General features: G+C 57.7%; 45 protein-coding genes and 1 tRNA gene (2 of these 46 only partly in view). 14 read left to right on the top strand and 32 right to left on the bottom strand.

From position 1 onward, the window contains the following. Together RQI55_RS08295 and RQI55_RS08290 are read right to left on the bottom strand one after the other, a co-directional pair. On the bottom strand, positions 1 to 249 hold the 5' portion of the coding sequence (locus tag RQI55_RS08295) for a flagellin (protein ID WP_192063413.1). It extends 627 nt beyond the left edge of the window; only the first 249 of its 876 coding nucleotides appear in the window; the start codon lies at positions 247 to 249; the stop codon falls past the left edge of the window. A 270-nt stretch (positions 250 to 519) separates the two neighbouring features. Continuing rightward, entirely contained in the window at positions 520 to 1398 is an 879-nt protein-coding gene (locus RQI55_RS08290) for a flagellin (protein ID WP_042618081.1), read from the bottom strand. 373 nt (positions 1399 to 1771) lie between these two features. On the opposite strand from RQI55_RS08290, the gene RQI55_RS08285 reads away from it, so the two are divergent. Next, complete coding sequence (locus tag RQI55_RS08285; RefSeq protein WP_311272462.1) at positions 1772 to 3694, top strand: glycosyl transferase; 1923 nt, start codon at positions 1772 to 1774, stop codon at positions 3692 to 3694. A 123-nt stretch (positions 3695 to 3817) separates the two neighbouring features. On the opposite strand, the gene visR is transcribed toward RQI55_RS08285, so the two are convergent. From visR to RQI55_RS08210, 15 genes are all read right to left on the bottom strand, one after another. Continuing rightward, positions 3818 to 4561: a transcriptional regulator VisR gene (gene visR, locus RQI55_RS08280; protein ID WP_243256657.1), complete on the bottom strand. Its 744-nt coding sequence runs from the start codon at positions 4559 to 4561 to the stop codon at positions 3818 to 3820. A gap of 11 nt (positions 4562 to 4572) precedes the next feature. Further along, complete coding sequence (gene visN / locus RQI55_RS08275; RefSeq protein WP_042618015.1) at positions 4573 to 5304, bottom strand: transcriptional regulator VisN; 732 nt, start codon at positions 5302 to 5304, stop codon at positions 4573 to 4575. Positions 5305 to 5661: 357 nt separating this feature from the next. Beyond that, positions 5662 to 7347 (bottom strand): flagellar basal-body MS-ring/collar protein FliF, encoded by a 1686-nt coding sequence (gene fliF, locus RQI55_RS08270; RefSeq protein WP_243256658.1) that lies wholly within the window; start codon positions 7345 to 7347, stop codon positions 5662 to 5664. 120 nt (positions 7348 to 7467) lie between these two features. Then, positions 7468 to 14637 carry an S-layer family protein gene (locus RQI55_RS08265; protein WP_243256659.1) on the bottom strand — a complete coding sequence of 2390 codons (7170 nt, stop codon included), beginning with the start codon at positions 14635 to 14637 and terminating at the stop codon, positions 7468 to 7470. A 242-nt stretch (positions 14638 to 14879) separates the two neighbouring features. Beyond that, a complete protein-coding gene (glf, locus tag RQI55_RS08260; protein ID WP_311272561.1) occupies positions 14880 to 16037 on the bottom strand; it encodes a UDP-galactopyranose mutase in 1158 nt (385 codons plus the stop codon). A gap of 118 nt (positions 16038 to 16155) precedes the next feature. After that, entirely contained in the window at positions 16156 to 18207 is a 2052-nt protein-coding gene (locus RQI55_RS08255) for a glycosyl transferase (RefSeq protein WP_243256661.1), read from the bottom strand. Positions 18208 to 18464: 257 nt separating this feature from the next. Further along, positions 18465 to 18848, bottom strand: coding sequence for a hypothetical protein (locus RQI55_RS08250; protein ID WP_042618011.1), 384 nt, complete (start codon positions 18846 to 18848; stop codon positions 18465 to 18467). 102 nt (positions 18849 to 18950) lie between these two features. Further along, complete coding sequence (gene cheD / locus RQI55_RS08245; RefSeq protein WP_042618010.1) at positions 18951 to 19496, bottom strand: chemoreceptor glutamine deamidase CheD; 546 nt, start codon at positions 19494 to 19496, stop codon at positions 18951 to 18953. Continuing rightward, the gene (cheY2, locus tag RQI55_RS08240) at positions 19493 to 19882 is read right to left on the bottom strand and encodes a chemotaxis response regulator CheY2 (protein ID WP_042618009.1); all 390 of its coding nucleotides are present in this window, start codon (positions 19880 to 19882) and stop codon (positions 19493 to 19495) included. The genes cheD and cheY2 overlap by 4 nt, the downstream gene beginning before the upstream one ends. Next, entirely contained in the window at positions 19882 to 20937 is a 1056-nt protein-coding gene (gene cheB / locus RQI55_RS08235) for a protein-glutamate O-methylesterase CheB (RefSeq protein WP_042618008.1), read from the bottom strand. The genes cheY2 and cheB overlap by 1 nt, the downstream gene beginning before the upstream one ends. Next, positions 20934 to 21842, bottom strand: a complete 909-nt coding sequence (cheR, locus tag RQI55_RS08230; RefSeq protein WP_042618007.1) for a protein-glutamate O-methyltransferase CheR — start codon at positions 21840 to 21842, stop codon at positions 20934 to 20936. Before cheR ends, cheB begins: the two co-directional genes overlap by 4 nt. 12 nt (positions 21843 to 21854) lie before the next feature. Continuing rightward, positions 21855 to 24131, bottom strand: a complete 2277-nt coding sequence (locus RQI55_RS08225) for a chemotaxis protein CheA (RefSeq protein WP_243256662.1) — start codon at positions 24129 to 24131, stop codon at positions 21855 to 21857. A 16-nt stretch (positions 24132 to 24147) separates the two neighbouring features. Beyond that, complete coding sequence (gene cheY1, locus RQI55_RS08220; RefSeq protein WP_042618005.1) at positions 24148 to 24513, bottom strand: chemotaxis response regulator CheY1; 366 nt, start codon at positions 24511 to 24513, stop codon at positions 24148 to 24150. Next, on the bottom strand, positions 24510 to 24809 hold the full coding sequence (locus RQI55_RS08215) for an STAS domain-containing protein (protein WP_042618004.1): 300 nt from the start codon (positions 24807 to 24809) through the stop codon (positions 24510 to 24512). The genes cheY1 and RQI55_RS08215 overlap by 4 nt, the downstream gene beginning before the upstream one ends. Continuing rightward, complete coding sequence (locus RQI55_RS08210; protein WP_311272461.1) at positions 24809 to 26404, bottom strand: methyl-accepting chemotaxis protein; 1596 nt, start codon at positions 26402 to 26404, stop codon at positions 24809 to 24811. Before RQI55_RS08210 ends, RQI55_RS08215 begins: the two co-directional genes overlap by 1 nt. Before the next feature lie 515 nt (positions 26405 to 26919). On the opposite strand from RQI55_RS08210, the gene RQI55_RS08205 reads away from it, so the two are divergent. From RQI55_RS08205 to RQI55_RS08170, 8 genes are all read left to right on the top strand, one after another. After that, the gene (locus RQI55_RS08205; protein WP_243256664.1) at positions 26920 to 27309 is read left to right on the top strand and encodes a hypothetical protein; all 390 of its coding nucleotides are present in this window, start codon (positions 26920 to 26922) and stop codon (positions 27307 to 27309) included. Between the two features lie 93 nt (positions 27310 to 27402). Next, positions 27403 to 30321: a monovalent cation/H+ antiporter subunit A gene (locus RQI55_RS08200; protein ID WP_042618001.1), complete on the top strand. Its 2919-nt coding sequence runs from the start codon at positions 27403 to 27405 to the stop codon at positions 30319 to 30321. After that, positions 30322 to 30657 (top strand): Na+/H+ antiporter subunit C, encoded by a 336-nt coding sequence (locus RQI55_RS08195; RefSeq protein ID WP_042618000.1) that lies wholly within the window; start codon positions 30322 to 30324, stop codon positions 30655 to 30657. It abuts the gene before it with no gap. Next, the gene (locus RQI55_RS08190; RefSeq protein WP_243256665.1) at positions 30654 to 32300 is read left to right on the top strand and encodes a monovalent cation/H+ antiporter subunit D; all 1647 of its coding nucleotides are present in this window, start codon (positions 30654 to 30656) and stop codon (positions 32298 to 32300) included. The genes RQI55_RS08195 and RQI55_RS08190 overlap by 4 nt, the downstream gene beginning before the upstream one ends. Continuing rightward, the gene (locus RQI55_RS08185) at positions 32297 to 32785 is read left to right on the top strand and encodes a Na+/H+ antiporter subunit E (protein ID WP_243256666.1); all 489 of its coding nucleotides are present in this window, start codon (positions 32297 to 32299) and stop codon (positions 32783 to 32785) included. Before RQI55_RS08190 ends, RQI55_RS08185 begins: the two co-directional genes overlap by 4 nt. After that, positions 32782 to 33063 carry a K+/H+ antiporter subunit F gene (locus RQI55_RS08180; RefSeq protein ID WP_243256667.1) on the top strand — a complete coding sequence of 94 codons (282 nt, stop codon included), beginning with the start codon at positions 32782 to 32784 and terminating at the stop codon, positions 33061 to 33063. Before RQI55_RS08185 ends, RQI55_RS08180 begins: the two co-directional genes overlap by 4 nt. After that, the gene (gene mnhG / locus RQI55_RS08175; protein ID WP_243256668.1) at positions 33060 to 33404 is read left to right on the top strand and encodes a monovalent cation/H(+) antiporter subunit G; all 345 of its coding nucleotides are present in this window, start codon (positions 33060 to 33062) and stop codon (positions 33402 to 33404) included. Before RQI55_RS08180 ends, mnhG begins: the two co-directional genes overlap by 4 nt. Positions 33405 to 33637: 233 nt before the next feature. After that, a complete protein-coding gene (locus tag RQI55_RS08170; protein ID WP_311272460.1) occupies positions 33638 to 35482 on the top strand; it encodes a methyl-accepting chemotaxis protein in 1845 nt (614 codons plus the stop codon). A gap of 67 nt (positions 35483 to 35549) precedes the next feature. Here the strand turns inward: RQI55_RS08170 and RQI55_RS08165 are convergent, their stop codons facing one another. Then, complete coding sequence (locus tag RQI55_RS08165) at positions 35550 to 39059, bottom strand: NahK/ErcS family hybrid sensor histidine kinase/response regulator (RefSeq protein WP_243256670.1); 3510 nt, start codon at positions 39057 to 39059, stop codon at positions 35550 to 35552. A 206-nt stretch (positions 39060 to 39265) separates the two neighbouring features. Between RQI55_RS08165 and mscL the strand changes: the two genes are divergently transcribed. Then, the gene (mscL, locus tag RQI55_RS08160) at positions 39266 to 39694 is read left to right on the top strand and encodes a large conductance mechanosensitive channel protein MscL (protein WP_042617993.1); all 429 of its coding nucleotides are present in this window, start codon (positions 39266 to 39268) and stop codon (positions 39692 to 39694) included. A 116-nt stretch (positions 39695 to 39810) separates the two neighbouring features. Then, positions 39811 to 40983: a pyridoxal phosphate-dependent aminotransferase gene (locus tag RQI55_RS08155; RefSeq protein ID WP_243256671.1), complete on the top strand. Its 1173-nt coding sequence runs from the start codon at positions 39811 to 39813 to the stop codon at positions 40981 to 40983. An 88-nt stretch (positions 40984 to 41071) separates the two neighbouring features. Here the strand turns inward: RQI55_RS08155 and RQI55_RS08150 are convergent, their stop codons facing one another. From RQI55_RS08150 to motA, 6 genes are all read right to left on the bottom strand, one after another. Then, on the bottom strand, positions 41072 to 41521 hold the full coding sequence (locus RQI55_RS08150) for a hypothetical protein (RefSeq protein WP_042617991.1): 450 nt from the start codon (positions 41519 to 41521) through the stop codon (positions 41072 to 41074). A gap of 5 nt (positions 41522 to 41526) precedes the next feature. Continuing rightward, on the bottom strand, positions 41527 to 42609 hold the full coding sequence (gene flhB / locus RQI55_RS08145; RefSeq protein ID WP_192063400.1) for a flagellar biosynthesis protein FlhB: 1083 nt from the start codon (positions 42607 to 42609) through the stop codon (positions 41527 to 41529). A gap of 126 nt (positions 42610 to 42735) precedes the next feature. Next, positions 42736 to 43779, bottom strand: coding sequence for a flagellar motor switch protein FliG (gene fliG, locus RQI55_RS08140; protein WP_243256672.1), 1044 nt, complete (start codon positions 43777 to 43779; stop codon positions 42736 to 42738). 27 nt (positions 43780 to 43806) lie between these two features. Continuing rightward, a complete protein-coding gene (gene fliN, locus RQI55_RS08135; protein WP_042617988.1) occupies positions 43807 to 44349 on the bottom strand; it encodes a flagellar motor switch protein FliN in 543 nt (180 codons plus the stop codon). 68 nt (positions 44350 to 44417) lie between these two features. Then, on the bottom strand, positions 44418 to 45374 hold the full coding sequence (locus RQI55_RS08130; RefSeq protein WP_082249883.1) for a FliM/FliN family flagellar motor switch protein: 957 nt from the start codon (positions 45372 to 45374) through the stop codon (positions 44418 to 44420). After that, positions 45374 to 46246 carry a flagellar motor stator protein MotA gene (motA, locus tag RQI55_RS08125; RefSeq protein WP_042617987.1) on the bottom strand — a complete coding sequence of 291 codons (873 nt, stop codon included), beginning with the start codon at positions 46244 to 46246 and terminating at the stop codon, positions 45374 to 45376. The genes RQI55_RS08130 and motA overlap by 1 nt, the downstream gene beginning before the upstream one ends. Positions 46247 to 46498: 252 nt before the next feature. On the opposite strand from motA, the gene flgF reads away from it, so the two are divergent. From flgF to RQI55_RS08110, 3 genes are read left to right on the top strand one after another with little or no spacing between them, the layout of a single operon-like run. Continuing rightward, on the top strand, positions 46499 to 47233 hold the full coding sequence (flgF, locus tag RQI55_RS08120) for a flagellar basal-body rod protein FlgF (RefSeq protein WP_042617986.1): 735 nt from the start codon (positions 46499 to 46501) through the stop codon (positions 47231 to 47233). 16 nt (positions 47234 to 47249) lie between these two features. Further along, positions 47250 to 48710, top strand: a complete 1461-nt coding sequence (fliI, locus tag RQI55_RS08115; protein ID WP_243256673.1) for a flagellar protein export ATPase FliI — start codon at positions 47250 to 47252, stop codon at positions 48708 to 48710. 11 nt (positions 48711 to 48721) lie between these two features. After that, positions 48722 to 49270: a flagellar protein gene (locus RQI55_RS08110; protein WP_243256674.1), complete on the top strand. Its 549-nt coding sequence runs from the start codon at positions 48722 to 48724 to the stop codon at positions 49268 to 49270. Positions 49271 to 49630: 360 nt separating this feature from the next. On the opposite strand, the gene RQI55_RS08105 is transcribed toward RQI55_RS08110, so the two are convergent. The 8 genes from RQI55_RS08105 to RQI55_RS08070 form a co-directional block, all read right to left on the bottom strand. Then, the gene (locus tag RQI55_RS08105) at positions 49631 to 50764 is read right to left on the bottom strand and encodes a porin (RefSeq protein WP_311272459.1); all 1134 of its coding nucleotides are present in this window, start codon (positions 50762 to 50764) and stop codon (positions 49631 to 49633) included. Positions 50765 to 51272: 508 nt separating this feature from the next. Then, positions 51273 to 51348: transfer RNA gene (locus RQI55_RS08100), tRNA-Phe, on the bottom strand. 765 nt (positions 51349 to 52113) lie between these two features. Beyond that, positions 52114 to 52512 carry a hypothetical protein gene (locus RQI55_RS08095; RefSeq protein ID WP_243256677.1) on the bottom strand — a complete coding sequence of 133 codons (399 nt, stop codon included), beginning with the start codon at positions 52510 to 52512 and terminating at the stop codon, positions 52114 to 52116. 166 nt (positions 52513 to 52678) lie between these two features. Continuing rightward, positions 52679 to 53170 carry a histidine kinase gene (locus tag RQI55_RS08090; protein ID WP_243256678.1) on the bottom strand — a complete coding sequence of 164 codons (492 nt, stop codon included), beginning with the start codon at positions 53168 to 53170 and terminating at the stop codon, positions 52679 to 52681. A gap of 272 nt (positions 53171 to 53442) precedes the next feature. Then, positions 53443 to 55659 carry an FAD-dependent oxidoreductase gene (locus tag RQI55_RS08085; protein WP_243256679.1) on the bottom strand — a complete coding sequence of 739 codons (2217 nt, stop codon included), beginning with the start codon at positions 55657 to 55659 and terminating at the stop codon, positions 53443 to 53445. A gap of 30 nt (positions 55660 to 55689) precedes the next feature. Beyond that, the gene (locus RQI55_RS08080; protein WP_042617979.1) at positions 55690 to 55890 is read right to left on the bottom strand and encodes a hypothetical protein; all 201 of its coding nucleotides are present in this window, start codon (positions 55888 to 55890) and stop codon (positions 55690 to 55692) included. Between the two features lie 14 nt (positions 55891 to 55904). Continuing rightward, a complete protein-coding gene (locus tag RQI55_RS08075; protein WP_243256680.1) occupies positions 55905 to 57113 on the bottom strand; it encodes an acetyl-CoA C-acetyltransferase in 1209 nt (402 codons plus the stop codon). A 52-nt stretch (positions 57114 to 57165) separates the two neighbouring features. Beyond that, a protein-coding gene (locus RQI55_RS08070) for an acyl-CoA dehydrogenase C-terminal domain-containing protein (RefSeq protein WP_243256681.1) crosses the window boundary here: on the bottom strand, positions 57166 to 57671 show its end. It continues 1291 nt past the right edge of the window; the window shows 506 of its 1797 coding nt (coding positions 1292-1797); its start codon lies off the right edge, out of view — the gene reads right to left on this strand; the stop codon is at positions 57166 to 57168.

The following is a 57671-nucleotide window of genomic DNA, read 5'->3' as shown; positions in this document are numbered from 1 at the left end:
GCTGTCCATGGCGGCGTAAGCTGTATCAACTTTCGCGGCACCAACACCCAGAGCGTCGGTCGCAGCGTTGAGCGCTTTGTTGTCCGAGTTCATGGTTGTGGAAATCGACCAGTAGGCAACGTTATCGGCAGCCTTGCCGACCCTTTCACCAGAAGAAACGCGGTCCTGCGTTGTGGAAAGGTCGCTGTTGATTGAGCGAAGGGTCTGCAGTGCAGACATAGCAGAAGTGTTGGTCAGGATGCTGGTCATAGTATTAATTGCCCCTTTGGCAAGTAAATTGAAGGGACATTCCGGCCTTTACCGGTAAACGACGATCAGCTTCATGCCTGCCGAGCAATATAGTTAACATTCGGCCGTCGTTTCGATAGACCGATCTAAACCCATTAAGGTTAAGGACTTCCAAATATTGTATAAATTTTTAGTTAATTTTGAAAATAATTTGGTAATACTTTGTTAACGAACAACGAAAAAGGCCGGACCTCGCGGTCCGACCTTCGTATTTCAGAGCTGAAACTCGTCTTAACGGAAGAGTGTGAGCAGGCTGTCGGAGCTGGAGTTGGCGATCGAGAGCGCCTGTACTGCCAGCTGCTGCTGTGTCTGCAGAGCAGAGAGGCGAGCCGATTCTTCTTCCATGTCGGCGTCGACCAGTTTGCTTACACCGGCTTCCATAGCGTCGCTAAGCTTGCTGGAATATGCGTCCTGAAGATCGATACGCTTGGACAGAGCACCGAGAGCCGCTGCGCCATCGGTCAATTCGCTGAGCGCTGTCTCAACAGTCGTCAGGAAGTCGTCGATCTGACCCTGTGTCATGACGCTCGTAAGAGCAATCGTCATAACGCCAGCCAGAACACCGCCGCTGCCGACGCCGCCGTCAATCGTGCTGAACATGGCATAAGAGCCAGAGTCGAACGACGCGTTCGTCACCTTTACGGTGCCGTCGGTGTTACGAATGAAGCCGTCCACAACTGTTGTCTTCGAAGACGTGGAAGACTGAACTGCCCAGTTTTCGCCGTTGAAGGATGCTGCCTGGCCGATAGCTGTCAGCTGTTCCTGAAGCTTCTTAACTTCGAGCTGGACCTGGTCCTTGTTGACAGAGCTTTCGCTGGCGGTTGTCAGCTTTGCCTTGATTTCGTTGACAACGTCAATCGCGCTGTCCATGGCGGCATAAGCCGTGTCGACCTTGGCTGCACCGATGCCGAGTGCATCCGTTGCTGCGCCGAGTGCCTTGTTGTCAGACTTCATCGTCGTCGCGATGGACCAGTAAGCCGCACCGTCAGAAGCGTCGCCAATCTTGAGGCCGGTCGAAACGCGGTCCTGGGTCTTGCCGAGGTTGTTGTTGATGCCACGCAGTGTCTGGAGTGCGTTGCTGGCGGAAGAGTTGAAGTTGATGCTAGACATAAGTTGCCCCTTAAAAACGCGGTACAAGAGAGGGACATGCCGGATTTCGTACCGGCGCGAACGGTTCGGCATCATGCCACTCGGTTCCAATTCCATGGACACCAAACCCGTCACGCAGGATTGAAAATGCGCGGCAAGCATTTCCAAGTCCTTAATTTCGGAGATAGACCTATAGCTGTTGATTCTGATGGTTAATTTTGGACAAACGGCCATGGTTAAGGCTGTTCCATTTGGAATGGTCGGCGCCTCGCAAAGTCCTGCTTCAAGCAAGCTTCAGCGCGTATCTTTCATTAGAAATTTTGAAACGGCTACATCTGTGTCCGTCTTGGGCTTACGCCTGCAGCGACGATGGCAAGAGGATCGAACAAAAAAAATGTTGAATGAAATCAGCTACTCCGCGGCATCCAAGCACTTCAAGACAGGGCAATATACGCAGGCACTGGCAACGCTGAACAGGCTGATCGATACCAAGCGCGACGCACGGACCTATGCTCTTCTGGCAAAGACCTGCCTGCAAATCGGCATGCCGGAACAAGCCGCAACGTCCTATGAGCTTGCGTTCGAGCAGGGCGGCATGGAAGCCGAAAGCTATCTCGTTGAGGCCATCAAACTCTACTTCGACGGCGGCCAGAAGGACAAGGCACTGGCCCTTTCCAACAGGCTTATCCACCGCTTCCACAGGCACCCGGACATCACCTATATCGTTGGCACGATACTGCTCGAGCGCGGTGAGCAGAAGATTGCCCGTGCGCTGAAAAGCATCCTGATGAAGAGCGACAAGATCGATCACATCAAGCTCGGCGCGCGCATAGCCATCACCACATGGGATCTGTTCGACCCGCGCGATATCGATACCGCCCGCCTGCTTCTTGCAAAGCTGCCGCGCCAGCAGGCCGTGCGTCTGATGTATCTCGTATTCTGCCGCGAACACAGCAAGTACGACGCAATCGAGCTTCATCAGCCCATCATCGATGCAGCCGTGGCAGCCGGAGAGACCGATTTCATTGCGCTTGATGGCACGTTCTTCAATCTCCACTGGAGTGCTGACGAACACATCAACCAGATAGCCCGCAGCAACACGCCGGTCTTCAGCCCCGAGATGACCGTCAAGCGGCACCAGATGCCTCACACATGGGGCGAGAAGATCCGCATCGGCTACCTCTCCTCCGACTTGTTCGACAAGCATGCGACCATGAAGCTCATCCGTCGCGTGCTGGAGCTGCACGATCGTGACCGCTTCGAGGTCACGCTGTTTTGCCACTCCGACCCGGATCTCCTGCAAACGAACGAGGCCGACCGCAGCCTGTGGGGCGACGTCGTGACCATCAGAGAGATGACCAATGAAGAGGCGCTGGCCACCATCAAGGCCCGCAACATCGATATTCTGGTCGACCTCAAGGGTCACACGGCGGGCAACCGCACAGCCATTCTCAATATGGGCGCGGCACCCGTTCATGTTGCGTGGATCGGCTTTCCGGGCTCCACCGTCAATGTCGACCTCGATTACGTCATCGGCGACCACTATGTTCTGCCCGATAGCTCCAAGCCGCATTACTACGAGAAATTCGTGCGGTTGCCGGATACCTATCAGCCAAACGACCCCGTCAACCGTCCGCTGGCAAAGCAGATGAGCCGTGCCGATGTGGGCCTGCCGGAAGACGCCTTCGTTTTCGCATCCTTCAATGCGAACCGCAAAATTACCCCGAAAACCATTCAGGCCTGGGGCAATATCCTGAAGCGCACGCCCAATAGCGTCATCTGGATTCTGCACAACAGCCAGGACAGCAAAAAGAACATTCTCGCCAAGTTCCTGGAGCTGAGCATTCCGGCAAAGCGTGTGTTCTTCATGAACAAGCTGGAGTTCGAGCTTCACCTTAACCGTATCACGGTTGCCGATCTCGGCCTCGACACCTTCCCCGTCAACGGCCACACGACAACGTCGGAGCAGCTCTGGTCAGGCCTGCCCGTGCTGACGATGAAGGGCACGAACTTCGCTTCCCGCGTCAGTGAAAGCCTGCTGCATGCCATCGGAGCGCCGGAACTGATTGCCGAGGATGAGGAGGCCTATGCAGACATGGCCGTTGCATTCGCGCAGAATCCTGAGGCGCTGAAGGACATCAGAGCCCGCATTGATGCGAACCGTTTTGTAAAACCGCTTTTCGATGCGGAACGCTATTGCCGCCATCTGGAAACGGCCTTTCAGATGATGGCCGGCAGGGCGAAATCAGGCGAGACGCCTGATCATTTCGACGTCCCTGCCCTGCCTCCCCGCACTGCCCCGTTCGACGAAAGATGATAAAAAATCGGCCTGATGTCTGGGAGACGTCAGGCCGATAAAACAGAGTGTAGGAAAGCGTTAACACAATCCGTCTGTTCAGGGTGATCCCGGCAGATGGATTTCCGTGTTGAATGGGACGTTCTAGTGGATGTAGCCCATCCGGATCGCCTTCGCGATCGCCTGGATTCGGTTGACGGAATCCAGCTTGATGGTGGCTGATCCGAGATAGGCGTTGACGGTGTGAACCGACAGACCAAGCTTGACGGCGATCTCTTCGCTGATGCGGCCATCACCTGCAAGTTGCAGGCACGCCACTTCCCGTTCGCTGAGCGATTCCGCCGGTGTCACACGCCGTTCATCGAGGGCCAGCAGATCCACCATGATCTCGGTGCATTTTATGTGCTGCTCAAGGACGACTTCGTTGTCCAGCAAAAGGTTTGTTCCGCAGAACACGACATAGCCGTTGCCAATCGTGCCGAGGCGAACCGGAAGCGCCAATCCGGCATAGGACAGTTCTTCGTTGAGAAGCCGAACCATGAGAGCAGGCACATCGGGAATATCGGCAAAGCCGCCGCCTCTGTCGCTTTTCCAGGTCACGGGCAGCAGGGATCGCTCCAGGTGATCCAGAAGACGATCTCCCATGGCATGAACGAGGCGTGCGCTTTGTTCGTTGGCGCTGATGCCCCAGTTTTCCATCTCGCAAAACAGCTTGCGCTTATTGGGAAAGCCCGATGCGATGGCCCGAACCACGACGAAGTTCTTCGCGCCTAAAACGCGCTGTATGGCCACCAGCCTGGGAAACAGATCAGAACGGCTGGCAGACGAGCCTGTGCGTGGCGGCGAGACCAGCTCTGTGGCGCCGTCGGAACCCTTGTAATACCCCATCTGATGCGCCCCTATACCAGATTGTTGCGGACCGCATAGGCAATGGCCTCGGAGCGGGTCTTGGTTGCGGTCTTGCGCATGACACTGGTGATGTAGTTGTTGATTGTATTGCGGGAAATTCCCAGGATCGTCGCCATTTCATCGCTGGTCTTGCCCTCGGCAATCCAGAAAAGGCACTCAAGCTCGCGCTCGGTCAGATCGATGTCGCGCTCGACACGCGATTCGGCCACGACACCGGAGCTGGCGAAATATCCTGCCAGCATGCCTGCCTCCCGCAGCCGATCATCCACGGGCACGCTATCCTCAGCAAACAGCAGCAGAAGAGAGAACCTGACGCGACCAACACAGAAGGTGATTGCGCAATATTGCGGGTTCACACCATGGGGAATGACGGCATCTTCGGGAAGGAAAAGCATCCTTGGCTTCAAGAGCGCCAGGCATTTTTCCATTTCGCTGACGCGGTTCTGATTGTTGGTCAGCTCAAGGCTCAGCCTGCGCACCAGATCGAACGGCCAGTCGGACGTGATGATGAAGTTCAGCCCGGCTTCCTGCAACAGGTCTTCGCGGGCCAGCAGATAGTGAGCCGCGCCAGCAAAGGACGCAAGCATCTCGACCGCCGCTGTAACGTTGCTGTCAGCAGCCGCAAGCGCGAGGTTCCTCACCAACTGATCGCGCGGCAATGACTTCACCGACCTGTCAAACGGCACAGCAGAGAGCCTGCGAACATCAAAATCCACCTTCAATAGCCTACGCCCTCTTACTCTCCATTCGGAGATATTTTAACCGGGATGGAAATCATTTCCATTCAGGAACACAACCACAAACTGCGAATTGCGCACCTGGCGACCGAATCACTTTATTTTAGAAGACGCTACGGGAAAAACCATTGCCTGCCGGCGGCATCCCCCGTTTTTATCTCCTGAATCTCTTGCCGAAATCATATTCATGTTCTGCGCCTCGCACAGAGTTGATTTCACTATTCCAAGGTAAAGTATGGAGCTGGTTAACCATTTATAAACGACGTCCCAAAGGAGAACATGTGTGCCGATTTGATGCAAGTGATAAAACGGCAGAAGGCCGGTGTGATACCGGCCTTCCTGTTATGCTGCTTTTTCGATTGCCCACTTGCGCAAGATCTTGGCGGCGCGTTCCTCGCTGATTTCCACCATGCGCGAGAGGCGGCGCTCCGGTCCTTCGCGAACCCGGCGATTGAAGTCGCCATCGCCATTGTCGCCGGAGAGAAGGTCGTCGGCACTGTCGAAGCCGAAGTCCGAACCGAAGCCGTCCATGAGGCCACCGCCGCTGGATTCGCCTATGCCTGGAGAGAAGTCTGGCAGTTCCAGGCCACCTGCTTCCTGGGCAAGCTCTGCGGTGGATGTGCTTCCACCGGAGATCGAGCGAACCATCGGACGAACACCCAGCCAGACTACGAGGAAGGCGACGATGACGAAGGCAACCGAGTTGATGATGCCAGCCGAGTTGCGGCTGAGAACTTCCATGACGCCCGGTCCGGCAATTGCCTGGTCCAGAAGCTGTGTTTCGAGGAAGTCCATTGCGGTGATGGTGACGATGTCGCCACGATCGGTCGAGATACCGGCTGCAGAGGCAACGATCTTCTGCATTTCGGCCAGATAGGCATCGACCTTGGCCTGATCAGAGGATTCGCCAATCATCTTGGCAAGGCGGCCCTTGTTGACCACGACGGCGATGGAAACCTTGTTGACGGTGTAGCCATTGCGAACCGTGGCTGTCGTCTTGGAGTTGATCTCGTAGTTGGTCTGCTCCTCTTTCTTGGCCGATTCGTCGGAAGACTTGGGACCGCCGCCGCCGCCCTGTGGCGCAGCTTGCGGCACGTTCTGCTCAACCGTCGCAGCCGAATCAGGCGTTGTTTCCTGAGACTTCTGGTCTTCCTTGGTCGTGCGTACAGAGCGTTCGACACGTGATTCGGGATCGAAGACCGTTTCCTGGATCTGCTGGCTATCGGTGTTCAGCTCGGCGGTCACCGTAGAGCGGAAGTTGTCCATGCCGAGGAATGGCGCAAGCGCCTTGTCGATTTTCGTTTCAAGTTCCTGCTGCACGTTCTGTGCCAGTGTAAGCGAGCGGTTCAGTGCGCCGTTGCCGACATCATCGCCTGAAGCGAGAAGCTGGCCGGTGGAGTCGAGCAGCGTCACATCATCGACTTCAAGGCCGGGAACAGCCGAGGCAACGAGGTGGCGAATGGAGGATGCGGCCTTGCGGCCTGCGGTGGCGCTGGCGCGGATCATGACAGAGGCGGTCGGCTTCTGCTCTCCGCGGCGGAAATTGCCGACATCCGGCATGACGATGTGGACGCGTGCAGCGGCAACGCCGTCAATCTGCTGAATGGAGCGGCCGATTTCGCCTTCAAGCGCGCGAACCCGGGTCACTTCCTGCATGAAGGATGTGAGGCCGAGTGAGCCGACGCTATCGAAAAGCTCGTAGCCTGCATTGGCGCTATCAGGCAGACCGCGTTCGGCCAGCAGCAGGCGAGCCTTGCTGGTCATGCCCACGGGAACCTGAAGGCTCGTGCCATCGCTACCAACCTGGAAATCAACGTTCGATTCGGCAAGAGCGATGCTGATCTTGTTCAGATCCATCGTTTCCAGGCCGACATAGAGCGTCTCATAGGCAGGCTTGTTTACGTAGAGCGCAGCCGCAAGGACGATTGCCATGGACAAAACGCCCACACCACCCAGCATCAAAAGCCGCGTCTGCCCGAGGGCCGCGAAATTTTTTAAAACCTGTGGAAATTGATTTAACAGATTCATTCTGTCCGCACCGTCATTCGAAGAACCGAGACCTTCTGGCCTCGATAGCAAACTAGACGGCGAAGCTTGCGCGAGCATTTCCCGGATGGCTGTTAAAGATTGCGCGCAAGCGTTTCTTCATCAGTCAATATAGGAGCCGATGATCGCGGAAACCTGGGTCGGCGTCAGCGCACCCATATGCGTGTTCAACAGGGTATCGATCTGCTGGCTGGACAGGCTGACCAACGTACCGGTGGAAAGACCTGACACCCCTGCCGAGCTGAAGGCGGCGATATCTTCGGTTGAGAATTTCGCAATATTGTCCTTCGACAGACTTCCGACCTGGGACGCCGTCAATGCGCCCACCTGTGCCGGTGTCAGGGCCTCGCTTTGCGCCGTGGTCAGCGCTGCAATGACGCTCGTCGTCAGGCCAGCCACCCCGCTTGTGCCAAGAGCCGCGATGTCTTCGGTCGTGAACAGGGCGATATCGTCGGTTCCCAGCGCTGCGGTCTGGATGGCGTTCAGCGCGCCCAGCTGCATCGTGGAAAGAGCATCCACCTGCGCCGTGGTCAATGTCGCGATCTGGTTGTAACCCAGCCCGCCAACCTGCGCAGGTGTCAGCACCCTGATGTCGTCTGTTGTCAGGCCCGCAATGATCGCGGTCTTCAGACCCCGGATGGCAGATGGCCCAATGGCTGCAATATCTGCCGTCGAGAAGGTCGCCATGCCGGCGGTTGTCAGTCCGGAAATACCATCGGCGCTCAGCGCCGCGATCTGCGCGGTCGACAGTCCTTCGAGCTGATAGGAACTGAGGGTTGCAACCTGCTGGGCCGTCAGGCCAGCAATGCCACGCGTTCCCATGGCCGAGATTTCTGCGGCGGAAAGCCCGGATATGAAGCCTGTTGCCAGCCCAGCGATTGCCGAGGAACTGATGGCAGATATCTGCGCAGCACTCATCGTTTCAAGTTCTTCCGCCGTCAGTCCGGCAATCGCCGTGGAGGTCAAGGCACCGACCTGCGCGGTGGTTAGAATATGAACCTGTTCCAGCGTCATCGCCGCCACCTGCGCGCTGGATAGACCAGCAACACCGGCGGTGCTGAGAGCCGCGATCTGGCCCGTGGAGAGGGCGATGATGTCAGCTGTTTCGAGAGCTGCAACCTGCTGCGACGTGAAAGCAGCCACCTGCCCCGTAGACAGGACGCTGATCTGATCCACGTTCAACGCCGCAATCTGCGAGACGGAGAGGCCGGGAATAGCAGCTGCGCTGAGCGCTTTGATCGTCTCGGTTGGCAGCGCTACCAGTATTGCCGTCGAAATGCCCGCGATCGCACCCGCGCTGATGGCGGCAAGGTCGGTCGGAGAGAAGGTGTTCAGATCATCCAGACCCAATGCGGCAAGTTGGCGGGAAGTGAGTGCCGCTACCTGACTGCTGGTGAATGCTTCCACCTGATCTGGGCTCAGTGCCGAAATCTGGCCGCTGGTCAGCCCTGAGACGCCAGCGGGGCTCAAAATGGCGATGCGGGCGGGTGACATGGCGGCAAGTGCTTCGGTGGACATTCCTTGAATGACATGGGCGGGCAGTGCCGCAAGATCATCTGTGGAAAGCACATCGATATCGTCACTACCGAAGGCCGAGAGTTGCGTGGAAGACAGCGCCGCCACCTGGGCAGGTTTCAGGGCTTCCACCTTGTCGGTTGGCAATACAACGATCTGGTCGGTGGAAAGCCCGGCAATTGCCGCCGTGCTCAGGGCCATGACCTGTGCGACAGACAGGGTCTGCACGCCTGCTGTTCCAAGCGCCGCGATCTGTCTGGAGCCGAGAGCGGCAACCTGTCCTGTGCTCAGGGCTTCCAGCTGCGCCATCGTCAGCGAAGCAATCTGCGCGGTGGAAAGACCGGAGATGCTGGCGGTTCCAAGAACCGCAATCCGCTCCTTGGGAAGACCTGCCAGCGTTTGGGTCGAGATCCCCTGAATGGCGCTCGATGTCAAAGATGCAAGGTCTGCGGTGGAAAGGGCGGCAAAGTCATCGGAACCCAGCGCGCCAATCTGTGCGGAGGTCAGTGCAGCCACCTGCGTCGAAGTCAGCGCCTCGATCTGTACGGTCGACATGGCAGCGATCTGGGCGCTTGAAAGCCCGGTAACACCGGCGGTGCTCAAGGCGGCAATCTGGCTCGTCGTCAGCAATCCGACCGAGGCTGAACTCAGCGCGGCAATCTGCCTTGAGCCGAGCGATGCGACCTGCGCCGTGGTCAGCCCGGGCAGCTGGTCAGACGTCAGCGATGCGATCTGCGCGGTTGAGAGGCCGGATACGCTGGCGGTGCCGAGAACGGAAAGGCGGTCGGCGGAAAGTCCAGCCAGTGTCTCGGAGGAAAGACCAAGAATAGCACTCGAGCTCAACACCGCGAGTTCCGCAGTGGTGAATACGCCCAGATCGGCCGCATCCAGACCCGCCACCTGCGTCGCGGTCAATACTGCCACCTGATCGGATTTGAGAGCTTCGATCTGGGCGGCGGACAGCGCGGAGACCTGCGCGGCAGACAGGCCGGGTATTCCGATGGTGCTGAGAGCTGAAATTTGCGAGGTGGTGAGCGCCGAAGCGCCCACCGTACCCAATGCAGCGACCTGCTTGGAGCCCAGGGCTGCAATCTGTGATGTCGTCAATGCGGCAATCTGATTCGAGTTCAGAGCGGCAATCTGGGCTGTCGAAAGACCTGGAATAGCGGTCGATGCCAGAGCCGCAATAATGCTTGGTTCAAGTGCCGCCAGCGTGGTGATGGATAGTCCCGAAACTGCGCTGCTGGACAAGGCCTGAATTTCCCTTGAGGAAAACACGGCAAAATCCTCACTACCCAGCGCAGCCACCTGCGCAGAGCTAAGCGCAGCCACCTGCGCCGACGTCAAGGCCTCGGTCTGCACCGTGGTCAAGGCAGCAAGCTGGGCGCTAGACAATCCTGCCACGCCATTCGTGCTCAGTGCCGCTATCTGATACGTGCTGAGGAAACCGGTACTGGCGCCAAGGGCCGCAACCTGGCCAGACGTCAATGCGGCAACCTGTCCGGTCAGGAGTGCCGTGAGCTGGGTCGATGTCAGGCTTGCCACCTGCGCAGTCGACAGACCTGCAATCGCGGCACTGCTGAATGATGTTACCGTCTCATTCGGAAGAACGGAAAGGTCTGCTGTCGACAGCCCGACAATGGCTGCGGGGCTGATTGCGCCAAGACCGTTTGCCGTCATGGATTGAAGGTCAGAGGTGCTGAAAGCACCCAGCTGTTTGGCTGTGAGGGCTGCGACCTGCTTGGTCGAAAGGGCGGCTATATGGCCGGTGCTCAGTGCATCGACCTGCGCGGTCGTCAGGCTTGCAACAGCTGTCGTGCTCAAGGATGCGATCTGGTCAGTCGTGAGACTGGCGATTGTGCTCGTTGGCAAGCTGTCGATAACGGCGGCATTGATCGCACCGATCTCGGCATTCGTGAATGTGGCGATACCCGCCGTTCCAAGCGCGCGAAGCTGAACAGAGTTCAATGCACCGACCTGCACCGCGGTCAGAGCCTCGACCTGATCGGAATCCAGGACCGTGATCTGCGCGGTTGTCAGCCCGGTAATCCCTCCTGCGCTGAACGCGGCCATCTGTGCGGTCGTCAGCGCGGCGATGTCCTGTGTCCGCAGCACGGCCACCTGCTCGCCGGTCAACGCGGCAACCTGTCCGGTCTTCAACGCAGGAATCTGCGTGGACGTCAGTGCTGCCACCTGCCTGGTGGTCAGGCCTGAAACGCCGGCTGCACTCAGTTCTGCAATGGTTTCGGGCCTGAGCGATGACAGAACGGCCGTGGATATGCCTGAGATAGCAGTCGAACGGATGACGGAAAGCTCATTTGCAGAGAATTTTTCGATGTCGTCGGCACCGAAACCTTCCATCTGCTCATTGGTCATCGCCGCAATCTGATTGCTGTTCAGCGCTTCGACCTGATTGGGGGAAAGGGCCCCGATATGCTTGCTCGAAAGCCCTCCGACGCCGGCTGTGCTCAACGCTGAAATCTGGTCGTTGGTCATCGCAGCAATCTGCGCCGTGCTCATCGCAGAAACCTGCGTCGAGCTTAAACCGGAGATCTGCTTGGTGGAAAGCACGGATATCTGCGAAGGCGTCAGTGCTTTAAGCTGCGGGTCGGTCAGACTGGTCACCGAAGTGGGGCGCATCGCTGCGAGCTGGTCGGACGTCAGCGCCGCCATCATCGTAGGGCTGAGCACTGCGACCTGGGTCGATGTCAACGCGCCAATCTGTTCATTCGTCATCGCTTGCAGTTGCGCTGTAGCCAGAGCGCCGATCTGATCCGATGTCAGGTTGGCAATGGCCGCCGTTGACAAGGCTTTCGTCATGTCTGGCGTCAACGCCGCGATGTTGGCGGTACTCAAGCCTGTGACGCCTTTTGCACTCAGTGCCGCCAGTTCCTCCGTCGAGAACGTGGCGAGGTCCTCGGTCGACAGCACAGCGACCTGCGTCGACTTCAGGCCAGCGATCTGGAGCGCCTTCAAGGCATCGACCTGTAGGGTCGAAAGTGCCTCGATCTGGGCGGACGTCAACGCGCCGACAGCGCCGACGCTCAGCGCCGCGATCTTGTCGGTGGTAAGCCCGTTGATCACTTCGTTTGACAATCCTGCAATGCCACCGGCGGTCAGCGCTTGAATTCCGGCGACAGATATCGCCGCAATGTCTTCCGGCTTCAGTCCCCCAAGCTGTGAGGAGGTCAAGGCAGAAATTTGCGATGGGGTCAGGGAGGCGATTTGCCCTGTTGTGAGATCGGTGATCTGACCGGCTGAAAAGCCAGCAAGCGCCTTGGTGGCAATTGCCGGTATCTGAACCGTTGAAAGTGCCGCAACGGCTCTTGGAGACAAAGCCGCAATTTGGGTGGATGTGAGGAGCTTGACCTGCGCCGTCGTTAATGCGCCGACCTGCTCAGACGTCATGGCCGAGACCTGGTCGCTGGTCAGCGTCGCCATTGCACTCGGGCGTAGGGCCGCGATCATCAAAGGCGTGAGAGCTGCAATGGCGGTGGTCGAAAGGCCTGGAATTGCGGCGGTGCTCAAGCCAGCCACCGCTTCTACCTTCAGTGCGGCAACATCTGCAGATCCGAGCGTGCCCAACTGGGCCGAATTCAACATCACGGCCTGAGCGGCGGTGAGGCTGGCAAGTTGCGAGGTGGTCAGCGCATCGAACTGACCTGTTGTCAGCCCGGGAATGGCCGCTGGGCTGAGCGCAGCAATCTTGTCTGACGTCAGAGACGCCAATGTTCCCGACGTAATGCCCTGAATGGCTTTCGCGCTTATGGCGGCCATATCTTCCGCCGAAAATGTGGCAAGGTCCTCCGAATTCAACACCGACAACTGCGTGGCTGTCAGCGCTTTCACCTGTGCTGGGGTCAAGGCTGTCAATTGCAGTGTCGTCAGGGAGCCAATCTGTGCCGTTGACATCCCGGCAATAGCTGCAGTTGCCAGTGATGCGATCTGGGCAGGCAACAGCGAAGAGACATCATCCGTTGACAGCGATTTGATGTGAGCAGCTTTGATCGAGCTCAGTTGCTTGGTCGTCAGAGCCTTCAACTGATCGCCTGTCAGCGCATTGAACTGTTCGGAGGAAAACACTGCAACTGTTGCGGTGGTGAGTGCCTTGATCTGATCCGATGTCAGTGCGGCAACAGCTTCCGTGCTCAGGCCCGAGATAGCCCTGGTGGAAATGGCGGCAATGTCAGCGGCCGAAAACGTCTTTATACCATCGGCACTCAGAGCGCCGATCTGCAATGAGCTAAAGGCTTTGACCTGCAACGCGGTCAGCGCGCCAACCCGGTCTGTCGAGAGCGCCGCCAGCTGTTCGGTGGTCAGCCTGGCGACCGCACCTGTCGCCAATGCGGCGATCTGGGTGGATGTCAAGCTTGCAACGACAGCAGCGCTGAAGCCGGAGACTGCTTTGCCCGAGAGTGAGCCGAGTGCTGATGTCGAGAGCGCCACAACATCGTCCGACAGAATTGCGGCCGCCTGAACAGATGTCATTACTGAAAGTTGGCTGGCGGTCAGCGCCGCGAGCCGGGTCGTATCCAGCGCCCCGATCTGAGCCGGGGTCAGTCTGGAAAAGGCACTGGTGCTAAACGCTGCGACCTGTGCGGTGGAAAGCGATTGGATGATGGCGGAGCCCAAACCGCCAACAGCCGCTGCCGTGATCGCAGCAATATCGGCCGTCGAGAACCTGGCGATATCTTCCGCCTCCAGCTTCGCAATCTGGTCAGAACTCAACACCTTGATCTGCGCAGACGTCAGGGCTTCCGCCTGCGCGGAGGTCAGGGCCTCGATCTGGTCGCCGGTCAGTGCAGAAATCGTCCTCGTACTCAAGGCTGCAATCTGCGCGGGAGTAAGAGCCGCAAAGCCGGTAGACGAGAGGGCAGTGATCTGCGTCGATCTGAAAGCGCCGACCTGCTTCGTGGTCAGCGCTGCTATCTGGTCATCCGAAAGGGCGGCAACCTGCGCTGTCGACATGCTGGCGATGGCTGTCGTGCTTAATCCTGCAATACCAGCTGCAGAAAGATTGGCGATATAGCCTGCTCCCAGAGCGCCGATCTGAACGGCCTTCAGGGCCGCCACCTGGGCTGAGGTAAATGCGCCAATCTGCCCGGAGCTTAGGCTGCCGAGCTGGTCTGATGTCAAATTCGAAATTGCCGCCGTGTTGAGCGCAGCTAGCTGTTCGTCGGTCAATGCGGTGAGCGTTCCGGTGCTCAACCCTGGAATAGCTGCAGCACTGAAAGCCGCGATCTGCGCATTGGATAGGAAGCGCACAGACGTCGTGTCCAGTCCCGCAATGCCCTTGCTGGACATGGCAGCAATGTCAGCGATCGAAAATGTGGCCAAATCCTCATAGTCGAGCGCTGCAATCTGGAGGGAACTCATGGCCGCGATCTGCGACGGTGTCAGGGCCTCGGCCTGATTGGTCGTCAGCCGTGCAACCTGCGCGGTCGTCAGGGCAGCAACCTGGGCGGCGCCAAAGCTGGCAACGGAAATCTTGTCCAGAACTGCAATATGGTCCAGCGACAGCCCAACCACGGCGTTCGCGGAAATCGCGCTCAGCTGTTTGGGCGACATTGCCCCCAGATCTTGCGTTTCCATGGCCGCAATCTGGTCTGAACTTAGAACGTTGATCTGCCTGGAGGACAGCGCCTTGACCTGCTCGGTGGAGAGCGCCCCCATATCCTCGGATGACCAGGCCGCAATCTGGACTGTCGAAACTTTCGCAATCTGGCTTGGGGAAAGTGAGGGTATGATCGACGTCATGTGCAAGCCTTGATCGCGAGTTCAAATATCGAGGACGAAGTGCGCAGCGGGAAACCCCGCACGTGCCGCCATCCTGAAAGGACGCGAAACGGCATTCGACATCGACAACCCTAGCTTTCGTTGCTTGCGCGAGGCTTTCAGTCTTTTGAAAAGAAAATGACGCATTTTCATCGCCAGAGACGTAAAACGCCCCCACTCCCGCGTGAGGGAGAGAGGGCGTTTGATGAGGCGAACCGGCTGGATCAGAGCGGCGGATTGAGGAAAGATGGCATCTCGTCTTGCGTCTGGGACAGCGAGAGGAAAAGGCGGGCGGTGTCGAGCGCCTCGCGGATCGTGACATCCATATCCAGATACCGGTAGGTGCCGAGCCTTCCCACGAAGGTCACGTCCTTCTCTTCCTTTGCCAGCGATACATATTGCGCAAGCTGCTCTTTTTCCTCGACAAGCCGGATGGGATAATAAGGAACATCATCCGGGCCGCATTCGCGGGAAAACTCGCGGTAGCAGACGGAGCTGTCGTGCTTTTCCCAAGGGGAAAAATGCTTGTGCTCGGTAATGCGGGTAAATGGGACGGAAACCTCGCCGTAGTTCATCACCGCGCAGCCCTGATAGTCTCCCGCATAGGTAAAGCGTTCGAAGTCGAGCGTGCGATAACCAAGCCTGCCATTGGCGTAGTCGAAATAGCCATCCAGCGAGCCGGAATAGAAGGTGTGATCATAACGGCTTGTATCAGCGCGACCGAAATCGCTGCTCAGATGCATGCGAATGCCGGGCTGATCGAGAATGCGCTCCACCATCGGCGTGTAGCCCGTTTCCGGCATGCCCTGATACTTGTGGAAGAAATAATCGTCATCATAGTTGAACCGCACCGGCAGCCTTTTCAGGATGGAGGCAGGCAAGGCGGTGGGCGAGCAACCCCACTGCTTCTGGGTGTAGCCCTGAAAGAAAGCCTCGTAGAGGTCACGGCCAACGAAGCGCAGCGCCTGCTCTTCAAAGGTCTGCGGGTCCTCGATGGTCTTGTCGGCCTGATCTTCGATAAATGCCTTGGCCTCATCAGGGCGGAAGGTCTTGCCAAAGAACTGGTTGATCGTGTGCAGATTGACCGGCAGGGAAAACACCTGCCCCTTGCTCGTCGTTTTCACCCGGTTCTTGTAGGGCATGAAGGTCTGGAACGTGTTGACGTATTCCCACACCTCTGCATCGTCGGTGTGAAAGATATGCGGGCCGTAAACATGCACCATCACACCGGTTTCGGCGTCGCGTTCCGTGTGGCAGTTTCCAGCAATGTGGTCGCGCCTGTCGAAAATGTCGACCTCATGGCCTGCCTTCGCAAGCTCGCGGCCGATAACCGCGCCGGAAAGACCGGCGCCAACAATTGCAATCTTCTTGGACTGTGCCACTGGGTCTGCCTTTTGTGATGTGACGGAGCGCCGCGCCTGTTGCTTACGCGCCATGGTGCCACGCATGATACCAATACGAACGGGAACCGGTCGGGAATCGCTCCCGACCGTTCAGGTCTCAAGCCGTAGCCGAGGCTTCAGCCGTCCACAACCGCTTGTCGGTCGGTATGGCGGAATAGTGGTGCCATTCGCGCAGTCTTTCCAGGTAGCGCGCGCGGTATGCCTGTTCATCGACATATTCCAAGTTTTCCGTCACCAGATCAGTGCCGATTTCGTAATAGACACCCATATTGGTAAAATCGGGAACCGGCGTTTCTCCGCGCTCGGCTTCCGCCTGCATCTGCCAGAACAATTCCTCCAGGCGCCGCGCAAGAGCTGGAATATCGCGCAGTGCACTCGTCTCGCGGTTGGCCTGAAGCTTGTCCCGGACAAATTTCAGCAATGCAGGCGTGTTGGCATAGGCGATTGCCTTGGCCACATAATCGTTAGGGCCATTGCAGATCAGTTCAGGCACACCGGTCGCAGCAACAACGCTTGCGCAGAAGCGCGCGGCAAAGCTCTTTCCAGGGAACGTCAGGACCGGAAGACCAACCGTCAGCGAGTCCGCTGCCGTTGAATGCGCGCCATAGGGGAACGTGTCGAGGAAGAGGTCAGCCACGGCAATGCGGGCGAGATGCTCGGCATTTCCAGCCTTGGGCGCAAAGATGATGCGCTCGGATTCGATACCCGCTTCCACGAACTTTTCGCGCAGCCGTTGGTCAGCCTTGTCGTTGCCGCTCAACAGCCAAAGGATGCTGCCGGGTGTTGCAGCCAGAATGACCTTCCAGCGCTCGAACGTGTCGGGTGTGATCTTCTGCATACCGTTGAAGCAGGCGAACACGAAGGCATCTTCCGGCAGACCGGCTGCTTGCCGGGTTGGCTTTTCGGCAATTGTCCGCTTGCGGTCGATCGGCTGGTTGCAAGTGACGCGCAGGACCTTTTCCGAATAGTAGATCTCGCTGGACGGCGGCACGATCTCGTTGTCGGCAATCATATATTGATGGAAAGGGCTGCCGATTGAGCCGGGATAGCCACAGAAGTTGACGATGACAGGCGCCGGACGATAGGCGAAGATCTTCATCCGGGCGTGTTTCGTGTAGCCGTTCACGTCGATCAGAATATCGATTTCATCGCTGGCAATCTGGCGTGCCGCCTGCTCGTCGGACAGCGCACCGATATCATGCCAGGCATCGACAGCTGCCTTCATGCGCATCTGGGTCGGGTCATTCGAAACCGGATCACCGCAGTAATAGGCGTGGATTTCCACATTGCTCTTGTCGTGCAGTTCAAGCACTTCACGAAGCGCGAAGCCGACCGCGTGGTCACGAAGATCTGAGGACACGTAACCGACGCGCAGGCGCTGGCCTGTGCCGGACTTTTGCTTGACGCTTGGGCGCGGAAAATTCTTCACGTCCAGACGTCCTACGAGCGACTTGTTGTAGGTATAGGCGCGCGCCAGCTGGAACATCGGATCGTCGGAGAAGCAGCCCAGCGTCAGGGGCGACAGGGCATCGATCATCTGGCGACGGGTCACGTGGCTGGATGGGGTGATAATGGGCCATTTGCACTGCCGCTGGCGGATCGCGCTCAGGTGCTGGCCGGTCTCTGTCTTTTCAGGCCGCAGTTCCATGGCCTGCCACAACACGGTCTCGGCCTCTTCCAGCAAACCGGCATTTTCCATGACCCGTCCGATGTTTTGCAGCGCCATCAGCCGGTAGGTTACGCGGTCAGGGGTAATTTCAGCTGTTGCGTCAACAAAGCTCTGCCATTGGCGGATCGCCAGGGGAACCGTGCCGGAGTCTTCGAAGGCGCGACCCAGGTTGATGTGCGCAGGGCCAAAAAGCGGATCGATCCGCAATGCAGCGTCCATCGCATTGATCGCTCCAGCTGTATCGTTCATGCTGCGCAGCAGAACGGAATAGTTGAAATAGACCATCTGCAGATTGGGCTGCGTCGCGTTAAAGGCTAGCCATGTCTTGTACAGCTCGACCGCTTCGGCTTTGTAGCCTTCGGCGATGAATTTTTCAGCAAAGGCGATCACATCCGGCAAGGCAAGACGTTGAGTTCTCGCCAACTCGAGCAATTGTGTCAAAAGCGAGTTGGAAGCTAAGGCGTCTACGGCACTGTTCATATATCAAAACCCCGGCGTTGGCATGGCGCAGGACGACATGCCACTCTTTGTTATAATCGGGGGTCAGGTTAATACTTATAAGCTTGCGCGACGCTTTACATGGAAAAGCGGTGCAGATGTGCGGATCGTGGAAGGTAATATTAGATAAATATAGAAATGATCCGCCAATTGTCAGGCGGACACACAGGTTTTGACCGGCACGCTGTGCCGGTAGGGTACTGCATCAGACCCTTTCCCGGTTGAATGAACGGGTGGTTCTAGAACAGGTCGCAGTCGCCGGATGCCTTGTCGAGCGGCTGGGAATGCCCATGACGCATGCCCGCACCCAGCGCCTTCTGCATTTCGGCAAGCTTCACCAGGCTGAGCGCGGTAGAAACATCAACCGCCCATTCGAGCGGAATGGAACCTGTGATTGTATCGATAAATTCGGCAAGGCCACGTGTCTTTTGAACCGCAAGGTCAATACCCTGCATAAGCCGCATGCCTTCAATCGTCATCGCGCCATCTGTCGCTTCGAGCAATTCTGGCTCGATGCGCTCGATCAGATAGGCAACATCGTGAAGCTCGGAAACCACCCGCATCAGGACTTCGGGAAGTGCCTCTTCGAACATGGGAAGCTGGGCATAGTCGGCGATCTGCATTAATAGCTCCGTGATCAGGGCGTCGGACCGCAAATATGTTGCCGGTCCAATGCTGAAACAAAATGAAGAAACGACGCGGCGATCTGCCTGTGCTTTGTCGCCTCAGAAAAATTCGATATCGTCTGCCACTGGCTTTGGAGCCACCACTGGTTTTCTTTCCAGAGCAACCGTCGACTGCGCTTCGGCACCGCTGAGCGGTATTTGACGCGCACGACCCGAGACCGGCCAAAACTCGATCTTTCGGCCTGAATCTCCTCCGGTCGACTGACCGAGAAGACGAATGCCTTCATCCCTTAAAAACTGAACCGCAAAGGCAGCGTTTTGCTCACCGACATTTGAGAACGTGGCAATGGTTTTTGCACCGCCAAAAATCTTTGCCTCAAGGCGATCACGGCGCGCTCCTTTTTTGAGCAAGCCGTTGATCAGCAACTCCATGAGATGCACCCCGTAACGGGTTGCATCTCCACCCCCAGCGCCCCCTGTCCCCGGCAACAGGAAATGGTTCATGCCGCCGACGCCCGCAACAGGGTCTCTTAGACATGCAGCCACGCACGAGCCGAGAATGGTCGTCAGGACCACATCGGGATCGCTAGCGATTTTGTATTCGCCCTGGATAATGTGTACGCGCTTGGCTGCAGTTTCAATCATTTTAAGGATCCAAATACGGCTTCGATAGCCGCTTTCATCTTGTCGATGGAAAATGGCTTGGCGAGAACGTTGTTGGCACCCAGCTGGGCGGCCTTCTGCACCAATGCTCGGTCACCCTGCGCCGTCAGAATGATGAAGGCTGCTTTCTTGGTGGTTGGGTTCGTGCGAACCGCCTGCAAGAAACCAAGTCCATCCATCTTCGGCATGTTGAAGTCGGAAATGACGAGATGATGGGGCTGCTGCTCCATGATCTTCATTCCCTGCTCGCCATCGCCAGCGGAGGTGATCTGCTTGAAGCCGAGTTGCGTCAGTGCATCACTGAGCAACAGGCGGCTGGTAACCTGATCATCCACGATCAGAACTTTGATTTTTTCTGCAAGAGACATTAGTCGGAACCTTCTTTTCGGGCAGCGGTAAGTTTCAGAATTTCTTCGCCGATTGCGTTCAGCGGAAATTGTTGTTCGACAGCGCCGAGTTCGTAAGCGACCCTCGGCATGCCATAGACCACGCAGGTTTTTTCGTTCTGGCCAATGGTGCGAGCACCGGCATGGCGCATTTTCAAAAGTCCTGCGGCTCCGTCGCGTCCCATCCCTGTCAGGATGACACCAACGGCATTTCGTCCTGCCAGTTCTGCAACGGAATCGAAGAGAACATCCACGGACGGTCGGTGGCCATTAACAGGTTCCTTGTCCAAAAGCCTGCAAGTTGGCGCGGAATGATTAACGACCTGCAAATGTCGTTCACCGCCCGGCGCAAGATATATTTTACCGGTCTGGAGGCGTGCTCCATCCGTTGCTTCTTCCACCGCCGGCGCGCACAGCCGGTTCAGACGCTCTGCGAAACTCTTCGTAAAGGTCGATGGCATGTGTTGTGTAATCACCGTGGGCGGGCAGTTGGCCGGGAATTTCTGCAAGACAGTAATCAGGGCCTCCACACCACCGGTCGATGAACCGATAGCGACGATCTTGCGGCCACCGCGATAGTCGCTGACGGCCATGGGTGTTGCAATCACCGGCTTTTCGACGGTCAGATTGCGATAACTCTGGTGCTGCGAGCGTGCAGCTGCCTTGACCTTTTCGGCCAGATCGCTGAATGGCCTGCTTTCGCCAGGCGCTGGCTTGCTCACACAATCGAAAGCACCGATCTCAAGCGCCGCCAGCGATGCGCCCGCGCCGCGCTGCGTCAGCGTCGAGACCATAATGACGGGCATGGGCCGAAGCCGCATGATCTTTTCCAGGAATTCGAGACCGTCCATTTCCGGCATCTCGATATCCAGCGTCAGGACGTCAGGGTTGAGTTCCTTGATCGCGGCACGCGCTTCCATGGCGTTGCTGGCCTGGCCGACGACGTGAACGTCGGGGTCAGCTTTCAGCACAGCCGAAATCAGGCCGCGCATTGTCGCGGAGTCGTCGACCACAAGAACTCTGGCGGGTACGCTCATGCTTTCCTCCCGCCGGATTTGCCGATGTAGCGGTAGGTCGTGATGCCGGTATTGTCGAACAGCGCCTTCGGATCGCCCGAGACACGCTCGGAGTGGCCGATATACAGATGTCCACCTTCCGGCAGAAGACCGGCAAAGCGCGCCCAGATTTTCACCTGTGTCGGCTCGTCGAAATAGATCACCACGTTGCGGCAGAAGATCACGTCGAAACCGCCCTTGAAGGGCCATTGCGTCATGAGGTTCAGCTCGTTGAAGGTGATCAACTTCTTGACCTTGTCGCTGATCTGGTGCTTGCGACGGCCACCGACGTCGACGTCCTGGAACCATTGCTTGCGCATGGCAGGCGTCACGGTTTCCAGTGCGTTGTCATCATAGATGCCAGCTCTGGCCTGCGCCAGGATCTTCGGGTCAATATCCGTTGCGAGAATACGGAAATCATAGTCTGCGGCGTTGGGAAAGAGGCCCAGAACCGTCAGTGCAATCGAGTACGGCTCCTGCCCATCGGAGCAGGCGGCAGACCAGATGCGCACACGGCCGCCCGCTTTTGCCCTGTTGATGAGCCCCGGCAAAACCTCATCCCGAAGATTTTCGAAATGGTGGTTTTCACGGAAGAACCGCGTGAAGTTCGTCGTTAGATGCGACAGCATCTCGCGACGGGCATGGGCGCCCTGTTCGGACGATACGAGCGCGCAGTATTCCGGGAACCCGGAAATACCCAGGTTTCGGATGTGCTTGGACAATCGCGAGTAAACGAGCGACGCCTTGGTGTCGTTCAGATAAATGCCGGCATCGGCATAGATCATCGCGGCTATTTCGGAGAGGTCGCGGCGCGTCAGCGGATATTCTCCGCTGGCGAGCACTTCATCCGGGGATAGGCGTGTATCGTTAAACTTGAGCGCTGTCATTCATCACTACTTTCAACCGGCTACCGCAAGAGACATCTCTTGCTTGAGCGACTGGCCACGAGACGCACCGACGACCGCATCCACATCCAGAATGAGAGCGACGCGGCCATCACCGAGGATGGTTGCGGCAGCAATGCCAGGAACATGGGTGTAGTTGGCTTCGAGCGACTTGATAACGACCTGGCGCTGACCCTGGATGGCGTCGACCATCAAGGCACGCTGGCCGCCACCTTCCGATTCCACCAGAAGGGCTACGCCGTCGACCGGGTTTGCCTGGGTGTTGCGGAAGTTGAGAATGCGACCGACGTCCACCAGCGGGCAGAACGAGTTGCGGATCGAAATCAGGCGCTGGTTGGAGCCGAAGGAGTGAATGTTTACGGCTTCCGGCTGCAGGGTTTCGACAATCGCCGTCAAAGGCACGACGAGCGTCTGACCGGCCACCGTCACCACCATGCCGTCGAGGACGGCCAGCGTCAGCGGCAAGCTCATGGTGAATGTAGAGCCAAGGCCCGGACGCGACGTGATGCTGATACGACCGCCGAGTGCCTGGATCGAACGCTTGACCACGTCCATGCCCACGCCACGACCCGAAATGTCGGAAATCTTGTCGGCGGTGGAGAAGCCAGGTGCGAAGATCAGGTTGTCGATTTCCTCATCCGTCAGGTTGCTGTCGGCAGCGATCAGATCGTTGTCGATGGCCTTCTGGCGAACGCGCTCGCGGTTGATACCCGCGCCGTCATCGGACAATTCGATGAGAATGCGGCCCGAACGGTGCTTCGCCGTCAGCTTGACGGTGCCTTCCGGGTTCTTGCCAGCAGCTTCGCGCTTTTCAGGTGTCTCAATGCCGTGGTCGACGGCATTACGGATCATGTGCGTCAAAGGCTCGGCCAGCTTGTCGATGACCGTCTTGTCCACTTCGGTGTTTTCACCCTCGGTGATCAGGCGGATCTGCTTGCCGATCATATCGGCGACTTCACGCACGATACGCGACATGCGCTGGAAGACCGGCTTCACCGGCTGCGCACGGATAGCCATAACGCTGTCCTGGATTTCGCGTGTCAGCTGCTGAAGTTCGTCCAGGCCCATATTGACGGCAGATGTGCCGGTCGTGTCGTTTTCGATGACGCTCTGCGACAACATCGCCTGGTTGATGACGAGCTCGCCCACCAGGTTGATGAGGCGGTCGACGCGGTCCAGATCGACGCGGATCGTCTGGCCAGCGCTTGCGTTGGCGGCATTGGCTGCAGCGGCTGCGGCAGCTGGTGCTTCCTTCTTTTCGGCAGCGGCGGAAACGGTGCGTGTCACTTCGGTTGCGGCAACGGCTGTTGAGACCGTTTTTGCAGCCACTGTTTCCTCGGCGTCAGCCGACTGCACAGCAGGCTCGTCCACCGTATCGTCGAGAACCGACAGATCGAAGGGAACAGGGATCATCGGAAGTTCTTCTTCGGGCGGTGTTTCCGCCACGATTTCCGTGATTTCCAGATCGCAATCCCACTCGGCGAATTCAAACACGGTGCGAATGCCAGCGGCACCCTTGTCCGTCTTGATGGTGATCTTCCACTGGAAGTAGGCGGTCTCAGGCTCGATGTTTTCGAGCGCAGGCAGGGCCCCCATGTCGCAGTTGATGCTCATCTCGCCTATGCGGGAGAGGTCGCGAAGCAAGAGGGCGGCTTCGTTGCCCTTGGTGTAAAGCGATGTCTGTGGCTTGAACACGACGTTGAACGATGGCGTTTCCATCATCGGGGTCACATCGTCCTCGAACTCGCCGAAGGAGAAGGCCACGGGCTGGAAACCGCTGTCATCGGTTGGCGCAGGCGCTGCGGCGGCTGCCGGTGCCGGTGCTGCTGCCTTGGGTGCTGCAGCTTTTGGCGCTGCCGGTTCCGAGGAGGATCCGCCGGATGGCATTTCGCCATTGGCCAATGCTTCCAGTTCCTTGACGAGACCGCGCGTTCGGCTGTCTTCCACGCCGCTGCCATCACGGGCGGCGTTGGTCAGATCGGCCAGAACGTCAGCCGATTTCAGCATGACTTTCAGGACGTCCTGGTTCGGTTCGAGCTTGTTCGAGCGAACGCAGTCCAGTGTCGTTTCGAAAACGTGGGCAAATGCCACGAGATCTTCCAGACCGAACGCGCCCGCACCACCCTTGATGGAATGAACGGCACGAAACACAGCATTCACGGTTTCCGGGTCGCGGTCGCCGTCATTTAATTTCAGAAGACCTGATTCCAGCTCTGCGAGTTGCTCCTCGCACTCCTGGAAGAAGATTTCTTTGATTTCGTTCATATCCATCGTATGTGGTCCCGTATCAAGCAGTTACGCGTTCAATGGCATCGATCAGCTTTGCAGGGTCGAACGGCTTGACGATCCAGCCGGTAGCGCCTGCCTGGCGGGCGCGGTTCTTCTTCTCGGCATCACTTTCAGTGGTGAGCACGAGGATGGGAATTGCGCGGTATTTTTCGTTGCGACGAACGCCCTCGATAAAGCCGAAGCCATCGAGACGGGGCATGTTGATATCGGTGACGATAACGTCAGGATGACAACCTTCAAGAACTTCAAGTCCTTCGATACCGTCTTCTGCCTGGATCGTTTCAAAACCGGCATTGTTCAGTGTCAACAGGAGCATATTCCGGATCGTTCTGGAATCGTCGACCGTCAGAACTTTCTTCTTCATTTCTGCTTCTCCTTCGGGAGGATGTGATCGATGTCCACGCCGATCAGTTTAAGGGTTTTCTCAAATGCGTCCGATGCTTTTGAAAATGTGAATGCCTTGCCGTCAGTCTCCCAGGCCTTGACACCGGCCATTAAGACCTGGGCGCATTGTACGCCCACGCGCTCGACCTCGGAGGCATCCACCGCAAGCGGGGCACCCCTCATCTCCATCAGTTTTCCGTGCAAGACGGATGCCTGATTGAGGTCCAGCACCGGTGACAATTTCAATGTCGACTGCGCTGCTTTCCTGCCTGCCATCAAATCACTCCTTGGCGTCTGAATTGTTGATGCTCGTAGCCATAGTCCACGAGCTCTTCGCGCATGGTCGCCACGGTCTGCTGATAGCGTCTCGAAACCGGCTCTGCTGCCGCATCGGCCTGTCGGGCAATGCGGAATTCCCGCACGGTCCGGCCCAGCTCGAGAATAACGGTGTGCAGGTCGTCGGCGTCCTGCGCTGCCCCTGTCAGGCGGTTGGCGGAACGGTCCGTTTCTGCGCCGATGGAACCGAGTTCCACAGCAACGCCCTGCAAGCTGCTGACATTTTCGCCGGTGCGGCGTGCCACATCGCCGATCATATCGCTGACGCCGGAAACCTGACGAACGACGCCGCCAATGGCTTCCTGTGTGCGGTTGACCATGCGAACACCCTCGACCACCTGGGTCTTGGTGCCGTTGACGAGGTTTTTGATTTCCCGCGCCGCATCGGCAGAACGCTGTGCAAGCGCACGCACTTCCTGCGCTACCACGGCAAAACCGCGCCCGCTGTCGCCAGCGCGGGCTGCTTCGATACCTGCGTTGAGGGCCAGAAGGTTGGTCTGGAAGGCGATCTCATCGATGGAACCGATGATTTTACCGATCTGTTCGGCAGAATGCTCGATACCGGCCATGGCGCTGATGGCCTCGCCAACGGCTGTGCCGCTTTCGGTTGCGGCGGTGCGAGCCTGCTTCATCGCAGCTTCTGCAGCCTGAATGCGCTCGCTGCTGGTGCGAACGTCGTTGATAACGGTTCCAAGCGTGTCGGATGCACCGTTAAATCTCTGGGCCTGCTCGGAGGACTGCGAAGCCATTGTCCGGCCCTCGCCTGCCATGCGCTCGGTCGCGGTCTGCGCATCACGCACACCTGCCTGTGCGGCAGCAAGGGAAGCCTCGATCTTTTCCAGAGCGCCGTTGAAGGCGTCTGCCAGTTCGCGATAGGCGTCTGGAATATCGCCGGTAATGCGTGCCGTCAGATCGCCAGCGGCGAATGCGTTCAAGGCATCACCCAGAAGGCGCTTGGCATCAGCCTGATCTGTTTCGCGCTGCTTGGCCAGTTCCTGGGTATGGCGAAGGCGCAATTCGTTGAAGCGAAGGGAAACCGCGATCTCCGTATCTACCATCACAAGGCGCACAACAGCCTTTACGGCCTCGGCCAATTCACGGTGGCGTTTACTGTTGCCAGGCAGGATGGAGCGCGGCGCGTGCTGCGAAATCAATCCGCCCAAAAGGTTTTCAAGAACAACGGCGTGTCCGGCCACATGCCAGCGCGGGTCAAGACCCATGCGGCTTTCGGTATCGGACAGAACCTTGACGCGCTCTGCATAGACAGCATCGAACCTTGCATCTGTCAGCACGCTCCAATGCGCCGTCTGAAGATCATGCAGCCTGTCGAGCTGGTTTTCGCTTTCAAAGGATGGGGAACAGTCGGGCATGGACTGGAAGCGAACCATCAGGTCGCGCAGGCCTGCCTTGACATGGGGTTCGAGCATAATGCGGTAGCGGCGCAGCAGATCGCACTGGTCCTGGTCCAGACCGGCAAAACGCAGACGGCCGCCCAGGCTGCTGCCCGTGGCCTTTCTCGTTTGATCTGTTGGCAATTCCTGCCCCAAGCGACGTCCCCAAAAAGCTACGCCGGATCACACCGGCCAATGACCGATTGAGAATCCCAGTATCCGGGGGGATAATTATCCAGGACGGATAATTTACGAGTGTGCGCACCATGAATGGGTCGCACCGACGCGCTGAGCCTTCTGCAATCAACTGAATACCGGATCGACCCGGTACGGCAGGGCGGCGTCATGCCTGGAAGAAGATCTGTGTCGATCCTCGTTCCGCCGTAAAATACGTCCAATCTTTATGGTTAATTCGTTGATTGAACGTTAAGAAAACCCAATATGACTCAAAGTTGCTAAAATTAGCTGAATCATTTACCTGTCGTTACGTTAGCACAGCAGTAGTTTGTGCTGGAATCGTTAATATTGGAAAAGATTTCTTATTTTTCCCGTAGCGCGCTGGACAACGGCAACACCGTTCCCCTAAAACGAAAACACACGATATTCGCTTCCATGGTGATGTTTTAACGAAACGCTGACGACGACGGAGGAGATACGATTTGCCATCGATGGGGAACCGCCTTTGCGCCTCTCGTCCCTCAAATCGGCTGATCGATCTTTTTGTTGCGGGCATGCTCGTCTTCATGGGGCTTCAGGCTGCTGCCAACGGCGCGCCTGTTCTCAAACCGAACCGTCTCGAGCGTTCGCAACTTCCCCCGCAGGACATCGCCTCGGCCACGGCCGCGGAAACCAAGGGTTGCACGGAGATTGTCGATCATTGCCTGACATTGGCAGATCACGGCTTTGTCCTTCATCATCTGCCGGTGCAGAGAACGGTTGACGCGCAAGCCCCGATGCAGATCGGCTTTGATAACCCGTACGCGAAAATACCGGGCTTTCATCTTCTTGGAGCCGCTTCGCCTCGCGGGCCACCGGAAACGGTTTCCTAGCCGTCGCTGCCGATTTTCCCCTTCGTTCGGGATTGGCGAAGCTGACGGGCATATGCACCGCCAACCGCAACGCCAGAGAAATTGCCAGCCTGTATGAGCCTTGAAATCCTCCTTCCCATTCTGATTGCCCTGCCCTTCATCGGCAGCATCATCACCACGATGATGCCGCGATACGGGGCGGTGCGCGCACCTGCCGCCGTCGCTGGCAGCATTGCGCTGTTTGGCCTCGTCTCCGCGATTTTTCTATATGCCAGCGTCAAGGGCGGAGCGGTCATCAAGTATGATGTGGAATGGCTTCCCCAGCTTGGCCTCAACTTCACGTTGAGGCTGGATGCGTTTGCCTGGATGTTCATCATCCTCATTACCGGCATCGGCTTTCTGGTGGTGCTTTACGCGCGCTATTACATGTCGGCGGAAGACCCTATTCCGCGCTTCTTTGCGTTCTTTCTGTCCTTCATGGGCTCCATGCTGGGCATTGTACTGTCTGGCAATGTCATTCTTCTCTCCATCTTCTGGGAATTGACCAGTATCTTCTCCTTCCTGCTGATCGGCTATTGGCACCAGAACGCCACGGCACGCGATGGTGCGCGCATGGCGCTGACCGTGACCGGCATTGGCGGCTTCTGCCTTCTCGCGGGCTTTCTGATCCTCGGCCATATGGCGGGCAGCTATGATCTGGATGATATTCTGGCAAAAGGTTCGGAAATCCGCGCCCATGCGCTCTATGTTCCAGCACTCGTTCTCATTCTCATCGGTGCCCTGACAAAGAGCGCGCAGTTCCCGTTCCACTTCTGGCTTCCCAATGCGATGGCCGCGCCCACGCCGGTCTCGGCCTATCTGCATTCCGCCACCATGGTGAAGGCGGGCGTTTTCCTTCTGGTGCGCCTATGGCCAGTTCTGGCGGGCACGCAGGAATGGTTCTGGCTACTGGGTTTTGCCGGTATTACCACATTGCTGCTCGGCGCTTATTTCGCCATGTTCCAGCAGGATCTAAAGGGTCTGCTGGCCTATTCTACCATCAGTCACCTCGGCCTGATCACCACACTATTGAGCCTTGGAAGCCCGCTTGCAGCGGTTGCGGCTATTTTCCACATGATGAACCACGCCACCTTCAAGGCGTCGCTGTTTATGGCGGCTGGCATCATCGACCACGAGACCGGCACCCGCGATATGCGGCGCTTGAGCGGGCTTTATCGCTTCATGCCCGCCACTGCCACGCTTGCCATGGCGGCCAGTGCGGCCATGGCCGGTGTTCCCCTGTTCAACGGCTTCCTGTCCAAGGAAATGTTCTTCGCGGAATCCGTTGAAACCCATGCAGATTCGTTGCTGGACAAGGCCCTTCCCTATGTCGCGACGCTGTCGGGTGCCTTTGCGGTGGCCTATTCGCTGCGCTTCATCCACACCGTGTTTTTCGGCCCGGCACCGCACGATATCCCAAATCCCAAGCCGCATGAGCCGCCGCGCTGGATGCGCTTCCCCATCGAATTGCTGGTCGTTGCCTGCCTCATCGTCGGCATCGTACCAAGCTTGTCCATCGGCCCGTTCCTGCATTCCGCCGTTCTCTCGGTGCTTGGTCCGCAAACACCTGCCTACAGCCTTTCGATCTGGCACGGCTTCAACCTGCCTCTAATGATGAGCCTTGTCGCGCTCATCGGCGGTGTGGCGATCTATGCAGCGCTCGGCGGCTATTTCGCCCGGTGTGAAGACGGCCCTCCGGTGTTTCGTCACCTGCGCGGACAGCGCATATTCGAGCGCATCATCGTCACCGTATCCTGGAAATGGGCCCGCTGGCTGGAAAGCACGCTTGGCACCCGGCGTTTGCAGCCGCAATTGCGCATGCTGATACTGGTCGCATTGATTGCGGGCTTCTCGCCCGTGGCCTCGTCGCAGTTTACGCTGACGCTCCCCAGCGTCACGACATTCGACCCTATCTTCGCCATCTTGTGGGGCATCGGCATGATTGCGGCCATGGGTGCCGCCTGGCAGGCCAAGTATCACCGGCTTGCCGCACTGGTCATGCTCGGCGTCTCGGGCCTCGTCACCTGCCTCACCTTCGTGTGGCTGTCGGCACCGGATCTGGCCATCACGCAGTTGCTGGTCGAGATCGTCACCATGGTTCTCATTCTCCTTGGCCTGCGCTGGCTTCCCAAGCGCGAAGTCAAGGTGGACAATAACAGCGAACTTCCCGCACAGCTTCGTCGCGGACGGGATTTCATGCTGGCCGTATTCTGCGGCATCGGCATGAGCGTCATTGCCTTTGCGGTCATGACCTTGCCCGTGCCCAACACCATCGCCAACTACTTCCTGGAAAATGCCTATACACAGGGCGGCGGCACCAATGTCGTCAACGTCATTCTCGTGGACTTCCGCGGCTTCGACACGATGGGAGAAATTGCGGTTCTGGCCATTGTCGGCCTCACCGTGTTTGCGCTTCTTCGCCGTTTCCGCCCTGCCCATGAAAGCATTGGCCTGCCCGAACAGCAGCGCATTCAGAACGCGTTTGATGCGGACAATCCGGATCGTAGCAAGGGCGATACGGTCCGCGATTATCTTCTGGTGCCCTCCATCATCATGCAATGGATGTTCCCGGTCATCGTCACCTTCTCGTTCTTCCTGTTCATTCGCGGCCATGATCTGCCCGGCGGCGGGTTCTCGGCTGGCATCACAATGGCCATCGCCTTCCTGCTGCAATATCTGGCGGGCGGCACGCGCTGGGCGGAAGACCGCATCCGCATTCTGCCGTTGCGGTGGATGGGCTTTGGCCTGTTGCTAGCGGCGTCAACCGGCATGGGATCGTGGTTCTTCGGGCACCCGTTCCTCACCTCGTATTTCCAGTATACGGACCTGCCCTATATCGGAAAAATGCCAACGGCGACGGCGCTTCTCTTCGACCTTGGCGTCTTTGCCCTCGTTGTCGGCGCCACCGTTCTCATACTCATAGCATTGGCGCACCAATCGCTGCGTAATTACAAGGTACGTATGCCCGACGCCGCAAAAGCGGAGGACGCGTAAATGGAACTCATTCTCGCCATCGGTATCGGTGTCATGACGGGATCGGGCGTGTGGCTCATCCTGCGCCCGCGCACCTATCAGGTCATTGTCGGGCTGTCGCTTCTGTCCTACGCCGTCAATCTGTTCATTTTCGGCGTCGGCGGCATCAAGACCAACGCACCACCCCTGCTGCTGGACGGCGTCATCACCTCGACCCTGACGGACCCCGTGCCGCAGGCTCTGGTGCTGACCGCCATCGTCATCGGCTTTGCGACGACCGCCCTCTTCCTCGTCGTGCTGCTTGCCGCACGCGGCCTGACCGGCACTGACCATGTCGACGGGAGGGAAACGAAATGAACGCCTTCCCCGTCCATATTGTCATCGCACCCATTCTGGTGCCGTTGATTATTGGTGCCCTGCTGCTGTTCATCGATGAGCGCAAGCGCACCACCAAGGCCATTCTCAGCGTCATCGGCACCCTGGTTTCGTTGGGCGTTGCCGTCGCACTGTTTCTTGAGGTCAACTCCACCATCAACACGGAAGTTGCCGCCGTCATCTCCACCGGCGTTTATCTGCTCGGCAACTGGCCAGCTCCCTTCGGCATCGTTCTGGTGGCAGATCGCCTGTCAGGGCTCATGGTGTTGCTGGTGTCGCTTCTGGCCATACCCTCGCTCGTCTATTCGCTGGCGAAATGGCATCGGGCCGGATCGCATTTCCATTCGCTGTTCCATCTGATGCTGATGGGCGTGAATGGCGCGTTTCTGACCGGCGACCTCTTCAACCTCTTCGTCTTTTTCGAAGTCATGCTGGCCGCGTCCTATGGTCTGCTTTTGCACGGCTCCGGGCAGTTGCGCGTGAAGGCAGGGCTGCATTACATCGCCATCAACCTTGTCGCTGCCCTGTTCTTCCTCATCGGCGTCAGCCTGATCTATGGGGTCACGGGCACGCTCAACATGGGTGATCTGGCACAGCGCATCGCCGGTCTCAACCCTGATCAGCGCATGCTGCTGGAAACCGGCTCGGCTGTGCTTGGCATTGCGTTTCTGGTGAAGGCAGGCATGTGGCCGCTCAACTTCTGGCTACCTTCCGCCTATACCGCAGCATCGGCACCGGTCGCGGCTCTCTTTGCCATTATGAGCAAGGTCGGCATTTACGTCATTGCGCGCCTCTCCTTCCTTCTGTTCGGGGAAACCGCTGGCGCGTCCGCAGGCTTTGGCCATGATGCGCTTCTCGTCGGTGGCATCGCCACCATCGTCTTCGGCACCATCGGCGTGCTGGCCTCGCAGGCGCTGGGGCGGCTTGCGGGCTTTTCCGTGCTGGTCTCATCCGGCACGCTTCTGGCCGCCATGGGCACCGGCAACCCCACAGTTGCCGCCGGTGCGCTCTACTACCTCGTCTCCTCGACGCTCACCATCAGCGCCTTCTTCCTGCTGATCGAACTGGTCGAGCGCGGACAGGACGCCGGTGCCAACGTTCTGGCCGTGACCATGGAAGCCTATGGCGACGGCGAGGACGACGAGCCGGAAGATGAGGTTGGCGTCACCATGCCCGGCACGATGGCCGTTCTCGGCACCTGCTTTGCAGCCTGTGGCATTCTTCTTGCCGGTCTGCCGCCGCTCTCGGGCTTCATCGCCAAATTCTCGATGCTGTCGGCCATTCTCAACCCGTCGGGGCTTGGCGCGAATGATACGATCTCGACCCTGTCCTGGTGGCTGGTCTTCCTCATCGTCTTTTCGGGCCTTGCCTCGCTCATTTCCATGACGCGCGCGGGCATCCGCACCTTCTGGGGTTCGCTGGAAGGAACGGTGCCACGCATTCTCGTCATCGAAATCGCGCCCGTGCTGATGCTTCTGGGCATGACCCTTGCCATGACGGTCGCCGCCGGTCCGGTCATGCGTTACATGCAGGAAACCGCACGCATCAGCGGGCTTCCGCAAAGCTACATTCAGGGCGTGATGACCGCACCCAGAGCCGCTCCAGGCACGGAGGTCGCACCATGATCTCGCGCTTTTTGCCCTATCCCTTGCTCACCCTGTCGCTGATCGTTTTCTGGATGACGATCAACGCCTTTTCACCCGGCCATCTGCTTTTGGGAACAGGGGTGGCGCTGATTGCCTCCTGGGCCATGGCGTCGCTGCGCCCGCCAAAGCCGCGCATCCGCAACTGGCACCTGCTGATCAAGCTCGTTGGCATCGTGCTCTATGACATCATCCGCTCCAACGTCTCCGTCGCGGTCATCATCATCCTGAACCGCAGACGCCGCACCAATGCAGGCTTCATCACCATACCCCTGGAACTGCGCGATCCCATGGGCCTTGCGGTGCTGGCCATCGTGCTGACGGCGACACCGGGAAGCGCATGGCTGGAGTATAATTCATCGCAGGGAACATTGCTCATCCACGTTCTGGATGAGGTCAGCGAGGCCCATTGGCAGAACCTCATCAAAAGCCGATATGAGACATTACTGATGGAGATATTCGAATGAGTTCGGTTATCCTTTTCTGGTCATTTTTCATTGCCCAGCTGTTTCTGGCCATCGCCATGGCGATTTCCGTCTATCGCATTGCCATTGGCCCGCGCGCGCAGGACCGGGTGCTGGGGGTGGATACGCTTTACGTCAACGCCATGCTGCTGGTCCTCGTCTTCGGGCTTCGCACCGGCAACGACGTCTATTTCGCCGCCGCCTTGCTCATTGCCATCCTCGGTTTCGTGTCCACCGTGGCGCTGTCCAAATTCATGATGCGCGGCGAGGTGATCGAATGAGCAATGCCGCCGAATTCCCGCTCTGGGCCGCCATCCTCGTCGCTTTCTTCGTTCTTCTGGGGTCCTCGCTGGCGCTCATCGGCACCATTGGCTTTGCGCGGCTGCAAAGCTTTTATGAGCGTCTGCATGCGCCCACCCTTGGAACGAGCTGGGGCACGGGCGGCATCGTCATGGCCTCGGTCATCTATTTCTCGGTCTCGGGCCAGCGGCCTGTGTTCCACGAAATCTTCATCGGCTTGTTTATGACCATCACAACGCCGGTCTCGCTGATGCTGCTGGGCCGCGCCGCCCTTTACCGTGACCGTGCCGAACAGAACCCGGTGACCCGGCAAAGCCTCTGATCAAATAAAATCAAGAAACGCGAAGTTTTTTCAAAATTTGAAAAGCTGCCAGACGCATTTTTCCATCGGCAATTGCTTTATTTCTGAAATAAGGCAATGAATTCCAATATTTGACGTTCATCAACTTTCGGATGATTGTCGAATGTTATCGTGATGTTACACGCGCGGATATTCCCTGAATTTTAACGGTTTTCCCGCATCATGGCGGAATTCAGTTTGTTTCGGGGTATTTTATGGCGCGCTTTCTTCCAAAATCCATAGTGGTGCAGATCGTCTGTATGACGATTGCACTCATCTTCATGGGCATCCTCGCCGTTGGAACCACAACCTATATCAGGTTGAAGGACGACGTGATGCAGAGCGCCCGGATCGATACGCAGCGTGCCATCAGAAACATGGCCATGCTCTATGAGTTGAAGATCGGCGGTGTGCAGCTCGCCATGGAAAATGGCGATTTGAAATCCATCAGCAGACCGAGCATCGGCACAATGCGGGATTTCGATCTCGTGGACCGCACGGGCATGGCAAATGGTGGTGTCGCCACCGTGTTCCAGGCTGAGGGGTCAGACTTCGTGCGTATCTCGACCAACCTGAAAAACGAGAAGGGCGAGCGGGCGATGGGCACCAAGCTGGCACTCACTCACCCCGCCTACGCAAGCATCACGAAGGGCCAGGCCTATTTCGGCCAAGCCACTCTGTTCGGCACGGACTATATGACGGGTTATGTTCCGGTTCTGTCTAAGACAGGTGCCGCCGTCGGCATTCTCTTCGTTGGCGTACCGATGACGGTTTATCAGGCCCATATGGATGGTGTTCGCGATATTGTTCTGCTGTGCGGCGGCGGCGTCATGCTGGTCTTCGGCTTTCTGGGATATTTCCTCATCAATCGCACGCTTCGCCCGCTCGGCATCCTCACCAACGCGGTCAAGTCCCTGTCGCAGGGCAAGCTGGATACGACCATTCCCTATGCGCAAAGCGGCAACGAGTTCGGCAATATTGCCCGTGCGCTGGAAGTCTTCCGTGAGAACGCCCATGAAAAACTTCTGATCGAAGGACGCAGCGCCGAAGAACGTGCCGAGGCCGAGGCTGAGCGCAGCCGAAACGACGCCGAAAAGCGCGAGACGGACCGCCAGATCGATTATGCCGTCAACCAGCTGGCTGGTGGCCTTGCCCGCCTGTCGCAGGGCGATCTGACCCGGACCATCGACACGCCGTTCTCTGGCCGTCTGGAGCAGCTGCGCACAGACTTCAACAGCTCGCTTGCCAATCTGAAGGATGTTCTGGCACAGATCCGCGATAGAACGCTGGTCATTCAGAACAATGGCATTGAAATGCGCGAGTCCTCCAACGACCTGTCACGCCGCACGGAATCCCAGGCTGCGTCTCTGGAAGAAACCGCCGCCGCCGTTGAAGAGATCACCGTCACCGTGAAGTCTTCGGCGGAACGCGCCCGTGAAGCCAACCAGGCAGTTCGCATCACTCAGAAAAGCGCCGATAGTTCCGGCACGGTGGTCAAGAACGCCATCGACGCGATGGGCCGTATCGAAGATGCGTCCAAGAAGATCGAACAGATCATCGAAGTCATCGATGAAATCGCTTTCCAGACCAACCTTCTGGCCTTGAATGCCGGTATTGAAGCCGCACGTGCCGGTGACGCGGGCAAGGGCTTTGCGGTCGTGGCGCAGGAAGTGCGTGAGCTTGCACAGCGTTCGGCAGATGCTGCACGCGAAATCAAGACTCTCATCAACCAGTCCACCAACGAGGTCGGTACCGGCGCGCTTCTGGTGCAGGAAGCCGGACAGGTTCTGTCCGATATCAGCCAGCAGATCGTGGTCGTCAGCAAGCACGTCGAAACCATCGCAACAGCCACCGCCGACCAGTCATCGGCGCTGCATGAGGTCAACGGCTCCGTCAACCAGATGGACCAGATGACCCAGCAGAACGCGGCCATGGCGGAAGAATCGAGCGCCGCAACGCAGATGCTGTCTGAAGAAGTCGAGGCTCTGCTCGGTCTTGTCGAACGCTTCCAGATCGGCGAGCCAGCCCAGCAGCAGGGTCGCTACAACCGCGCTGCCTAACGCAGCCACAGCGTTTATCCAAACCATATGCGGGCCGTCTGAATCTCAGGCGGCCCGTTTGCATTTCTCACTCTGCGGCTGCCCGGGTGACGCTGAAAACCTGGTTGATGTAGGCTCGCAGCGCGGCTGGCCGCACCGGTTTGTGCTGCACCGCAATGCCTTCCTTCTCGGCCTGTGCGCGCACTTCCAGTGTGCGGTCGGCGGTGATCAGAAGCGCCGGAATGTCCTTGGCGTAGACCTGCCGCAGACGAAGAACCGCATCGATGCCGTTTCCATCATCCAGATGATAATCGGCAATAACGAGATCGGGAGCACGAGCTTCTATATCGGTCCATTGACCAATCTCGGCAAAGGAGCCCGCCTGGCTGACCTCGCAGCCCCAGCCAGACATTAGCAAGCGCATGCCTTCCAGTATCTTCGGCTCATTGTCGATGCACAGCACGCGAAAGCCGTGCAGCTGTTGCGCGATAGGCGTTGGTGCATCACGGTCCACCAATCGAGCGGCGCGCCCCTGCGTCATCTCACGCGGCAGGTGTACCCGAAAAGACGTGCCCCTGCCCTGCACCGAAGACAGATGGACCGGGTGATGCAGAATGCGCGAGAGACGGTCAACAATGGACAGGCCAAGCCCCAGTCCCGCCGCCGTCTTTGCCCCCTCATCCAGCCGCGCAAACTCCTTGAAAATGGTGCGAAACTTGGATGTGGGAATGCCGATGCCGGAATCGACCACCTGAATGACCGCCTCCTTGCCCCGGCGGCGCACACCGACAATGACCTTGCCGGAGAGGGTGTATTTGATGGCGTTTGAGACGAGGTTCTGCACGAGACGCCGCAGCAGGTTGATGTCGGATTTCACGGTCAGCGATGTGGGCATGACGATGAGTTCAAGGTTTCTCTCGCGGGCCATGGGCGCGAAATCCGTCTCGATGCGCTTGAACAGATCATTGAGCGGCACAGATGCCATGCGCGGCTTCATGGAGCCTGTGTCGAGGCGGGAAATATCCAGCACGGCACCCAGAATGGTCTCAACCGATTCCAGTGCCGAATCGATGTTGAGCGCGAGCGCGCCATTTTCGGTTTCCCCGACACGCTCCACCAGCGCCGAAGAATAGAGCCGTGCCGCATTCAGCGGCTGGAGAATATCGTGACCGGCGGCGGCGAAAAAGCGGGTCTTGCCCACATTGGCCTCATCAGCCGCCGCCCGCGCTTCGGCCAATTCATGGTTCACGCGGGTCAGTTCCCCGGTGCGCTGTTCCACCCGCTGCTCCAGCGTTTCATTGGCCTGCTTCAACGCCTGATCGCTTGCCACGCGCTGGGTAATATCCGTGAAGGTTGCGACGATGCCCTTGTCCGGCATGGCATTGGAGCGAACCTCGATGATGCGCGCCCCACCCGCCAGCACCAGCGAAAACGGCATATCCATTCTCAAAAACAGCTCGATAGTCTGGCGCTGCTGGCCGGGCGCAATATCACCGCGCTCTTCCAGCATGCCGACAATGTCGGAAAGAGGCAGGCCGACCCGTCCGAACTGCTCCGGCAAATCCAGCAGGGTGCGGAAGCGCCGGTTCCAGATCGTCAGTTGCTGGGAGCTATCGAAGACCGCAATGCCCTGATCCATCTGCGCAAGCGCTGTCTGCAGCATGTCCTGATTGTATTGCAGCGCCTCACTGGCCTGATCCAGCAGCCACACGGTGTCGGCACTGGTATCCTCCGTCTTTTGCAGGATGAGCGACAGCACCAGCCTTGCCGAAGAGGAACCGATGGCACTGCCCAGCAATTGCTCGGAAAAGTGCACAAGCGCCATATCGGCGGGTTGATCGTCCTCCAGCTTGCGACCAGCGGTTTTCTCATAGGCTGCCAGCGAGCGCAGCATCCGCTCCTCGCCGAGATAGCGCCCTACGGCCGCCTTCAGATCACCGACACTCACCCGTGTTTTCCAGCCGCGTGTCGCGAATTGCGATTTGGAGTGCCGCTTCACGAAAATGCCGGATTGGATGCGCTCGGCCGGTCTTGGGTTGCGCGATAGCGAACCCAGCACAAAGGCCACACAATTGACCAGCAGGCTCAAGGTCACGGCATTGACGAGCGGGTCCGCCCCCGGCCCGCTGAAGACAACAGCGCCGGGAAACAGGAAGCTTAGAACCGTTGCAGCCACTTGAGAATTATCCGGTCCGCCAAGGCTTGGAAGAAACAGCAGATAGGCCCAGACGATAAAGCCGGAACTTAGGCCCGCAATAGCGCCACGCGCATTGGCCCGCCGCCAGACAAGCCCGCCCAGAAGTGATGGTGCCATTTGTGCGATGGCGGCAAAGGCCAACAGGCCGATGGAGGCAAGGCCAGACGCGCTATCTGCCGCCCGGTAATAGGCATAGCCCAGAAACAGAACCGCGAAGATGGCGGTGCGGCGGATGTTGAGAAGCGTCCGGGCAAAATCATCGCGGTGCGCGGTGCGGTTCAGCAGTTTCTGTCGCAGGAAAATCGGCATGACGATATCGTTCGACACCATGATGGACAGCGCCACCGAAGCGACGATGACCATGGCCGTGGCTGCCGAAAACCCGCCGATGAAGGTAATGAGAGACACGACCGGCATCTGGTTGACCAGCGGCAATTGCAGCACATAGAGGTCGGCATTGCCATTGCTGCCAAGCGTCAAAAGCCCGGCAATGGCGATAGGCAGCACGAAGATATTGATGGCGATGAGGTAGAGCGGAAACAGGAACTTCGCCGTGCGCAGCTCGTTCGGCGTGCGGTTTTCAACCACGGTGACGTGAAACTGGCGCGGCAGAAGAATGATGGCGAAGGCAGACAGCAGCGTCAGCACGATCCAGCGACTGATCGGCGTCTGGTAGGACATGGCCTGCATGACCTGCGTATTCTCAGATGCCAGTCGCCATAGCTGCGCCGGGCCATCGAACAGGAAAAACACCACATAGACGCCCGCCGTACAGATGGCCACGAGCTTGACCACCGATTCCATGGAGATGGCGAGAATGAGCCCATCCTGATGCTCGGTCGCATCCGTGTGGCGGGTGCCGAACATGACGGCGAAACCGGCCATGATGACCGTGACCAGAAGCGGGAGATCCAGAAAATAGAGGTTGCCGCTTCCAATGCCGTAAGCGGTCGGGTCCACCATGGCGGCCACCGAATTGGAAACGGATTTGAGCTGAAGGGCGATGTAGGGAATGGCGCCCACCAGCGCGATGACCGACACCAGCGTGGCCACTGCCGGGTTCTTGCCGTATCGGGCGGCAATGAAGTCTGCGACCGAGGTCAGTTTTTCGGCTTTCGCCAGCTCCACAATCCGACGCAGAATGGGCATGCCCAGCGTGAAGGCGAGGATGGGGCCGGTATAGATGCCGAGGAATTCCAGCCCTCGCTCCGATGCCAGACCGACACCGCCGAAATAGGTCCAGGATGTGCAATAGATGGCAAGGCTTAGCGCATAGACAACCGGCCTGCCCTTGTTGGAGACGGGTTTCTGACGGCTCTTGCGGTCACCATAGCTTGCCACTGCAAAGAGCAGCAGAATATAGGCGAACGCCGATACGAATATGATCCACCCCGGAAGCACTGGCTGTTCTCCCCACCATCCTCAGCGCCAAGCATAAGCCAGTTCCGGGACAATGAGAATTGGCTCGCGCCTTGGCATAAAGTTTAACATGGTGAAACTGTTCGTTTTTCGCAGCACATATCTGCACATTCGAAATTTGAGATGTTATCAATGAACACCCATTCCAAAGATTTGGGTCGAGAGGGCTTGAGAGAGGGATATGTGGAATGCTGAACGAGTTTAAAACTTTCATCGCACGCGGCAATGTCATGGACCTTGCCGTGGGTGTCATCATCGGCGCGGCGTTCAGCAAGATCGTCGAGTCCGTGGTCAATGACCTCATCATGCCCATCGTGGGCGCGGTGTTCGGCGGCTTTGATTTTGCCAATTACTTCCTGCCGCTCAGTTCAAAGGTTACGGCAGATTCGCTGGCCGCTGCACGCGAACAGGGCGCGGTGTTTGCCTATGGCAACTTTCTGACCGTCGTGATCAACTTCGTCATCCTGGCGTGGATCATCTTCCTGATGGTCAAGGGCGTGAACAAGCTGCGCGCCTCTGTCGAGCGCCAGAAGGTTGAGGAAAAGAAGGCCCCGGCCCCGCCACCGGAAGACGTGCGGCTGCTCACGGAAATCCGCGATCTGTTGAAGACCCGCTGATAGCCAAGCCAGTTCGGCGTGCATGATCCATCATAAAAATCCGTGATGTCTTCACACAATATCATGCACGCTGGACGCCTGATGCGCTAAGAAGGCACTTCCATTGGAGTGCCTTCATGTCTGTTCTGAAAAGTCTAAGTGCCCGCTCTCTCTCGACGCCCGAAAGCGGCATTGTCGAGGTCAAGAAATACGCCCATGCCCGCGAAAATCTCCTGCCGCTCTGGGTGGGTGAAGGCGATCTCCCAACGCCTGCCTTCATTGCGCAGGCCGCAGCCGATGCGCTGACGGGCGGCGAGACCTTCTACACATGGCAGCGCGGTATTCCGGAGCTGCGCGAGGCGCTTGGTCGCTATTATCAGCGCCATTTCGCCACTACGCTTTCATCCGACCATTTCTATGTCACGGGTTCCGGCATGCAGGCCATCGTGCTTGCCGTACAGGCCCTGACGTCGCCCGGCGACGAGATGATCTACCTCACGCCCACATGGCCCAATATCGTCGCGGCCATCGGTGTTGCCGGTGCCAAGGCGGTTCCCGTCGGCATCGATTTCACCCATGGCAAATGGGATATCGACATTGCCAAGCTGGAGCAGGCCATCACGCCGAAGACGAAGGCGCTCTTCATCAACACCCCATCCAACCCGACCGGATGGACGGCAACGCTGGATAATCTGCGCGATATTCTGGCGCTTGCCCGCAAGCACGGCCTCTGGATCATCGCTGACGAGATTTACGCGCTCTACCATTATGCCGGGCAGCGCGCGCCCTCCTTCCTCGACATCATGGAAGAGGATGATCGCATCGTCTTCGCGAATTCATTCTCCAAGAACTGGTCGATGACAGGCTGGCGTGTGGGCTGGCTGGTGGCGCCGCCGGAAATCGGTCAGGTCATCGAAAACCTCATCCAGTATTCCACATCAGGCGTGGCCCAGTTCATGCAGCGCGGTGCCATTGCCGCACTCGATCATGGTGACGATTTCATCAAACAGAATTTCGCTCGCGCCGCCAGATCGCGTGACATTCTCTGCGACGCGCTGATTGCCACCAACAGGGTGGAGACATTGAAGCCCGATGGCGCACTCTACGCCTTCCTCAAGATCGATGGCGTGACGGACAGCCGTGCGGCAGCCTTCGACATCGTTGACAAGGTCGGCGTCGGCCTTGCACCGGGCAAAGCTTTCGGCGCGGGTGGAGAGTTGTTTCTGCGCGCCTGCTTCCTGCGCAATCCGGCGCAGATCGAGGACGCGGCAGACCGGCTATCGAGCTATATTCTGGATAAAACGCGCTGACAGACGACAAGCGGCAAGGACAATCAGAGGATTGCCCTTGCCGTTCCATATTTCCATGTCGTGGAGGTCGGTGCCGCCTTGAAGACGCTTAATGCGCTGTGCTGGTGGGAGCAGCTTCAGGGGTCCGGTAAAAGGTCGCGTGGCGCAAACTATCGGCCAGGAACGCGGTGTTTTCGTTCGGATCGCTCGATGGATTCTGGAAATTGATGTGGTTGATGTTGATGCCTGCGTGGTCCTTGCCCAGCTGTAGCTGCGCATAGATGGTCACGCCTTTCGGCTTGATTTCCAGGTCCAGAGTAATGGACGGATAGGTATCCCAGTCCAGCTTGTAGTCTCCACCAATGCCGAAATAGACTGTGCCTGGATGGAAATAGAGCTCAGCCGCCGAATCCACGAGATCCGAAAGGCTACTATAATATTCGAATTTCAGAAGGGAGATCAGATCTCCCGCATCGATTAAACGAAGCTCGGCTGCCACAGGACCAATCGCACGAGCCAAGATTTCTTCCCGTTCAGCCGAATATGCGCATTTTTTCATATTGATCAGTTTACCCGTCTTTTGTTTTGGCGCGCTGCGTAGACCTTGTGAATCAGTTCCGCAACCGCCTTATAAAATACTGACGGGATGACACTATCGACCGAGACTTGCGCAAACATGGAGCGGGCAAGCGGCGGGTCTTCAAAAATGGGGATTCCGTTCTCTGTGGCGATCTCTCTGATCCTCAATGCGATCAAATCCTGCCCCTTTGCAACCACGACTGGCGCGTCGCTCTCATCTTTCACGTAGCGCAATGCAATCGCATAGTGAGTCGGGTTTGTGATGACGAGTGTCGCTCTGGGAACACCGTCCATCATTCTGCGGCGGGCGCGATCGCGGGCGATGGAGCGCTGACGGGCCTTGACCACCGGGTCACCCTGCGACTGCTTGTACTCGTCCTTCACTTCCTGCTTGGACATGCGCTGCTGGCTGTGCCAGCGGTAATTGGTCCAGAAGTAGTCGGCCACCGCCAGAATGCCCGTCGAAAACAGGACAATGACGACCATCTTTTTCAAGATGTTATAGCCGGTCTGCATGATGCTGTGGGGATCGGTAACCAGCGCGTTGAGCAGATTATAATAGTCGTTCCTCAGCATCGTCACCACGATGATGCCGACGATGACCACCTTGAACAGGGATTTGCCGAAATTGACGAGGCCATCGACGCTGTAAATGCGGGTAAAGCCTTTGACGGGCGATATTCGGGATATTTGCGGTGAGATCCGGTCCAGCACGAATTGCGGCAGGTTCTGCGCGAAGGACTGTCCAAGGCCCAGCACGATGAACAGCACGGCTGCTGGCAGAAGCAGTGCCGCGATTTCCTTGGACAGATGCAGACCCAGCGACACCATGTCGGTCGCCGTGTTCAGCCGCCACTGCTCCGGCCGCTCGATAATGTCTCCGAGCGTTTCACCCAGTCGCTTGATGCCATCGGGCATGAAAAAGACGAGGTAGAGATAGAAGGCGAGCATCGAAGCAAACAACGCCGCTTCCTGGGATGAAGGCACATTTCCCTTCTCCTCCGCGTCGCGTAGTTTTTTCTCTGTTGGTTCTTCTGTTTTACTGTCTTTGTCTTCGCCGTCTGACAAGACACGTCCCCTGACTGAAAAAGGCCCGCCGGTACAGGCAGGCCGTTCTTCTCAGGGTATAGAGGGCAGCGGCACCCCGCAAGTCGCGCGAGGCCACCCCACAGCTTTTATCGGCGCGTCTCCGCCTTATGCGGCGGCTACTCCGTCGGCAGGGGGCGCTTCTTTCAGCACGATCTGGCCAGAGCTGGCCAGACGAATGGCTTCCTGCGCAACCGCACGGCGGGCAATGGCCACTTCGCGGGTGTTGAGCGACGCGGTCGGCACTGCCAGATCCGATTCGATCATGCGGCGCTGGCGCGGGCTGATGCAGGACAGCACACATTCCTTGATCTCGTTCGTGGCACCGCGAAGCGCCATGGTGAGAATGTCTGCCGAGATGTCGTTGAGCAGCGAAACGCGGCTGCGCTGCGGCATGTAGAGAAGGTCTTCGAACAGGAAGATCTTCGGCTTGACCTTGTTGGCAGATTCCTTGCTGAGCGTTTCCAGAGAGCTGAGCAGGGTATCGACCTGCGGCTTCTCGAGTTCGTTCATCAGGTCGGCAACCTTCGCCGAACCTGCAGCATTGCGCTCGGCATTCAGTTCCGCGATCAGCGCAATCACGCGCTTTTCGATGATCTGGGCGGCGGCAGGGCTGACTTCCTTCATGTTGACCGTACGGTTCATGATGTCGGCGCGCTGCTCGTCGGGAATGGTCAGAAGAACCTTTGCACCAAAGGAGGATGGCAGCATGGTGAGGATATAGGCAATGGTCTGAGGATGTTCGCGCAGCAGGAACTTGCCGATGAACTGGGGGTCTGCGTCCTGCAGCTGATCCCAGATCGAGGTTTCGAAAGCCTGGAAGGCGGTCCGCCGGCCCAAAAGACCATCCACCTCTTCAGGTGTCAGGCCTTCTTCGAGAATGCTCTCGATGGCCTTGGCGTTGTCCATCAGGCCTGTGCCTTCGGTGAACAGGTCTTCGAATTCCGCCACGATGATGGCGAGCTCGTCTGGCGGAATCACGCGAAGTGTCTGTGCCGAATTGATAATGGTCTGCAACTCGGCCTGGGTAAAAAACTTGAGGAGTTTTCCGGCCACGCCTTTTCCCATCGCCAAGAGTACGGCGGCGGCCTTGTCTGCCTGAGACAACGGCTTCCCAGCAATGGGGTTACCGAAATCCTCAAAGTCCATCATGGTCTTTCCTCTCCGTCCCCACAGGGATTAGGCTTTCTTGGTACTCAACACTTCAATCAGCTTTACACCAAAGCGTGTATCGTCGTCTTCCAGTACGGTGATTTCGCCCCGTGCGATGCAACGGCCGTTCACCATGATTTCGACAGGTTCACCGATTCGCCGCTCAAGCGCAATGGTTGCACCCTCTTCAAGTCCCATCAACCCGGATACCAGCATGCGGCTGGTGCCAAGCACGATCTGAACATCAATGGGAATATCCATGATCAGATCGAAATTATCAGTCAGACCGCTGCCCAGTGGCGAGGGCGATGCGGCAAGCGGTGCTGAGCTGGAGCCGAAATCAGACGTGCCGAAGCTGTCCATTCCGCCACCAAATGCCGAGAGATCGTCGGCTGCCGGTTCAGCGTCAACTGAGCCGAAATCGCCGAAATCGCCGAAATCCGATAGCCCTCCATCCGAATCGCTTTTCAGTACACCGCGCAGATCACCGATTGCCTGGTCCAGCTCGCCCGTGTCATCGAGCGAAGGCAGGAAATCGTCTTCGGTTTTGGGTGTCTTTTTCGTAGCCATGCGCTAATTATTCCCTTTGAAACTTGCGTCAAGCTGCCCACACCTCTCAAAGAGGCATGTCGGGCTTTTTAACCCATCAAATGTCTAAGAATTTCGTCGTCCGTGCTCACATTGTTCTTCACGCGAACCGTGTATTTGTCTCCCGCACGACCAAACTCACAATTGTACATATTCGCCCCATTGGCGCTGACTTCGACGCAAATGTCATCCTGCGTGATATCACGGAAGGGAATGACATCGCCTGGCACCAGACGAGAGATCGTCTTCAGCGTCAGGCTCTGCAATCGTATCTTGGCTTCCAGCGTCACTTGTGAACGCTTCACCTGTTCGGAGATCATCTCCATCCATTCTTCCTGCTTCTTCATCGCCTGTGCCGATGCCTTCGGCGCCAGAATGGTCGTCTTCAGCAGCGCGCGCTGCGGAATGACCAATGCGAATTCGGAAGCAACCTTGCCGATCTGCACCTTGAGGCGGATCAGAATGCCGTATTGGGCCGCAATAGCCTCTTCGAAAATGGTCTTGCCATTTCCGTTGAAGGGTGGATCGATCGTGGGCTCAAACCCACCCGGCGCATTGATCGACGAGCGAAGCACCTCGCCCAGACGTCCCAGCACGAGTGCCGCCAGATCAAGCTCGATATGCGACAGCGCCCGCACTTCGGGCTCCATGATCGTATCGGGGGCAGCACCCAGCATGCGCTCCATCAAGGCCATGATAAAGGCCGTGCCGGTGGCCATCATAAAATTCGGGCACCAGTTGCGAAGGGAACAATCGGCAACGGCAAAGTCTTTGCCAAGCTTGCCCACCAGATCAGTCATGAGCCCGGATTCGCAACCGACATAATCCACCTCGATGGCGATGCCTGTCTCACTGTGGAACGTATCCGGCAGGAAGTTGCCGTAGATCTGCCCGATGTCGGCACCGATCTTGGCGACCTTCTTGCTGTCTCCCAGGCCACCCGTCAGCTTTGCCAGCAGCGCGGGTTCCATTGGTGTGACATTCGATTGTACAGCATTCGCCATCATCAAGCCGCCTTCTGGTCGCCGCCCGGGTTCATCATTTCCTGCTCCACAGCATCGATAGACGGACGCTCATGGTTGGAAATCGTCTTGCGTCCATATTCGAGCGCAACCTGCGGAACCGAGCCATTCATGTAGGCCAGCAATGTCTGCTTGACGATGATGTAGAGGCGGTGCTGCTTGGAGCGGACGATTTTTACCTGCGATGCCAAGGGGTTACAGATGGAGTAGGACAGAATGATACCCAACATGGTGCCCACGAGCGCCGCACCGATGAGGCCACCGAGGATCGCAGGCGGTTCGTTGATCTTACCCATGGCCTTGATAACACCGAGAACCGCGGCCACGATACCGATGGCGGGGAAGGAGTCACCCATCGCGGTAATGGCGTGGTAGGGCTTCATCTTGTCGTATAGAATGGTCTCGATTTCTTCGTCCATCAGCGCTTCAATCTCATGGCTGCGAGCATTGCCGATGATGATGAGGCGAACATAGTCACAGATGAAGGATGTGAGTTCCTTGTTTTTCAGAACAGACGGCGCGATCTGGAAAATCGAGGATTCTTCGGGATTGTCGATGTGAGCTTCAATCTCGTTGCGTGATTTGGTGCGAAGGTCGCGCATCAGCGAATAGAGCACGCCCAGAACATCCAGATAGTGACGTTCTTTCGGCACGGCATATTTAAATGCTTCGCCAAGCGCCTTGCCGCTGTCTTTGACCACCTTCATCGGGTTGGCCATGATGAAGCCGCCGAGACCAGCGCCGCCGATGATGACGAGCTCGAATGGCTGGAACAACACGTCCAGATGTCCGCCCATGGCCATGTATCCGCCAAGAATACAGCCAAAAGTAATCACTAATCCGATAAGAATATTCATCTGAAGCTCGCGTCTGATGCCAATTTCGCATCTCAGGGATAGGGGACATGCCTTGTGCGAGGCTGGCTTGCTCTCGCAGTTTGTTGCGGCCGTTCACCCAAATGATGATCGCCTTGTCGCGTCTGCGCCGCCGCTCTCCTTTATAAGCAGTCATTCAAAAGCTTCGCGCAAGCCAGTGTCCGTATCTGAGTAAACAGAAGGTTGCGATATAGAAGACGCGCCTTTTCTTGAAGTAATGGACAGGAGACCGGCATGCAGTCTGGTATTTACGTAGGCATATCCTCCCAGATCGCCCTGGAACGTCGTCTCACGACCATTGCGGACAATATTGCCAACATGAACACGGTCGGGTTTCGCGGCACGGAGGTCAAGTTCGACCAGGTGATGAGCCAGACCCGCAACGACCTGAAGGCCGACATTGCATTCGTGACGCAGGGCAGCGACTATCTGTCCACCCGCAACGGCGAAATGATCCAGACCGGCAACCCCTTCGACTTCGCGGTCAAGGGTGATGGCTGGTTTGCCATCAACACGCCCGCCGGTCAGGTCATGACCCGCGACGGCCGCTTCTCCATGGGCACAACAGGCGAACTCGTATCCACGCAGGGCTATCCGGTTCTCGACGCAGGCGGCGCACCAATCCAGCTCAACCCGGCAGCTGGCGAACCGACCGTCGGCTCCGATGGCCGCATTCTGCAAAACGGCACAACCGTTGCACAGCTGGGAATTTTTACCGCCGACGCCAAGAAGGGCTTCGTGCGCTATGAAAACAGCGGCGTCATCTTTTCCGAAGCGCCGCAGCCAGCTGTCGACACCGGCTCTATCGGCGTGATCCAGGGCTATGTCGAACAGTCCAACATCAACGCCATCAGCCAGATGACACAGCTTGTGCAGGTCAACCGCGCCTTCGAGGGCATTTCTTCGCTGATGAAATCGACCGAGGATTCCTTCTCACAGGCTATCCGCACCCTCGGCGGCGGCCAGTAAGCGGCGCGTGGCATAAATGGAAACCGAGATCGACACAGAGATCGAGACTGAAGCCGGCACCGGGATCGAAGATGCCGCGCAGCCGCCGGTCCAGCCGCCTCCCAGCATTTTCACCCGGCTCGATACGCTTGCGCAGCTTCTGGAAACGCAGATTGCGTCCGGTGCGTCCATGTCTCGCGGCGGGCGGGTCAGAACCATCGCGGCCGGGCATTATACGGTCAGCGGTCTTTCCGAACATGTGCGCCTTGGCGAGTTCGTCGTCCACAAAAGCGAATCAAGCCTGCATCTGGGTGAAGTTGTGCGGGTGGAGCCAGACTTGATCTATGTCTGCCCCATCGAACCGGGCGACCCCATTGGCGTCAACGACGTTGTTTTGCGCGAAGGCGAGTTCCGCGTCGAGCCTGATGACACATGGTGCGGGCGCACCATCAACTCGCTCTGCAAGCCCATCGACAACAAGGGCCCACTGGTTAGGGGCGCCCGGAAGCGGTCTGTTCTGGCCCTGCCGCCGCCATCCATGACGCGAAGCCGTGTTGTTACCGGCTTTCGCACAGGCGTCAAAGCCATCGATATCTTCACGCCGCTGTGCCTTGGCCAGCGTCTTGGCATTTTTGCAGGCTCTGGCGTGGGCAAATCCACGCTTTTGTCCATGCTGGCGCGGGCTGATGCCTTTGACAAGGTTGTCATCGCTCTGGTGGGTGAACGTGGCCGCGAAGTGCGTGAATTCATCGAAGACACGCTCGGCGACAACATGAAGAAATCCATCGCCATCGTTGCCACCAGCGACGAAAGCCCGATGCTGCGCAAGATGGCGCCGCTTGTGGCCATGACGGTTGCGGAACATTTTCGCGATAAGGGCGAAAACGTCCTCTTCATTGCCGATAGTATCACCCGCTTTGCCCATGCCATTCGCGAGGTTGCGATTGCTGCTGGCGAGCCGCCGATTGCGCGCGGCTATCCGGCATCGGTCTTTACCGAACTGCCGCGCCTTCTCGAGCGCGCCGGACCTGGGCCGGAGGGCACCGGTACGATCACGGCCATCATCTCCATTCTGGTGGATGGCGACAACCACAATGACCCGATTGCCGATGCGACACGCGGCATTCTGGACGGCCACATTGTGCTGGATCGCTCGCTTGCGGATGAGGGCAGATACCCCCCGATCAATCCCCTCGCCTCGATTTCGCGCCTGTCGCACAAGGCATGGACTCCCGATCAGCAGAAGCTGGTATCGCGGCTGAAGTCATTGATCCACAATTTCGAAGAAACCAAGGACCTGCGCCTGATCGGCGGATACCGCCCGGGCGTGGACGCCGAACTCGACATGGCGGTCAAGCAAGTGCCCTTCATTTACGACGTGCTCAAGCAATCTCCGGGAGATCGCACGGTCATCGACGCCTATGCCGAACTGGCAAATGCCCTGCGAAATGCGCCCGTTAACAACCAGCCAGCACCGATCCAGCGACGGGCCCCATGATGTTGAAACTGATGAGACAAGAACGACAGGATAATCCGAACCGCGATGCGCGTCAGCGACGCTCGATCCGCGACTTCGACCGCATGCTGACCGGCGGCCTTATTGTTGTGGCGGCAACAGCTGCGGCTTTGCCGTGGTATGTATTTTTCAACCCTGAAAAATTCGGGATCAGTGGCGCTGGCTGGGAAGCTTTGACGGATGTGCCGCAACGCGAAGGCGGCGGCTCGATCGCGGTCATGCCGCACGTGGAAGAAGATCCGACCACGCAGGCACAGACCGAGCTGATGCCCGATCTGGACGCGCTCACCACCGCAACCGTGCCGACGGACGCTGGCGGTCAGGCCGCCAATGAAGACGGCAAAGCCCAGCCCTTCCCCGGCGGCACACGTTTCAAATTGCTCCACGTTTCGAACGGTCGCGCCCTTATCGAAGACAAGTCCGGCATGTTCCTCGTCCAGATCGGCTCCATACTCCCCGATGAAAGCCGCCTGATCTCGATGAACAACATCGACGGAAAATGGCAGATCATTACCTCTGCCGGCGAGCTTTATACGCAATAAAAGCGTTCGGGTAGTGCTCGTCACGCCTGCGAAAGACGCGTCAGCAGCGTCTTAAAAGTGGTACAGGAGTACCGACCAGGCCGCATAGCTAAGGCATGCGCAAAGAGAAATTTCAGGGAAATTTGGCGGCCGGACAGTTGCCGACCATTTGCATATGGAGTCCGCCCCATCAACCAAAAGAGGCTGATGGGGATTTGACTGGAGTCAACAGACGAAGCTTAAGCGCTGTGGATCACGCCTTTTGACCAATGATATCATGCACCTAACGAATAAGCATGTCCAGTTATTTTTTGACATTCTAAATTAGAAAAACCCGGCATTGCTGCCGGGTTTTCTTTTTACTAACCGAAGTTAGAGGTATTAGAACGAACGCTGAAGGCGAACGAAACCGTTAACCTGATCGTCGCCACCGTCTTCGTCGAAGTAGTTAACTGCAACCTTTGTGGAGAGGCCCTGTGTGATCTGGTAGTCCAGAGTCACGCCAGCCTGCCAAGCGTCGCGGTTCGAGAAGTCGTTCGCGAATGTGGCAGAGCCAGTCGATACGAACGTTGGAGTGCCGTTGATGGACTGAACAGAGCCGAGCGCAACAGTGTCAGATACATTACCGAAGTACTGAGCACCTGGAGTGATCGTCAGCTTGTCAGTTGCCTTGATTGCGTATTCAGCAGCAACAGCCCATTCGGATTCTGCGTAGTAAGCGTTTGCGCCGGAAGCCCAAACACCAGCAAGACCGAGCGTGCCAGGACCGATTTCAGCTGTACCGATCAGACGAACTGCGCCTTCTTCCTGGTCAACGTCATAGCCACCGATCAGAGCGAGCGTTGCGCCGCCGAGCTTCGTGCCCATGCCTGCAGAAACGCCAACGTTGTTGTCAGCTTCCTGAGTGAATACGCCGAAAGTGCCTGCACCGGTGGTTACAGTGCCAACCTGAGTGGCGAACTGGCTGTTTGTGCTTTCGAGTTCGTCAACCGATACGCCAGCCCAGAAAGAGCCTGCATCGTAGGTGTAACGAATGGAGTTGAAGAGAGCGTTTGTGGAGAGAACGTCAGCTTCGCCAGAAAGACCATCGTCCCACCAGTTGTAGAACTTACCGACCTTCAGGCCGCCGAGTTCGATGAACGCCTGGTCAACGAATACGGAAGACGAAGCTGCAGAAGCACCATCTGCATTGCCACGGAAGCCGATGAAGCCGCGCAGAGCGCCGAGTTCGGTGTCTGTGCGTGTGTCAACTTCGAACTGAGCGCGTGTGAACGAATCCCAGTCAGACGTGCCAGAACGGTCACGACCGATTTCGGTCTGGAAGCGAACGTAGCCGCCGAACTTCAGGCAGGTTTCTGTGCCTGGAATGTAGAAGAAGCCTGTGCCGAAAGCGTCGCAAACGCGAACGTATTCGAGGGCTTCTGGCTCAGCTGCGACGATTGCGTCTGCAGCCTGTGCGCCGGATACTGCTGCGAGAGCGGCAGCGGAGCCGATCAAAAGGCTCTTGATGTTCATAATGACCTCCAGTCATGTTTCGTTGCAAAAGCGGAACAGTCTTGGAGACGCCCCCCGCTTCTGGATCTGAATAGACAGAAAGTGTCGGACCATCGCAACCCGGAACCATTGATTTTCCTAACACAACAGACGCTTCTACTATAAGCCTGTGGTATTTTAGCGACAACTCACGTTACTGTAGGCAGCTTCTGGTGCGCTTTTGTTAAGGTATCGGTAACGTTTGAAGGCCTGCCGAGCCGAGGATTTCGTTGCGAGAGGAAAGGCCCCACGCAGTTCGCGACGACTCAAGTGCTACGCGATTCTACGACATCAGGCGCGGCTTGCCCCTCCTCGACGAGGAAGCACGCTCCTTGGTAAAAAACCGCAAACGCGGATATGCAAATCCGCCAACGAGGCAGACGATTGCGAAAGGTGCTATCGGAAGAACAACAAGCAAGCGGCAAAAAAAATAGACGCGGAACGCCGTTGACACCAAACTCGGAACTTACTGATTTCTCTGAGGGAAGAATGGTGCCCGAAGGCGGATTTGAACCACCGACACGCGGATTTTCAATCCGCTGCTCTACCAACTGAGCTATTCGGGCACTAGAGGCTCAAGGTGAACCTTCGCTTTGGTCTGCGCCGGAGAAGCTTGCTGCCCCGGAAGTGAGCGGGTTTTAACATATTGTTCGGCCATGGCAAGCGCCTCTTTGAACTTTTTTGACAGTTTTTTGGCGGTCCCTGTGGATGACGTGGGAAAGGCTTGGAGTCGTGGGCTTTGGGTGTTCTTGCTGCGGTGAAAACGATTTGCTTTTGAAAAAAAATGCGCAGGCTTCGCCAACCACGCGGCGCGGGCGCGCGTGGTTGGCGGTTATGCTGAGCCCTGAGACGACACGCGGATGCGGGATCTCTGGTATGGTTTTAACGGGCGTGCGCATCCGCGTGGCCTCATATATCCGGGAAAATCGCTTTTCCCGTCGTTCCAGTCGTTCGCAATAAGCGCACCCTGCCCCGATCGTTTGAACCACGGGGATTGCGCGCCACTTGAGTGGCCCATTGGAATGGAACATCCGGCCTCCTTCAGGGATAGCCGGGCGTTCCGCCTTTGAGACCCTGTTGCCTGTCCGCACGTTACAGGCAGACAACCCGGTCCCAGCCCCGTCGGCCCGCCATGTCTCGCGAACACATTTTGGCGACGATGCAAGGCAGATTGTGCGCTCTGCTTCAGCGTCATTGAGAAAGTTGCGGAAATTTTTTTGTGATTTTTTTCGTTTTTTGGACAGATCATTGATTTTCAATGATGTTTTTCGGTCAGGTCCTGATGACCGTGGAGAAAACGGCCCGCATTGAGCGGGCCGTACTCAAAAAAGCTACTTCGAGCCAGCCGACAGGCCGAGCGCGAAGGGGACTGCAGCAACCAGCAGCGCCATGATGGGCGAGGATGCGAAGATACGGCCTGCCAGTGATGTGATGGCAACGGAACGGACGACGGGGAGCCAAGTGGAGACGTCAGAGGCGTGGCCGGATCCACCGCTTTTACTGGATGCCGCAGCCTGCAACTGTTCGACATCGCTTCGGATGGCCGCCATCTCGCGCCTGATATCGTTGATCTGCTCATGCAGGGACACATCAGAGGAGGACAGTCCAGATGCTCTTGCACCTGTGTTCGCGCTGTCTCTTGTCGCGCCTGCGTTATCATCCAGGTGGGAAAGTTCATCTTCAAGGTCTGACGGCTTGTCAAAGCCATGCGAACGGATCGGCGCCCTCATGTCGTATTCCTCTCATATGCGCGTCTGGCTGCGATGGGTGCAGGCAGATCTGGGATATCTCGCAAACGCGGGAGGACGCAAAAGGATGCACGCAGGTGGTGGTGACAGGGCGCAAGACAGGCATTGCAGCGCCCGATATGATCGCAGGGCGCTGCAATGGTGATTGCTATTTGACCGGCTTGAGCGACTGCAGAATGCTGACCAGTGTCTTGCTGTGAGCGTCCTGCGTGGCTTTCGTGCCCCAATAGGTCACGACAAGCATCTTGCCTTCCTTGGGCGAGGCGAAGCCGAGGGAGACTTCCACCGGGCCATCTGCATCGACACCGTCGAATTCGATGCTTCCAAACGTCATGCCGTTGATTTCGACATCGCCGGAATCGCTCTGGCTTTTAGCATCAATTTCCACGCCATTGTCGACGAGGAATTTGATGGCATCTTCGATGACCTTATCCATGCTTTTATCGCTGGCGACATCGATGGAGAAATAGATGGCGCTATCAGGAGATGTGGCGTCGATGCCGGTTTCGGTTTCTTTCGGACCCCAATCATCGGGAATTTTCACCGATGCGATGGGCGCATCACTCGGAAATTTCAGTGTTTCAGCCTGGGCAAAGAAGGGGGCGAGAGCGATGGCAGCAGCAAACAGTATTCGTTTCATGGATAAGTCCTCCGGGATCAGGGCGCGACTTCTGGCGCAGCAATGGCTGCGTTATTGGCCTTTAATTCCGATATAAGTGCAATTTTATTGTCTGGAAATTGAATAATACGAAGTAATCAATAATAACATTAGCGCGGTTAATGAGATTAAAGACAATATCGATCACGCATTTCTGTTAATAGCCATCAATGGCGGGCCTCGATACAGCATCCTGCATCTGAAAACAAAAACAGGCCCCGGAGGGCCTGTCGATTTGCAGTATAAGTTTGCCATTATGCGGCTTGCGCAGCCTGTCCATAGGGGTCGAAGCGGCCATAGAAGGTTTCGCCCTTGGCGGCCATGTCTTGGAGCAGCGGGGTTGGCTTGAAGTGCGCGCCATAGGTCTGCGACAGTTTCTCGGCCAGCGCGACGAAGGTCTTCACGCCCATACCATCGATATAGGAGAGAGCACCGCCCGTGTAAGGCGCGAAGCCGAAGCCCAGAATGGAGCCGACATCGGCTTCACGGGGATCGGTCACGATGCCCTCTTCAACGGTGCGGGCTGCTTCCAGCGCGATGGTGACGAGGAAACGCTGTTTTAGCACCTCCATATCAACATCTTCAGGCTTTTTCTGCGCATAGAGGTCTTTCAGGCCGGGCCAGAGAGACTTCTTGGCAGGCTTTGCCGGATAGTCATAGAAGCCCTTGGCGTTCTTGCGGCCAAAGCGGCCCTCGCCTTCCACCATCTTCTTGACCAGCTCCATATGGCGGACATCGACGGCCTTGTCTCCAAGATCGGCAACGGTGGCCTTGAGGATCTTGTAGGACAGATCGATGGCGACTTCATCGTTGAGCGCGAGAGGACCGACCGGCATGCCGGCGAACTTCGCGGCATTCTCGATCATGGCGGCGGGCACGCCTTCGATCAGCATTTCATAGCTTTCGGCCATGTAACGCAGCACGCAGCGATTGACGAAAAAGCCACGCGTGTCATTGACGACAATCGGCGTCTTCTTAATCTTTGCGACATAATCCAGTGCCACGGCCAAAGCCTTGTCACCCGTCTCCTTGCCGAGGATGACTTCCGTCAGCATCATCTTCTCGACCGGCGAGAAGAAGTGGATGCCGATGAAATCATTCGGGCGCTTCGAGTTCTGCGCAAGCCCGGTGATGGGCAGGGTTGACGTGTTGGAGGCGAAGATCGCGCCTTCCGGCAGAACCGCTTCCACTGCTTCGATCACGCCCTTCTTCACGTCGCGGTCTTCAAAGACAGCTTCGATGACAAGGTTTGCGGTTTTCAGCGAGGCATAGTCCGAGCTTGGCGTGATGCGGGCGAGGATGGCGGCACCCTCTTCCTGCGTCATGCGGCCCTTGTTGACGCTATCCTTCACCAGACCTTCGCAGGTTGTCTTGCCCTTTGCAGCGGCTTCGTCGTCGCGGTCGATGAGGGTGACATCCAGACCGGCAACGGCTGTGACATAGGCAATGGACGCGCCCATGAAACCGGCACCGACAACGCCCACGTGGCTGAGATCACTCTTGGGCTGGCCGGCCGGGCGGCGTGCGCCCTTGCCCAGCTCCTGCATGGAAATGAACAGCGAGCGGATCATCGCAAAGGCTTCCTTCGAGCGAAGGATTTCCGTGAAGTAACGCTGCTCCACCTTCAAGGCGGTGTCGAAGGGCAATTGCAGGCCTTCATAGACGCATTTCAGAATGGCAAGTGCTGCCGGGTAGTTGCCAGCGCTTTCGCGGCGCAGAATGGCAGGGGCTGCGGGCCAGAGCTGGGCGGCAGCAGGCGTCCAGATGCCGCCGCCGGGGGCCTTGAAGCCCTTCTCATCCCATGGCGCAACGGGCTTCAGCCCGTCCTTGATCATCTGCTTGGCAGCGGGGATCAACTGATCCGGCTCCACCACCTGATGAACGAGGTTCATGGCCTTGGCGCGGCTTGGCGTGAGCGACTGGCCTGTGGTCATCATCTGAAGGGCAGACTGAGCATCGGTGAGGCGCGAGACGCGCTGCGTGCCACCGGCACCGGGGAAAATGCCCACCTTGATTTCCGGCAGCGCCAGCTTGACGCTCTTGGCATTGGAAACCACACGACCATGGCAGGCCAGCGACAGTTCCAGCGCGCCACCCATGCAGGTGCCGTTGATGGCCGAAACCCATGGCTTACCGTTGGTTTCCAGCTTGCGATACAGCCAGTTCATCTTGCCGACGAGATCAAACAGCTTCTTGGCGGCTTCATCCGGGTTCTTTTCCTTCTCCTCATGGTAGAAGGAGAACATGGACTTGATCATCGACAGATCAGCCCCGCCGGAGAATGTGGCTTTGCCTGATGTGAAGACCACGCCCTTGACGCCAGCATCCGCCACCGTGGCGTCGATGACGGCATCCAGCTCTTCCAGCACCTGGGCTGTGAAGACGTTCATGGATTTTTCCGGCATATCCCAGGTGACGAGCGCAATGCCATCTGCATCTGTCTCAAGGGTGAAATTGGTATAGGTGCTCATATGGGGATTCCTCTTCCCTGAATTTCTGTGCTAGCCGAAGACGCCGAGCAGGTAGCAAAGCAGAATGACAAGCAGAGCGAGAACGATGATCAGTCCTCGTCCTTCTGCTTTCATCCGTGCGTGGCTTTCGGCGGGCGTAACGCGACCTACCGCTTGCGCAGCATCGGCCATATCCTTTTCGAGTTGCCTCGTCTGGAAATGCCGTTTGGTCTCGTTCGAATGCGCCGCCATGCTCGTCGCTCCAATCAAACCCGCTCGATAACCGTTGCCGTGCCCATGCCCGCGCCGATGCACAGCGTGACCAGTGCAGTGTTGAGATCGCGGCGTTCCAGCTCATCCAGAACCGTGCCGAGGATCATCGCGCCGGTGGCACCCAGCGGGTGACCCATGGCGATGGCACCGCCGTTCACGTTCATCTTGTCGTGGCTGATGTCGAAGGCCTGGAGATAGCGCAGCACCACGGCGGCGAAGGCTTCGTTGAGTTCGAAGAGGTCGATATCGGCAATCGACATGCCGGTCTTGGCCAGAAGCTTTTCAGTGACATCGACAGGTCCGGTCAGCATCAGCGCCGGGTCGGAGCCGATATTGGCGAAGGAGCGGATGCGCGCGCGGGGCTTCAGCCCCATGCTCTCGCCGCCCGCCTTGGAGCCGACCAGAACAGCTGCTGCACCATCTACGATGCCGGAGGAATTGCCCGCATGGTGGACATAGGTGATGCGCTCCACTTCCGGGTGCGCCATGATGCCGACAGCTTCAAAGCCACCCATTTCGCCCGGCATCTGGAAGGATGCGTTGAGCGAGGCAAGCGTCTGCATATCCGTGCCGGGACGCATATGCTCATCGCGGTCAAGAATGGTGATGCCGTTCTGGTCCTTCACCTGAATGACGGAATTCTTGAAGTAGCCGTTTTCCCAGGCGTGGGCCGCGCGCTTCTGGCTTTCGACAGCAAAGGCATCCACGTCATCACGGGTAAAGCCGTATTTGGTGGCGATGAGATCGGCAGACACGCCCTGCGGCATGAAGTAAGCCGGGAAGCTGACGGATGGGTCCATGTACCAGGCACCGCCCGACATGCCCATGCCCACACGCGACATGCTTTCCACGCCGCCTGCGATGACGATTTCGTCAGCACCAGCAGCAATCTTTCCGGCTGCAAAATTGATGGCATCGAGACCCGACGCGCAGAAGCGCGAAATCTGCATGCCCGGTGCCTTGGTGGAATAACCGGCCTCGAAAGCCGCACCCTTGGCGATAACAGCGCCCGCATCCATGACCGGATCGACGCAGCCCATGATGATGTCATCGACGGTGGATGTGTCGAGCCCGTTGCGATCGCGGATGGCTTCCAGCGTTTTGGCAGCAAGGCGAACGGACGGCACTTCGTGCAGCGAACCATCCTTCTTGCCGCGTCCGCGCGGGGTGCGGACGTGATCGTAGATATAAACGTCAGTCATTTTCTCATCTCCCTGTCGGCATGTGCCTCTCGGCACGCGAATGCCGTAATTCTTAAAACGCTTCCGCAGCCAGTTCCATCATAGTGTCGGCACCGGCTTCGATGCGCGTCTTGCGCAGGGCCGTTTCGGGCATGAGGCGCTCCATGAAGAACTTGGCGGTGACCAGCTTGGTCTTGAGGAAAACCTCGTCTGATGCGGAGCCGGAGGCCAGAGCCGCCTGCGCTGCCTTTGCCATGCGGGCCTGCATGTAACCAAGCACGACGAGGCCGAAGAGGTGCATGTAATCGGTGGAACCGGCACCGGCATTGTCTGGCTTTGCCATGGCGTGCTGCATGAACCACATGGTAGCGGCCTGCAGGTCGTTCAGGCCTTTCTTGAGGCCCTTAGTGTAAAGCGTGAGGGCTTCATCGGCGCGGTTTTCCTCGCAGAAATCGCCGATTTCCTTGAACAGCGCCATGACGGCACGGCCACCATTGAGGCCCAGCTTGCGACCGACGAGATCCAGAGCCTGAATGCCGTTGGCACCCTCATAGATCATGGTGATGCGGGCATCGCGCA

The sequence above is a fragment of the Rhizobium sp. WCS2018Hpa-16 genome (assembly GCF_031843705.1).
In the GTDB taxonomy this organism is placed as follows: Bacteria; Pseudomonadota; Alphaproteobacteria; order Rhizobiales; family Rhizobiaceae; genus Agrobacterium; species Agrobacterium tumefaciens_C.
The sequence above is the reverse complement of the archived record's forward strand: the minus strand, read 5'-3'. Positions and strand labels throughout refer to the sequence as shown.

Bases quoted from the DNA above. Each gene is read 5' to 3' on its own strand.
- fliN (WP_042617988.1), bottom strand. From the start codon at position 44,349: ATGGCTACGAAAAAGACACCCAAAACCGAAGACGATTTCCTGCCTTCG.
- cheD (WP_042618010.1), bottom strand. From the start codon at position 19,496: ATGATTGAAACTGCAGCCAAGCGCGTACACATTATCCAGGGCGAATAC.
- visR (WP_243256657.1), bottom strand. From the start codon at position 4,561: ATGGGGTATTACAAGGGTTCCGACGGCGCCACAGAGCTGGTCTCGCCG.
- RQI55_RS08185 (WP_243256666.1), top strand. From the start codon at position 32,297: ATGATCTCGCGCTTTTTGCCCTATCCCTTGCTCACCCTGTCGCTGATC.
- RQI55_RS08265 (WP_243256659.1), bottom strand. From the start codon at position 14,637: ATGACGTCGATCATACCCTCACTTTCCCCAAGCCAGATTGCGAAAGTT.
- fliG (WP_243256672.1), bottom strand. From the start codon at position 43,779: ATGATGGACTTTGAGGATTTCGGTAACCCCATTGCTGGGAAGCCGTTG.
- RQI55_RS08075 (WP_243256680.1), bottom strand. From the start codon at position 57,113: ATGACTGACGTTTATATCTACGATCACGTCCGCACCCCGCGCGGACGC.
- motA (WP_042617987.1), bottom strand. From the start codon at position 46,246: ATGAATATTCTTATCGGATTAGTGATTACTTTTGGCTGTATTCTTGGC.
- RQI55_RS08155 (WP_243256671.1), top strand. From the start codon at position 39,811: ATGTCTGTTCTGAAAAGTCTAAGTGCCCGCTCTCTCTCGACGCCCGAA.
- RQI55_RS08200 (WP_042618001.1), top strand. From the start codon at position 27,403: ATGAGCCTTGAAATCCTCCTTCCCATTCTGATTGCCCTGCCCTTCATC.
- cheB (WP_042618008.1), bottom strand. From the start codon at position 20,937: ATGAGCGTACCCGCCAGAGTTCTTGTGGTCGACGACTCCGCGACAATG.
- fliI (WP_243256673.1), top strand. From the start codon at position 47,250: ATGGAAACCGAGATCGACACAGAGATCGAGACTGAAGCCGGCACCGGG.
- RQI55_RS08250 (WP_042618011.1), bottom strand. From the start codon at position 18,848: ATGCAGATCGCCGACTATGCCCAGCTTCCCATGTTCGAAGAGGCACTT.
- RQI55_RS08085 (WP_243256679.1), bottom strand. From the start codon at position 55,659: ATGAGCACCTATACCAATTTCACCCTTGAGACAGATGCAGATGGCATT.
- RQI55_RS08105 (WP_311272459.1), bottom strand. From the start codon at position 50,764: ATGAACATCAAGAGCCTTTTGATCGGCTCCGCTGCCGCTCTCGCAGCA.
- RQI55_RS08255 (WP_243256661.1), bottom strand. From the start codon at position 18,207: ATGAACAGTGCCGTAGACGCCTTAGCTTCCAACTCGCTTTTGACACAA.
- RQI55_RS08170 (WP_311272460.1), top strand. From the start codon at position 33,638: ATGGCGCGCTTTCTTCCAAAATCCATAGTGGTGCAGATCGTCTGTATG.
- RQI55_RS08095 (WP_243256677.1), bottom strand. From the start codon at position 52,512: ATGAGGGCGCCGATCCGTTCGCATGGCTTTGACAAGCCGTCAGACCTT.
- RQI55_RS08180 (WP_243256667.1), top strand. From the start codon at position 32,782: ATGAGTTCGGTTATCCTTTTCTGGTCATTTTTCATTGCCCAGCTGTTT.
- flgF (WP_042617986.1), top strand. From the start codon at position 46,499: ATGCAGTCTGGTATTTACGTAGGCATATCCTCCCAGATCGCCCTGGAA.
- mnhG (WP_243256668.1), top strand. From the start codon at position 33,060: ATGAGCAATGCCGCCGAATTCCCGCTCTGGGCCGCCATCCTCGTCGCT.
- mscL (WP_042617993.1), top strand. From the start codon at position 39,266: ATGCTGAACGAGTTTAAAACTTTCATCGCACGCGGCAATGTCATGGAC.
- RQI55_RS08225 (WP_243256662.1), bottom strand. From the start codon at position 24,131: ATGGATATGAACGAAATCAAAGAAATCTTCTTCCAGGAGTGCGAGGAG.
- fliF (WP_243256658.1), bottom strand. From the start codon at position 7,347: ATGAATCTGTTAAATCAATTTCCACAGGTTTTAAAAAATTTCGCGGCC.
- RQI55_RS08215 (WP_042618004.1), bottom strand. From the start codon at position 24,809: ATGGCAGGCAGGAAAGCAGCGCAGTCGACATTGAAATTGTCACCGGTG.
- RQI55_RS08110 (WP_243256674.1), top strand. From the start codon at position 48,722: ATGAGACAAGAACGACAGGATAATCCGAACCGCGATGCGCGTCAGCGA.
- RQI55_RS08080 (WP_042617979.1), bottom strand. From the start codon at position 55,890: ATGGCGGCGCATTCGAACGAGACCAAACGGCATTTCCAGACGAGGCAA.
- cheY2 (WP_042618009.1), bottom strand. From the start codon at position 19,882: ATGTCTCTTGCAGAAAAAATCAAAGTTCTGATCGTGGATGATCAGGTT.
- RQI55_RS08285 (WP_311272462.1), top strand. From the start codon at position 1,772: ATGTTGAATGAAATCAGCTACTCCGCGGCATCCAAGCACTTCAAGACA.
- RQI55_RS08150 (WP_042617991.1), bottom strand. From the start codon at position 41,521: ATGAAAAAATGCGCATATTCGGCTGAACGGGAAGAAATCTTGGCTCGT.
- cheR (WP_042618007.1), bottom strand. From the start codon at position 21,842: ATGACAGCGCTCAAGTTTAACGATACACGCCTATCCCCGGATGAAGTG.
- RQI55_RS08195 (WP_042618000.1), top strand. From the start codon at position 30,322: ATGGAACTCATTCTCGCCATCGGTATCGGTGTCATGACGGGATCGGGC.
- cheY1 (WP_042618005.1), bottom strand. From the start codon at position 24,513: ATGAAGAAGAAAGTTCTGACGGTCGACGATTCCAGAACGATCCGGAAT.
- RQI55_RS08290 (WP_042618081.1), bottom strand. From the start codon at position 1,398: ATGTCTAGCATCAACTTCAACTCTTCCGCCAGCAACGCACTCCAGACA.
- RQI55_RS08090 (WP_243256678.1), bottom strand. From the start codon at position 53,170: ATGAAACGAATACTGTTTGCTGCTGCCATCGCTCTCGCCCCCTTCTTT.
- RQI55_RS08190 (WP_243256665.1), top strand. From the start codon at position 30,654: ATGAACGCCTTCCCCGTCCATATTGTCATCGCACCCATTCTGGTGCCG.
- RQI55_RS08130 (WP_082249883.1), bottom strand. From the start codon at position 45,374: ATGATGGCGAATGCTGTACAATCGAATGTCACACCAATGGAACCCGCG.